The organism is Nitrosomonas sp. (assembly GCA_016703745.1).
GTDB lineage: Bacteria > Pseudomonadota > Gammaproteobacteria > Burkholderiales > Nitrosomonadaceae > Nitrosomonas.
Genome location: JADJBK010000006.1, coordinates 461,372 through 519,042, shown reverse-complemented (window position 1 = coordinate 519,042; position 57,671 = coordinate 461,372). Strand labels below are relative to the sequence as shown.

Annotated in this window: 55 protein-coding genes (2 of these 55 running past the window's edge); 26 read left to right on the top strand and 29 right to left on the bottom strand. The window is 46.8% G+C overall.

The features are described from left to right. From IPG31_03515 to IPG31_03455, 13 genes are all read right to left on the bottom strand, one after another. On the bottom strand, positions 1-547 hold the start of the coding sequence (locus IPG31_03515; protein MBK6617460.1) for a TIGR03087 family PEP-CTERM/XrtA system glycosyltransferase. 671 nt of this gene lie to the left of the window's left edge; 547 of the gene's 1,218 nt are visible here — the first part of the coding sequence; its start codon is at positions 545-547; the stop codon falls past the left edge of the window. Positions 548-552: 5 nt separating this feature from the next. After that, positions 553-1,632: a FemAB family PEP-CTERM system-associated protein gene (locus tag IPG31_03510; protein ID MBK6617459.1), complete on the bottom strand. Its 1,080-nt coding sequence runs from the start codon at positions 1,630-1,632 to the stop codon at positions 553-555. Continuing rightward, positions 1,629-2,510 carry a DUF3473 domain-containing protein gene (locus IPG31_03505; GenBank protein MBK6617458.1) on the bottom strand — a complete coding sequence of 294 codons (882 nt, stop codon included), beginning with the start codon at positions 2,508-2,510 and terminating at the stop codon, positions 1,629-1,631. The genes IPG31_03510 and IPG31_03505 overlap by 4 nt, the downstream gene beginning before the upstream one ends. Next, complete coding sequence (locus tag IPG31_03500; protein MBK6617457.1) at positions 2,479-3,321, bottom strand: AAA family ATPase; 843 nt, start codon at positions 3,319-3,321, stop codon at positions 2,479-2,481. The genes IPG31_03505 and IPG31_03500 overlap by 32 nt, the downstream gene beginning before the upstream one ends. 11 nt (positions 3,322-3,332) lie before the next feature. After that, positions 3,333-4,904 carry a TIGR03016 family PEP-CTERM system-associated outer membrane protein gene (locus tag IPG31_03495; protein ID MBK6617456.1) on the bottom strand — a complete coding sequence of 524 codons (1,572 nt, stop codon included), beginning with the start codon at positions 4,902-4,904 and terminating at the stop codon, positions 3,333-3,335. Continuing rightward, positions 4,904-5,869 (bottom strand): tyrosine-protein kinase family protein, encoded by a 966-nt coding sequence (locus IPG31_03490; protein ID MBK6617455.1) that lies wholly within the window; start codon positions 5,867-5,869, stop codon positions 4,904-4,906. Before IPG31_03490 ends, IPG31_03495 begins: the two co-directional genes overlap by 1 nt. A 49-nt stretch (positions 5,870-5,918) precedes the next feature. Further along, positions 5,919-7,481, bottom strand: a complete 1,563-nt coding sequence (locus tag IPG31_03485; GenBank protein ID MBK6617454.1) for a chain length-determining protein — start codon at positions 7,479-7,481, stop codon at positions 5,919-5,921. 54 nt (positions 7,482-7,535) lie between these two features. Then, positions 7,536-8,144: a polysaccharide biosynthesis/export family protein gene (locus tag IPG31_03480; GenBank protein MBK6617453.1), complete on the bottom strand. Its 609-nt coding sequence runs from the start codon at positions 8,142-8,144 to the stop codon at positions 7,536-7,538. A 505-nt stretch (positions 8,145-8,649) separates the two neighbouring features. Next, positions 8,650-9,600 carry a Nudix family hydrolase gene (locus tag IPG31_03475; GenBank protein ID MBK6617452.1) on the bottom strand — a complete coding sequence of 317 codons (951 nt, stop codon included), beginning with the start codon at positions 9,598-9,600 and terminating at the stop codon, positions 8,650-8,652. Between the two features lie 58 nt (positions 9,601-9,658). Continuing rightward, positions 9,659-9,823 (bottom strand): hypothetical protein, encoded by a 165-nt coding sequence (locus tag IPG31_03470; protein MBK6617451.1) that lies wholly within the window; start codon positions 9,821-9,823, stop codon positions 9,659-9,661. Further along, positions 9,820-11,049: a bifunctional glutamate N-acetyltransferase/amino-acid acetyltransferase ArgJ gene (argJ, locus tag IPG31_03465; protein ID MBK6617450.1), complete on the bottom strand. Its 1,230-nt coding sequence runs from the start codon at positions 11,047-11,049 to the stop codon at positions 9,820-9,822. The genes IPG31_03470 and argJ overlap by 4 nt, the downstream gene beginning before the upstream one ends. A 103-nt stretch (positions 11,050-11,152) precedes the next feature. Next, the gene (locus tag IPG31_03460; GenBank protein MBK6617449.1) at positions 11,153-12,568 is read right to left on the bottom strand and encodes an IS66 family transposase; all 1,416 of its coding nucleotides are present in this window, start codon (positions 12,566-12,568) and stop codon (positions 11,153-11,155) included. Positions 12,569-12,885: 317 nt separating this feature from the next. Beyond that, on the bottom strand, positions 12,886-13,617 hold the full coding sequence (locus tag IPG31_03455; GenBank protein MBK6617448.1) for an RNA methyltransferase: 732 nt from the start codon (positions 13,615-13,617) through the stop codon (positions 12,886-12,888). 43 nt (positions 13,618-13,660) lie between these two features. On the opposite strand from IPG31_03455, the gene IPG31_03450 reads away from it, so the two are divergent. The 5 genes from IPG31_03450 (at position 13,661) to IPG31_03430 (ending at position 18,576) form a co-directional block, all read left to right on the top strand. Then, the gene (locus tag IPG31_03450) at positions 13,661-14,494 is read left to right on the top strand and encodes an inositol monophosphatase (GenBank protein ID MBK6617447.1); all 834 of its coding nucleotides are present in this window, start codon (positions 13,661-13,663) and stop codon (positions 14,492-14,494) included. Between the two features lie 92 nt (positions 14,495-14,586). Next, the gene (locus tag IPG31_03445; protein MBK6617446.1) at positions 14,587-15,492 is read left to right on the top strand and encodes an MCE family protein; all 906 of its coding nucleotides are present in this window, start codon (positions 14,587-14,589) and stop codon (positions 15,490-15,492) included. After that, the gene (locus IPG31_03440) at positions 15,492-16,109 is read left to right on the top strand and encodes a membrane integrity-associated transporter subunit PqiC (GenBank protein ID MBK6617445.1); all 618 of its coding nucleotides are present in this window, start codon (positions 15,492-15,494) and stop codon (positions 16,107-16,109) included. The genes IPG31_03445 and IPG31_03440 overlap by 1 nt, the downstream gene beginning before the upstream one ends. Positions 16,110-16,267: 158 nt before the next feature. Beyond that, positions 16,268-17,521: a diaminopimelate decarboxylase gene (gene lysA / locus IPG31_03435; GenBank protein MBK6617444.1), complete on the top strand. Its 1,254-nt coding sequence runs from the start codon at positions 16,268-16,270 to the stop codon at positions 17,519-17,521. Positions 17,522-17,544: 23 nt separating this feature from the next. After that, positions 17,545-18,576, top strand: a complete 1,032-nt coding sequence (locus IPG31_03430; protein MBK6617443.1) for a phytoene/squalene synthase family protein — start codon at positions 17,545-17,547, stop codon at positions 18,574-18,576. Positions 18,577-18,847: 271 nt separating this feature from the next. Here IPG31_03430 and IPG31_03425 read toward each other — a convergent pair whose 3' ends face one another. Both IPG31_03425 and IPG31_03420 read right to left on the bottom strand, forming a co-directional pair. Continuing rightward, the gene (locus IPG31_03425) at positions 18,848-19,333 is read right to left on the bottom strand and encodes a 2-C-methyl-D-erythritol 2,4-cyclodiphosphate synthase (GenBank protein MBK6617442.1); all 486 of its coding nucleotides are present in this window, start codon (positions 19,331-19,333) and stop codon (positions 18,848-18,850) included. Beyond that, positions 19,330-20,028 carry a 2-C-methyl-D-erythritol 4-phosphate cytidylyltransferase gene (locus tag IPG31_03420; protein ID MBK6617441.1) on the bottom strand — a complete coding sequence of 233 codons (699 nt, stop codon included), beginning with the start codon at positions 20,026-20,028 and terminating at the stop codon, positions 19,330-19,332. Before IPG31_03420 ends, IPG31_03425 begins: the two co-directional genes overlap by 4 nt. Positions 20,029-20,282: 254 nt before the next feature. On the opposite strand from IPG31_03420, the gene IPG31_03415 reads away from it, so the two are divergent. The 11 genes from IPG31_03415 to IPG31_03365 all read left to right on the top strand — a co-directional run bounded on the left by IPG31_03415 (position 20,283) and on the right by IPG31_03365 (position 31,726). Next, on the top strand, positions 20,283-20,723 hold the full coding sequence (locus IPG31_03415) for a CBS domain-containing protein (GenBank protein ID MBK6617440.1): 441 nt from the start codon (positions 20,283-20,285) through the stop codon (positions 20,721-20,723). Positions 20,724-20,742: 19 nt separating this feature from the next. Beyond that, complete coding sequence (locus IPG31_03410; protein MBK6617439.1) at positions 20,743-22,146, top strand: Na(+)-translocating NADH-quinone reductase subunit A; 1,404 nt, start codon at positions 20,743-20,745, stop codon at positions 22,144-22,146. Positions 22,147-22,151: 5 nt separating this feature from the next. Continuing rightward, positions 22,152-23,348 (top strand): NADH:ubiquinone reductase (Na(+)-transporting) subunit B, encoded by a 1,197-nt coding sequence (locus IPG31_03405; protein MBK6617438.1) that lies wholly within the window; start codon positions 22,152-22,154, stop codon positions 23,346-23,348. After that, entirely contained in the window at positions 23,341-24,165 is an 825-nt protein-coding gene (locus IPG31_03400) for a Na(+)-translocating NADH-quinone reductase subunit C (protein MBK6617437.1), read from the top strand. The genes IPG31_03405 and IPG31_03400 overlap by 8 nt, the downstream gene beginning before the upstream one ends. After that, complete coding sequence (locus tag IPG31_03395; protein ID MBK6617436.1) at positions 24,152-24,820, top strand: NADH:ubiquinone reductase (Na(+)-transporting) subunit D; 669 nt, start codon at positions 24,152-24,154, stop codon at positions 24,818-24,820. Before IPG31_03400 ends, IPG31_03395 begins: the two co-directional genes overlap by 14 nt. Beyond that, positions 24,817-25,425 carry an NADH:ubiquinone reductase (Na(+)-transporting) subunit E gene (nqrE, locus tag IPG31_03390; protein ID MBK6617435.1) on the top strand — a complete coding sequence of 203 codons (609 nt, stop codon included), beginning with the start codon at positions 24,817-24,819 and terminating at the stop codon, positions 25,423-25,425. Before IPG31_03395 ends, nqrE begins: the two co-directional genes overlap by 4 nt. A gap of 28 nt (positions 25,426-25,453) precedes the next feature. Next, positions 25,454-26,674, top strand: coding sequence for an NADH:ubiquinone reductase (Na(+)-transporting) subunit F (locus IPG31_03385; GenBank protein ID MBK6617434.1), 1,221 nt, complete (start codon positions 25,454-25,456; stop codon positions 26,672-26,674). Between the two features lie 2 nt (positions 26,675-26,676). Next, on the top strand, positions 26,677-27,945 hold the full coding sequence (locus tag IPG31_03380) for an FAD:protein FMN transferase (protein MBK6617433.1): 1,269 nt from the start codon (positions 26,677-26,679) through the stop codon (positions 27,943-27,945). Between the two features lie 51 nt (positions 27,946-27,996). Further along, positions 27,997-29,223, top strand: a complete 1,227-nt coding sequence (locus IPG31_03375) for a calcium-binding protein (protein ID MBK6617432.1) — start codon at positions 27,997-27,999, stop codon at positions 29,221-29,223. A gap of 263 nt (positions 29,224-29,486) precedes the next feature. After that, entirely contained in the window at positions 29,487-29,867 is a 381-nt protein-coding gene (locus tag IPG31_03370) for a VOC family protein (GenBank protein MBK6617431.1), read from the top strand. A gap of 263 nt (positions 29,868-30,130) precedes the next feature. Beyond that, entirely contained in the window at positions 30,131-31,726 is a 1,596-nt protein-coding gene (locus IPG31_03365) for a hypothetical protein (GenBank protein MBK6617430.1), read from the top strand. 113 nt (positions 31,727-31,839) lie between these two features. On the opposite strand, the gene IPG31_03360 is transcribed toward IPG31_03365, so the two are convergent. After that, positions 31,840-32,880: a DUF4325 domain-containing protein gene (locus IPG31_03360; protein ID MBK6617429.1), complete on the bottom strand. Its 1,041-nt coding sequence runs from the start codon at positions 32,878-32,880 to the stop codon at positions 31,840-31,842. 826 nt (positions 32,881-33,706) lie between these two features. Between IPG31_03360 and IPG31_03355 the strand changes: the two genes are divergently transcribed. The 4 genes from IPG31_03355 to IPG31_03340 all read left to right on the top strand — a co-directional run bounded on the left by IPG31_03355 (position 33,707) and on the right by IPG31_03340 (position 37,928). After that, a complete protein-coding gene (locus IPG31_03355) occupies positions 33,707-34,321 on the top strand; it encodes a CDP-alcohol phosphatidyltransferase family protein (GenBank protein ID MBK6617428.1) in 615 nt (204 codons plus the stop codon). Then, positions 34,314-35,246, top strand: coding sequence for a phosphatidate cytidylyltransferase (locus IPG31_03350; protein MBK6617427.1), 933 nt, complete (start codon positions 34,314-34,316; stop codon positions 35,244-35,246). The genes IPG31_03355 and IPG31_03350 overlap by 8 nt, the downstream gene beginning before the upstream one ends. Before the next feature lie 10 nt (positions 35,247-35,256). Continuing rightward, complete coding sequence (locus IPG31_03345; GenBank protein MBK6617426.1) at positions 35,257-35,904, top strand: 1-acyl-sn-glycerol-3-phosphate acyltransferase; 648 nt, start codon at positions 35,257-35,259, stop codon at positions 35,902-35,904. 419 nt (positions 35,905-36,323) lie between these two features. Further along, positions 36,324-37,928, top strand: a complete 1,605-nt coding sequence (locus IPG31_03340) for an ABC-F family ATPase (GenBank protein MBK6617425.1) — start codon at positions 36,324-36,326, stop codon at positions 37,926-37,928. A 185-nt stretch (positions 37,929-38,113) separates the two neighbouring features. On the opposite strand, the gene sixA is transcribed toward IPG31_03340, so the two are convergent. The 7 genes from sixA to IPG31_03305 form a co-directional block, all read right to left on the bottom strand. Further along, a complete protein-coding gene (gene sixA / locus IPG31_03335; protein ID MBK6617424.1) occupies positions 38,114-38,566 on the bottom strand; it encodes a phosphohistidine phosphatase SixA in 453 nt (150 codons plus the stop codon). A gap of 248 nt (positions 38,567-38,814) precedes the next feature. Beyond that, complete coding sequence (locus IPG31_03330; GenBank protein ID MBK6617423.1) at positions 38,815-39,006, bottom strand: DNA gyrase inhibitor YacG; 192 nt, start codon at positions 39,004-39,006, stop codon at positions 38,815-38,817. A gap of 15 nt (positions 39,007-39,021) precedes the next feature. Next, positions 39,022-39,777 (bottom strand): cell division protein ZapD, encoded by a 756-nt coding sequence (gene zapD / locus IPG31_03325; GenBank protein MBK6617422.1) that lies wholly within the window; start codon positions 39,775-39,777, stop codon positions 39,022-39,024. 75 nt (positions 39,778-39,852) lie between these two features. After that, entirely contained in the window at positions 39,853-40,479 is a 627-nt protein-coding gene (locus IPG31_03320) for a dephospho-CoA kinase (protein MBK6617421.1), read from the bottom strand. Between the two features lie 12 nt (positions 40,480-40,491). Next, positions 40,492-41,355 (bottom strand): prepilin peptidase, encoded by an 864-nt coding sequence (locus IPG31_03315; protein MBK6617420.1) that lies wholly within the window; start codon positions 41,353-41,355, stop codon positions 40,492-40,494. A gap of 6 nt (positions 41,356-41,361) precedes the next feature. Further along, positions 41,362-42,579 carry a type II secretion system F family protein gene (locus IPG31_03310; GenBank protein ID MBK6617419.1) on the bottom strand — a complete coding sequence of 406 codons (1,218 nt, stop codon included), beginning with the start codon at positions 42,577-42,579 and terminating at the stop codon, positions 41,362-41,364. Between the two features lie 70 nt (positions 42,580-42,649). Next, on the bottom strand, positions 42,650-43,537 hold the full coding sequence (locus IPG31_03305; protein MBK6617418.1) for an SDR family oxidoreductase: 888 nt from the start codon (positions 43,535-43,537) through the stop codon (positions 42,650-42,652). A 22-nt stretch (positions 43,538-43,559) separates the two neighbouring features. On the opposite strand from IPG31_03305, the gene IPG31_03300 reads away from it, so the two are divergent. Next, the gene (locus tag IPG31_03300; protein ID MBK6617417.1) at positions 43,560-44,600 is read left to right on the top strand and encodes a CDP-6-deoxy-delta-3,4-glucoseen reductase; all 1,041 of its coding nucleotides are present in this window, start codon (positions 43,560-43,562) and stop codon (positions 44,598-44,600) included. Positions 44,601-44,628: 28 nt separating this feature from the next. Here the strand turns inward: IPG31_03300 and IPG31_03295 are convergent, their stop codons facing one another. From IPG31_03295 to hemC, 4 genes are read right to left on the bottom strand one after another with little or no spacing between them, the layout of a single operon-like run. Continuing rightward, positions 44,629-45,795, bottom strand: coding sequence for a heme biosynthesis protein HemY (locus IPG31_03295; GenBank protein MBK6617416.1), 1,167 nt, complete (start codon positions 45,793-45,795; stop codon positions 44,629-44,631). Beyond that, positions 45,792-46,829 (bottom strand): uroporphyrinogen-III C-methyltransferase, encoded by a 1,038-nt coding sequence (locus tag IPG31_03290; protein MBK6617415.1) that lies wholly within the window; start codon positions 46,827-46,829, stop codon positions 45,792-45,794. Before IPG31_03290 ends, IPG31_03295 begins: the two co-directional genes overlap by 4 nt. Before the next feature lie 19 nt (positions 46,830-46,848). Next, positions 46,849-47,622, bottom strand: a complete 774-nt coding sequence (locus tag IPG31_03285) for a uroporphyrinogen-III synthase (protein ID MBK6617414.1) — start codon at positions 47,620-47,622, stop codon at positions 46,849-46,851. Positions 47,623-47,634: 12 nt separating this feature from the next. Then, positions 47,635-48,573 (bottom strand): hydroxymethylbilane synthase, encoded by a 939-nt coding sequence (gene hemC / locus IPG31_03280; GenBank protein MBK6617413.1) that lies wholly within the window; start codon positions 48,571-48,573, stop codon positions 47,635-47,637. Positions 48,574-48,707: 134 nt separating this feature from the next. Between hemC and ppc the strand changes: the two genes are divergently transcribed. The 5 genes from ppc (at position 48,708) to IPG31_03255 (ending at position 55,948) form a co-directional block, all read left to right on the top strand. After that, on the top strand, positions 48,708-51,518 hold the full coding sequence (gene ppc / locus IPG31_03275) for a phosphoenolpyruvate carboxylase (protein ID MBK6617412.1): 2,811 nt from the start codon (positions 48,708-48,710) through the stop codon (positions 51,516-51,518). 25 nt (positions 51,519-51,543) lie between these two features. Further along, entirely contained in the window at positions 51,544-53,526 is a 1,983-nt protein-coding gene (locus IPG31_03270; GenBank protein MBK6617411.1) for an integrase, read from the top strand. A gap of 185 nt (positions 53,527-53,711) precedes the next feature. Next, the gene (gene trbK / locus IPG31_03265) at positions 53,712-53,909 is read left to right on the top strand and encodes an entry exclusion lipoprotein TrbK (protein ID MBK6617410.1); all 198 of its coding nucleotides are present in this window, start codon (positions 53,712-53,714) and stop codon (positions 53,907-53,909) included. Between the two features lie 31 nt (positions 53,910-53,940). Then, complete coding sequence (gene hda / locus IPG31_03260; protein ID MBK6617409.1) at positions 53,941-54,645, top strand: DnaA regulatory inactivator Hda; 705 nt, start codon at positions 53,941-53,943, stop codon at positions 54,643-54,645. A 199-nt stretch (positions 54,646-54,844) separates the two neighbouring features. Continuing rightward, a complete protein-coding gene (locus tag IPG31_03255) occupies positions 54,845-55,948 on the top strand; it encodes a PQQ-dependent sugar dehydrogenase (GenBank protein ID MBK6617408.1) in 1,104 nt (367 codons plus the stop codon). Between the two features lie 34 nt (positions 55,949-55,982). Here the strand turns inward: IPG31_03255 and nuoN are convergent, their stop codons facing one another. Next, entirely contained in the window at positions 55,983-57,428 is a 1,446-nt protein-coding gene (gene nuoN, locus IPG31_03250; protein ID MBK6617407.1) for an NADH-quinone oxidoreductase subunit NuoN, read from the bottom strand. Between the two features lie 83 nt (positions 57,429-57,511). Further along, positions 57,512-57,671, bottom strand: the 3' end of a protein-coding gene (locus IPG31_03245) for an NADH-quinone oxidoreductase subunit M (protein MBK6617406.1). The gene runs 1,322 nt beyond the window's last position; 160 of the gene's 1,482 nt are visible here — the last part of the coding sequence; the start codon falls outside the window, past its right edge — the gene reads right to left on this strand; it ends in the stop codon at positions 57,512-57,514.

Here is a 57,671-nt window from a genome sequence, read left to right as displayed (position 1 = left end):
CAGAAACAAATGTTGCATTATCAAATTCGCAGGCGATGCGTCTTTCATAATTGAACAAACAGTCTGCCTCGCGACGGTAAATCCAGCTGAATGGCCACGGTTTTGATATGGCATATTGCCGCCATTTGTCGGAATCAATATCGACAAAGTCAATGATACGTCGACCATGTTGATTGTGATCGACGTATTGCGCCATAGCGGCAGAAAATACGACACTAACCGACACAGCTTGCTGCTCAAAAATTTGAGCTACCCATTGCTGTAATTTTGTATGTCGATAATAAGCCAATGTCAGCGGATCATTACCCAGTAATGCAAACAAACTCCTGGCACGAGCAACCAGAGGATCTATTCCCACAATGCAGGTATCTTCACAGTATGACCTGACCTTGTCTACATGCTGCCAATCCTGCTCGTCATCAACGAATGTCCCGAGAAAAACCCGATAGTGCTGACTCAGATGCTGCAAAATATGGAATGAGCGAATCTTGTCGCCTTTGTTTGGCGGGTAAGGAATACGATGGGTTAAATACAGCAGGGCTTGCATTACGATCAGCCGAGATTTCTATTGATATAGGGGCCAATCAGATTGGCTAAAGTGAGCGGCATTTTTTGCCAGGCTTTAATGAAAAACTGATATTTTGGGTTTAATGGATTGATTTCAGGCATGGCTTGCTTGCGATGTAACTGATATTCATAATAAAGCTGCTCCGGCTCAAATCCCCAGTTTTTCTTGAAACTATAGGAACCCGCACCTTGCTTGCTGCGCCCGAAATCAAAAATCCGGTAGCCCTGTTCACAGGCGCGCCGCATCAATTCCCAGTACATGAAATCATTGGCCGCCAGATCTCTAGCCGCATCTGTTCCTCCGCCGTAATATGGCAAGACTTCATCACGAAAATAGAAACTCATCACCGCACTCACCACTTTGTCAGCCTGGGTAATCACCATGACTTCACAATCATCACCAAAAACCTGCTTGAGCAGACGGAAATATTTTCTGGAGAAAACCGGCGTACCCAGACGATGCAAACTGGTGGAATACGCCACAAAAAAACGTTCTGTTGAGGTATCTACACAAGACTGCAGTCCATGTTTGATACCTTTTCTCACCATTGCTCTCTGTTTGCGGGGAATTTCCAGCAGGTTCCGCTCGACATCAGGATCTATCACTTTTCGGAAGGTAACGTACATTTCCTTGGTCGGCCATTCTGGATGTTGCGGTTCACGAAGACGGTATTCCAGATAATCGACATTGAGATAACTGGCCAGAGATTGGGCCGCTTGATCAAGCTTGCTGTATGCATTATCGGATACTGCCGCGATACCACCATACGCACAGAATGGCAGCGCACTGAGACTATGCCCAAACAGCAGACTATTGATTTCTACCAGCGGCAATACACCCTGGATTTGGCCATTTTCCTCAATGTAAAGAAACCAGGTTTGATGCCCAAATGCCTGCTCCATTATCTGCTGCCAGCCGGCACGGTGAAAAAATGTAGCCTGTGGGCACTGGTCAATAAAATCATCCCAAGCGCGGTATTGTGCCTGCGTCAGCAGGGAAACCCGGGACAGGATTTCCGGTAGTGATCTCTTCACATCAAGCGCAGATAGTTTGGCTGCACTCATATCGTATCCTTGAGAAAAATATGATCCATTCGCCCCCAGGCAAACTGTTGCGTCAATAAGCGCAGCCGATCTTCCATGCGACCCAGATTGACATAGTGCCGGAATCGTGTTTTAAAACCTATCCCCTTTACTCGCGGTTGATCAGGATCAATCTCCCAAGGGTGAAAATAAAAGATAGCTGATTGCTGATCGTCCTGATTAACTGCTTGCAAAAACCAGCGAGACAAACAATAAGGCCAAAAACGGAAGTAACCGCCACCTCCAACAGGGAAATTGCGCCCCAGCATGCGTACGGTGGTAACGGGTAATTCAAGCAATTGTCCCGATTGACTGGGACGAAAAGCAAAGCGAGGTGCTTCAGGCATACCATAATGATCGTGTATAACCGGATATATGCTGGAGCTGTATTGATAACCTGCCGCTTCAAGACAATCCAGCGCCCACAGGTTTTGGCCATTAATTGAGAAACTGGGTGCACGATAACCAATGACTGCTACAGACCCGATATCCTCAAGCAATTTTTTACTATGAACAATATCGTTCTGAAACTGTTTCTGGTCCAGCTCGGTTACTCGATGGTGAGCATAGCCATGGCTCGCCAGTTCATGGCCATTATGCACAATTCTTTTGATCATCTCCGGATAGCGCTCTGCTATCCAACCCAGTGTGAAAAAAGTTGCCTGTATTTGGCGTTCGTCCAGTAAAGCCAGAATTCGGTCAATATTACGTTCTACCCGACAGGGTATTTTTTCCCAATTGGACCTGGCAATAACGGGAGCAAAAGCCGAAACCTGGAAATAATCTTCAACATCAATGGTCAGAGCGTTGATCATGATAGATTCTGCTTTAGTCCAGTTGATTGGGCAAAGTTGACACATCAAACTCTTTTTTAATATCCAGCATGACTTCATGCGCCTCTGCTTTACCAAGAATCTGAAGGCATTCCAGACACCCCATGATTAACAGACGATCGCAGAACTGATTAATTCTTCGTGGAATTCCGCCAGTAAACTCATGAATAATATCAAAAATTTCATTCTGAAGCGCTGGATTACCATTCCAGCCAACTTTCTGTAACCGATGCTCGATATACGCCCTGGTTTCTGATTGATCGAGTGGTCCAAGATGGTAGGTGGCAATTACTCTTTGTCTGAGCTGCTGCATGTGGCTTCCAAGCAGAGTTCTTCGGAATTCTGGCTGACCCAGCAAAAATGTTTGCAGTAAAGGACGTTCTTGTGTCTGAAAATTGGACAACATACGCAACTCTTCGAGTGTTGGTTGGCCAAGATTCTGCGCTTCATCAACGACTAACAATGCTCGTTTTCCTTCTCGTGCGCATTGATGAAAGAACTGCTCTAACCCCAGTAACAACTCTGCTTTTGACAGATTGCTGTATGGCAAACCAAATGCTGCCGCTACCATACGCAGCGCATCATCCGCATCCAGATTGGTACTGACCAGTTGCGCAACAATAATTTGTTCCTGCTGAAGGTTTTGGAAAAGATGACGCATCAGCGTGGTCTTGCCCGCTCCCACCTCGCCAGTAATAATGATGAAACCATCCTCCTGCGATAAACCATATTGCAAATAAGCCGCAGCACGTTTATGCCCCTTGCTGTCAAAAAAGAAACTGGCATCGGGTTTAAGTTGAAAAGGCTTCCCGGTAAAACCGTAGTAGTCAAGATACATATTTGATCTTTCTAAAAGTCCATATTTAAGGTTGCAGTAATAGCATTTGCACTAAAATTATTACTGAAACTGCCGCTGGTGCTTTCAGTAATCCGACGCTGATGGCGATAAAGAAGGCTTGCATTTAATTTTTCAGACAGCTGTTTGTTAACACCCAGTGTAGCGATAATATTGTCATTAGTTTGATTGGTTGCGTTGAACTCAAACTGAGTATAACCAAGATTAATATTTACATCGGTTCGGGGTCCCAGGCGATGATTCCACAAAACATTACCACCAGTTTGCCTGGTATCTCGGGTTAGGAACGCATTTTGCAATCCGATCAGATCCGCATCTTCCTGATCGGAACTGAAGGATTTCCTTGACATATTAAATACCCTGAAAATCAGGGAATTCTTCCGGCCATTCAAGGTCAGCGACGCTTGAAAATTTTTTAGTAAGAATAGTCGGTTGGTCAGGAAATTATTGGGATCAGAAATATTTGATGGCAATCCCCGATTCAGCAACCCACCAGCATCACCGATACCGGGCAGCTGTCCCAGAGAACCTGCATTCAAAATTGAACCACCCAACAAAGATTGCTGACCAAACGTGGTGATATCTTCCACATAACTGGCGTTCCACAGCGTTCCACGGGTGCGGTGATCAAATGCCCCGGAAAAAGTCCTCCCGAAAAAACGTTCACCAGCGGACGCGCTGAGAGTCGTTCTGCTCGTGGGCGCCCAGGAGAAGCCCGCCGTCCAGGAATGACTGGATGGTTTTCCTCGAATTGAAATAAAACTGTTGCGCTCGTAACCACCCGTGCCAATTAAACTGAATTGGGGTGTGATGACATATCTGAGCGTACCCGTTATTCGCTCCATTTCAATTTTTCCAAGATTAACGCCAGCTCGTTCTCGGCTGATCTCCGTGTGGGTGTAGTTAATCCCCCAGCCAAGTGTTCTGAATGCTGAGCCACTATTTAATGAAGCTATGAAAGCATCACTGGAATTATTGAAAAAATTGCGTTGATTCGAACTGACACCGCTTCGGGCGTAGCGAATCTCACCAGAAGCCAGATTTTTAAAACGGTGACGTGCGTAGGGGCTAATGCTCCAGTTACGGATATCCCGCGTATTTCCACTTAAATTGGCGTTATCCAATGCTTGTGAACCAAACAGGAACGCATTCTGCTGTGAAATAGAAGCACGTCCATCCACAAAAAACAGATCTCGGAGTATTTCAGCAGTCCCGTTACTGTTTAACTGCTGCCGAATCAAAGTGCGTCCACTATTTGCAAAAAACAAACTATTCAGAGTGTAGTTCGCGTTGGCATTGAAACGACGTCCGTTACCGGTCAGATTCACACCAGGATTAATTTGCGTGATAAATTCACTACCACCCCCAGCTCCGCCAAATCCGCCAAATCCACCAATCCCACCTAGTCTCACGTTGTCGGTGTAGGTTTCACTGATGGATAACCGCGGCCGGATATCCCATTCTGCGGCTTGCGCCGTCAGGCACAAGCCGCAGGTACTGACCAGAAAAAAATAACAGACACGGAACCGATACGGTAAAGAGAAATGACAGACCGATGACTTCATTAATAGTAGTAACCGTAGTAGCCGGCAGTTGACTGTGTTCTTGCTTTGTTGTATATCAGGTTGATTACATCGCAGGATTCGATTTGTTGCAGGGCATCTTTCACGGTCTGCTGAGTGGTTCTTTCTGCTTCAACCACCAATACAATTTGCCCCATTTGAGTGGCAAGCGCTCTTGACTCGCTGGTTAAAAGTAACGGTGGAGAATCAAATATGACTACCCTGTCGTGGTACCGCTGGGCCAGTTCTTGCAAAACAGCTCCCATACTCTGGCTGGCCAACAGCTCGGTAGAATGCGTATGGCGCGTTCCCGCAGGAATCAATGTCAGTTTTTCCACATTAGTTTTAATCATGACATCAGCTATTTCGAGTTCCGGGTTCAAGAGGATATCCAACAACCCGGGTTCTTCCACACTGAAACCCAGTGTCTTGGGTATGGAAGGGCGTGCGACATCTGCATCGACCAGCAACACCCGATGATCCATCTCCATAGCAATACTCATCGCCAGATTGATCGAGCAGAAACTTTTGCCTTCACCTGCCAAGGAGCTGGTTACCATAATCAGATTACCATTTTTTAATCCACTCATTGGATTGAAGGCATTGGATATCAGTGGTCTTTTAATCAGGCGAAACTGTTCAGCCACGGCGGATTTAGTATGGTTAAGCGTGACGATCCCCAGACGGTGCAGGTTTTCCAGATCGATTGCTATTTTTTTGGTTGTCTTTTTTGTATCCCTGGTTGCTTTCGAACTATGTGGAGGATCAAGTCGGTCTGTTTTAGCCACGAATATTTGATGCTCTGATCTGCCATGAGTTGACCCGCCACCCTGCACAGATGCCGCCGGTGATGCACTGCTCGTCCGCGAAGTCCCTTCCGAAGGTTGCGGAATACGATTGGTATCAGGGGGGTAATGTCTAGCATTATTTTTGGTAAGTTTATCTGCTGCTCGCTCTATGAGACTCATGCTCGCTCCTTCAATACTCGTAATCTTGCCCCTTGCTGCGCCAGACGAATCAATTCAGCCATGATTGTGCTGCTGCCGAACCAGGTAATTTTGTGAAACTGACCAATACGGCGTAACACATTACCAGCATAAGTAAGGATGCACCAAAGGCGTAAAGTTGTCCTTTACGTTTTATTTTTTCCTGATCGGTCCAAATCATCGGCACCGTTCCCAGAATGGGCAGACCTGTCACCTCGCGTAAGCCTCCCTGGGTATGAAAAGTAGGTCGTATCTGACTGATAATAAAAGCTATACCAATTCCACCCGCTAGTGCGCCAAGAAAAACGAGTGTAAATAATTTCTTGCGATCTGGCCCTGCTGGAGTTTCGGGAACTGTCGGTGGATCGATGATCCTGAATGACATCAGTCCGGTTGCGGAACTCAATTCACCTGAAATTTCAGCTGATGCCCGGCGCTCAAGCAGTTTCTCGTAATTAGCTTTGTTGACACTATAATCTCGATTAAGCTGCTGCATTTCTATTTCAACTGCCGGCACCATTGCACTCATTGATTTTAGCCGTTCAAAACGCGCTTCATACTCAGCCACTCGCACTTCCATTGCCGCTACCAATGACTGGGCTTCTGTCAACGCAATATTGAGCTGCTGCAACATGGGGTTATAGTTCATGCCATTATTGCTTGCTGATCCCATTAATTTGGCTTCTTCAACCTTACGCTCTTCCAGGACGGCAACCAGTCTTTTGGCGGCAATCACATCTGGATGCTGCTCTGTGTAATTCAGCAGCATACTATCGAGGTTGGAGTTTAACGCCTGGATACGTGTGTCAATTTCGGGATTAACAATGCTTTTTGGCGAAATTTCACTCGCTTCCAGTAATAGCACAGGTTCATCGCCAGTCATTTGTCTCTGAACAGCGTTTCGCGACTGTTGCGCCTCTGCCAGGGAAAGTCTTGCTTTTTCCAGTTCCTCTCGCGCAGCAACCAGCTGTGTGTAGTAATCCCCTTGACCAGGCAGAAGTCCAAGATTTTTCTGCTTGAATGCCGTAACTGCAGCCTCAGCGGCGATCAGTTTTTCCTCATAAGCTGTAATTTGCTGATCGATAAAACGTAATGCGGCCGTTGAGTCCTGTCGCTTACCTTCCAGTCCGCCCTCGACAAAAATGGTTAGAAGTGACTGGACGATATCTTTAGCTAGCTGGGGATTCTTGTTGCTGTATGAAATAGTAAAAATATTATCTCGCCCGGTTGATGCCAGGGTGATCTCTTTCATTAGCGCAATGACCAGTTTATCCATGGCGCTGTCACTGGTCACCTTGATATCCAGATCCACCATGCGGATAATCCTTTCTACATTGGGACGGCTAATCAGGGTTCGACTCATGATGGTTACTTGTTGCTCCGGATTGGGCGATACGGTCATCCCAGCCATCAGCGGCCTAAGTATGCTTTGGGTATCCACGTAAATCCGCGCGGATGCTTCATAGTTATCCGGCATCTGATAAATATAGAACCATCCCATAAGCGCAACAAGCCAGGCAGACACAACAGAAAGCCAGCGGTACTTCCAGATACCCTTGAGATAAACTACCAGTTGCGCAATTAATACATCCATATTGAATTACCTCGTCTCTCGCAAAAATTACTCATGAAAGAATCAACGGAACAATCAGAAATAACTTTCGGGAATAACCAATACATCCCCTTGATACATGGGCACATTAGCGGACACATCTCCATCGCGAATCAAATCATTCAGCCTGACCCGATACTGTTGCTGCACACCGTCCACCATTCTTATGATCCTTGCCCGGTTACCTGCCGCAAAATCAGTTAATCCACCTACCGCAATCATCACATCCATAATTGACATATTTTCACGGTAAGGAAGTGCCTGGGGTTGCGCGGCCTCGCCAATCACCCGGATCTGCTCGGTAAATGGCCCCACAAAAGCAGTAACAACTACCGTCACAACTGGTTGCTGTAAGTATTTAGCAAGTGTCTCTTCTATATCGCGCGCAAGTTGTGTCGATGTTTTACCGCTAGCGGGCAAATCTTCAACCAACGGAGTTGTAATTTTCCCGTCCGGCCGGACGGGAACACTCATCGAAATTTCTGGATTCCGCCAGACGATGATATTCAATGTGTCCCCGGGTCCAATCAGATAGTCATGAGGTATTTTTTCTCCCTGGGTAGTCAGTAACGGATAACTGGTGCAGCTACTCAGTATTAATACACTGGCAGCAAAAGAAACGATTAATCCGACTCTAGATAGCATATTCACGTGAAGACCTCGAAATTGAAAATTGTCCAAGCTAGTTTCCTTGATTTTATTTGCATAAATGTTGCAGAAACTTTAATAATTTATTTGGCCGCGATGTAATCGTAATCCCTGGCACGATCAAACCAGCGATCTCCCGTTATTCAATTGGTTAATACTGGTATCGCAGCGGGGAAAGCAACGGGCAAAGTTATCACTTATTCAGTAAATAAGTATGTGACTAAAATCACATACTAACTTACCGTAAACTTATTTAAAGATTGAATACGGCACCTGTACACAATTCTATATCTTTTAATTTGATATTCAATTAACATACATAAGCCAAAGTGTTTGTTTGTGGCAGTGGCTTATCAGAACAACGACGCGCAGCAAAAAGGCCAAGTGGATTTTATTTATGGAAAAGAGATGGCGTTGTGTCCAGGAGCACAAACCGTACGCTCACGATGCGGAAGATGCTCTACGACAACTTCTATTCTACATTACTTGGCGCAAAAACCCACTAAGTCTGCGACAAAGTTCGCATAATTGCAACACCATGCGCCCCTTGTTCCTGCGCGGCACCCAGATCAATTTTAGACATGCCACCCAGGGCATAGGTCGGCAAAGGGTAATCACGAATCAATGTACTGAATTTTTGCCAGCCCAGTGTTGGCATGGCGGGATGACTGCGAGTGGGGTAGAGCGGGCTCAGCGTCACGAAATCAACACCAAGAATGACTGCCTGATTTAGTTCTTCTTCATTGTGACAGGATGCACCACACCAGTTTACCAGTGGTCTGGTAGTTGCTTTAAGCAGTTGCGAGCTGGTCAAATGTACGCCATCCGCCCCAAGCATTTGTACTATTTCGATGTTTTCGTTAATCAGTACTTTGACCTGGTGGTGGTGCGCCCTCTCCAGTATTTTCGTTGTAAAATCGACAAGCCGTTCTAATGACATATTTTTTTCACGAACCTGCAGTAGCTTTACACCAGATTCCAGAGCAAAATCGATCATTTTTAGCGATTGTGCTTCGCCCATTTCAGCTGCATTGGAAATGGCATAAACAGAAGGCAGAGTCAGTGCCCGCAAAATAGATTGATTAGCGGGAAGTAGCGGTGAAACCGTCACATTATTGATGTGTTGCCATGTAAGCTGCTGCTGTTCACGTGCAGTGGGTTCATTCAACCATTGCGTGACGCGGTAAAACCGGATTCTGACGATTGCATGTGGATAATGGAATTCGCGTGTCAGCCACGGTGTGGCATGGGTAACAATTATCCCCAATTCTTCGTAGAGCTCGCGTGCTAACGCATCTCTTTCAGATTCATTGACCTCAATTTTTCCCCCGGGAAATTCCCAATATCCCGCATAAGGTTTGCCAGGCGGTCGGCGCGCGAGCAGAAAACAACCGTCCGAGCGAGTAATAATGGCGGCGACTACTCGGGTAGGTGAAGATAATTCGTGTTGGATGCCAGAAGTCAATATCTATTGCATTTCTGTTTTGATAGGTTTGTGTTGGTCTGTCCAATCATGTGCACATTGCCAGGTAATTTGTCTGTCCTTGCCGCATCAGGCGAAAAGCAATGCGCTGGCTGAAATCAGAATGCACTCCCTGCGGTTCTGGGGCGAACCGCTCGAGCAATACCGGCAATCGATCGAGATGCTGCAAGATGTCATGGTTTGATGATCTCATGAACGGTATTCTGCATTGATCTTGACATAATCATAGGACAAATCGCAGGTCCAGATCGTGGCTGCCGCTTCTCCTCTATTCAGTACGACTCGCATCGTGATCTCGGAAGACCGCATGATCCGCTGACCGTCCTCTTCGCGATAGCTTGTTGCCCGCCCGCCATTTTCTGCGACCAGCACGTCACCGAGATAAAGATGAACATGCGCGACATCAAGGTCATCAATGCCGGCATATCCGATTGCCGCAAGGATCCTGCCCAAATTAGGGTCAGACGCAAAGAAGGCGGTTTTAACCAGCGGAGAATGCGCAATCGCAAAGGCGGCCTTGTTGCATTCTTCCCGGGTTCTGCCTTTCTCGACCTTAATGGTAATAAACTTGGTTGCCCCTTCACCGTCCCGCACGATCATCTGCGCGAGTAGAACGGCAATTTCCATAATGACTGTGCGAAGTCTGCCAAAATCAGGATGATCAGCATCACTTATCGGCGCATGTCCGGCTTGGCCGGTTGCTATCAGTATCAGTGCGTCATTGGTAGAGGTATCACCGTCCACGGTAATGCAGTTAAAGGAGCAGTCAGCAACCATTTTCACCAGTGAGCGTAGCAATATCTGCGAAATATTGGCATCTGTCGCGATAAATCCAAGCATCGTCGCCATGTTGGGATGAATCATGCCTGAACCTTTCGCCATGCCAGTAATTGTGACGGCCACTCCGTCAACGACAACTTGACGAGATACGCTTTTGGCAACCGTATCAGTTGTCATGATGGCATGCGCCGCCGCAAACCAGTTGTCAGGCGATAAATCAGCCACCGCCACCGGCAGGTGTTCAATTATTCTGTCAACAGGCAATGGCTCCATAATGACACCCGTTGAGAACGGTAAAATCTGCTGCGGTTGACAGTCCAACAATTTTGCCAATGCGGCACAAGTCGCTTCGGCATGATCTAATCCGTCCTGACCCGTTCCCGCGTTGGCGTTACCCGTATTAATCACCAGCGCACGAATCGGCAGCGGCCCGCTCAAATGGGCTTTTGCAACAGCAACAGGTGCCGCACAAAAACGATTCTGCGTGAAAACACCTGCAATTTGCGCATGCTCCTCAAGCTGGATGACCAGCAAATCACGTCGATCAGGCCGTTTGATGCCTGCTTTAGCGATACCCAATGACACGCCATGAACTGGCAGTAATTCTTCTTTCAGGGGAGGGGAAAGATCAACAGGCATGGGAGTCAAAGCAATCAAAAACCGCTATGCTAACACCTATATGGTGATAATAGCGTAAGTCAAGGTGTAACTATTCAGCGTAATCAAAAAACTAAAGACAGCCCTATAAGAAATCAGGCAATTTGCCGTTAAAAAGCAGTGTAAGCGCCTCGCTGGCGGATAGACTGTTTTTTCTGCAAGTCGACAGAAAACTACGCACCCGGCAGAAAATGTCGGCGCCATCTTTTGATCGAAAGCACCCCGATATTTTTTGGTGCACTTTTGTCATGCGCAGGTCGTTCTCACCCTGGTTGTTGGTGAAAGGCACGATAGGGTTGGTCATGAACCGCAAAACATCCTGTTCGTATAGCTGCAGGCGTTCGAGCAGATTCCGGGCTTTGCTGCGTTTGATCCGTCCGCGCTGTTTGGGATTTTTCTTTTCATCCGGTGGCGGACATTCGATTTCGGCCTGTCTGAGTAGATTCCGGTAGCGTTCAGTATAATGTTTTGCTTGTTCTGCTGACAGCGAACCGCCTTGTTGTTTGACGTCAGTCAGAATACTGTTGAGCAGTTCCTGAAACTGTTTCGCCCACTGTTGACCGTCCTGTTCATAGGCGCGTTCAAGTTCGCGTAAATGGTGTGCGTTGCACAGCGCATGTTCACAACCGGTGTACTTATAATAGGGTTTCCAGTGGTCGTGGCAAAGCACCCCTTTAAACCGGAGCAAAACGCCTTTCTCATTCATGGCTTCAGTTCCCCGACGGGCGTGCGTATAAAGCAGTGTCCATCGCGCATTCGAGTGGCAATGTAACCAGTGTAGCTTGCCATCAATATTGATACTTGTTTCATCGGTGTGTAACAAGGGGGAGGCGACAAGATGATCGATCAGTTTCCGCTCAAACTGTTCCAGTAAGGCAAATGCCTGTTGGTTGAAGTTATAGATCGAGCCGACACTAATGGGCAGATTCAACTGATCCTGAAAATATTCTTGCACCCGCTGATAGGGAATCAGCTGATATTGCGACAGATAAACTGCGTGTGCCTTGACACCAGCACCATACTGCACCGCCTTGGTGACATGCTCCGGAAATGGTGCGACAAATCGTTCGCCATTTGCATTGATCAGTATCTGTGCCCGATATTCGGTGACAATGCGGCTGATATCAATATCAAACACCTGGCGTCGATCAAATCCTGCTTCCCGATATTCGCCGGGTGGCAGAGTGGATCGATCAACTGTCAGCATTTCAATCTCATCGGGATCATCAACCTGCCGCAACGTGGTGCCTATACTCCCAGGTTGTCCACCTGCCTTTCGCTTGTTTTCTCCGCTGCGTTTCTCGCGAGAACGGTTCTTGTCCGACGATGGTGGTTTACTGCTGTTGCCACTGTTAAGGTTTAAACGATTAGCCAACAATTGAACAACAACTAACAGCGTTTCAAGCGTCGCACTCAATGCTGGCGATATATTTTGCTCCTTCGCCAGCAGTTCCTGCAACTTTTTTACCGTTGCTTCTACGTCAATACCATCGACTGTCAATGCGTTGTTCCAATAGCTGTTTTAAAGATAATGCTATTGTACAACCTGTTTTTGAAACAGAATTTTTCGCACCAGAACACTTTCTGACGCTGAAAAATATTCTTAATTACCCCGGGAATAAATCAGCTTATTCTGTTTGCTGAATAAACCTTTACAGGCTGATCAAGTGCTTTCTGCGTCACGTTTCTCAACACGTCGACATCTAACTTTTTTGCACAAAAACCCTGTCAAGTACTTTTTGCAGTTTTTCTCGCTGAATAATTACGTCAAGGTTTTGATGGTTATTCTCATATAAGCTGCTGAAAACAAGATAATGATCACTTCTTGTTGTCAACTGCACTCAGAATTCCCCTTAATATATTCACTTCTTCTTTCTCCAGCCTGGCACGCGCAAACAGGCGACGCATACGACGCATCAGTTTTTTGGGTTGCTGTGGGTCAAGAAATCCGCTTTGAATCATAATCTTTTCCAGGTGCGCATAGAAATTTTCAACCTCCCGTAAGCTTGCCGGCTCTGCCTGATTTTCAGAGAGCGTGACAGCAGCAGTATTTTTAAGCGCCATCCACAACTCATAACCCATAATTTGTACTGCAGCGGCAAGATTGAGCGAAGAATAGTCGGCATGAGTTGGAATATGCACCGTTAACTGGCACTGACTGATTTCATCCGTTGTTAACCCCGAGCTTTCGCGCCCGAATAATAATCCGACCGGTGAATGTCGTGCATGCCTGATCAATTCACTGGCGGCTTGTCTCGCATCCAGGGTGGAATGGGACAAATCACGCGGACGCGTAGTCAACGCCGCTACCAGACAGGTATCGCCAATTGCCGCTTGCAGACTGGTGCAGATATGCGCTGTTTCAAGCAAATCACGCGCATTGGAAGCGCGTGCATCTGCCTCTTTGTCCGGAAAGAGTTTGGGGTTAACTAAATAAAGATTGCGTAACCCCATGGCCTTCATGGCGCGAGCGGTTGCGCCAATGTTACCCGGATGACTGGTATGGCTCAGCACAATCCGGACATTGTCCAGCGGTGAAGCAGGATTCATATTAAAATGGCCGTCTTTAAGTAATTGTCCGGAATTTCCCACCATGCATCCCATGCTTAATATCGCGGTCAAGGCTGCCCGTCGTGCGGGTTCCATTATTACTCGCGCCGCAATGAACCTGGAGCGATTAACGATAACGCGCAAGGCGCACAGTGATTTTGTCAGCGAGGTAGATCGGGCTGCCGAGGAAGCAATTATCAAAATATTGCTTGATGCTTATCCTGACCACTCAATTCTAGCAGAAGAAAGTGGCAAGAGCGGGCAAGTGGGTAAATCAGAATACCAATGGATTATCGATCCACTTGATGGCACAACTAATTTTCTGCATGGTTTTCCAAAATATTGCGTCTCGATTGCGCTACTGCATCGAGGTGTATTATCGCAGGCGGTAATATACGATCCCGTTAGCGATGAATTATTCACCGCCAGCCGTGGTGGAGGTGCTTTTCTCAACGATCATCGCATTCGTGTGAGCAAACGAATTCAACTGGGTGAATCACTGATAGGCACAGGATTTCCTTTTCGTGATTTTACCCATATGGAAGCTTATCTTGCCATGTTCAAGGATCTTATTCCAAAAGCGGCTGGTATACGGCGTCCCGGCTCGGCTGCGCTCGATCTGGCTTATGTTGCGGCTGGTCGTTACGATGGCTTTTGGGAAGCGGGTCTTGCACCCTGGGACATTGCTGCCGGCTGTTTGCTCATTCTGGAGGCAGGTGGCATGGTCAGCGATCTGGAAGGGAACGGACAATATTTAAAAAGCGGGCAAGTCGTCGCAGGAAATCCTAAAATTTTTGCTCAGCTTTTGCAGATATTCAGACCACACTTGACCGAACAGTTGATTGCTGAAAATAGAGAAATCACTGAATCGGCTTAGTTACATACCATTTAGCTAGAACTAAGCAGCTCACTCTTATAATGATTATGCTGTTATCTCAATGGATTCCATCTAACTAACGATCACTACTGATGGAAAATCGTGCCTACGCTTTTACTGCGGGTTTATTTGTCATTTTGCTCAGCATTGCTTTGGCGATGGCAATAAAATGGTTTGGTAGTGAAAACATGACCTACCATACCTATTATCTGATTTCCAGAGGCGGATCTGTTTCTGGGCTCAACCCCGAAGCTTCAGTACGCTTTCGTGGCGTAAATATTGGCAAGGTCAGTGAAATTTATTTCGATCCCCGGAATATGCACAATATTATTGTACGTATTTCTGTAATTAATGGAGTTAAGCTACCTGAGAGTGTCTATGCACAACTTGCCAGTCAGGGAATAACGGGGCTGGCCTATATTGAGCTGGATGACGATAATAGTGACGAGGCGGGTAGTCTTGCACCAGAAGCACACATTCTGCTGCGATCCTCGCTGATCAAAACGCTGTCGGATTCAGCGCAGGAGATGCTGAAAAATCTGAACGAAGCAGTTGGCCGCGTAAATAGTTTATTGAGTGAACAGAACCAGGCCAGTATTGAAGTTATATTAAGCAATTTGGTGCAAACCCTGAAAAGCTACCACAATCTGGCGAATCAGCTGACGGATGGCGCACAAGGACTGCCGCAGTTAAGCAATGAAATGACAGCTACATTCAAGCAAACCCGACATGTGCTCGGTGAAGTTGGTCAGACGCTGGAAAAACTTAACCAGCAAAGCGGTGCGCTGGATAATATTTCTCAAAGCTCGCTGGAATTGACTGATACTTTGACCAGTTTGCAGGAAGCGGGCAGTCGTGTTGCCCAAAGTGCTCGCATACTCGATCAGCTGTTGGATTCACTTGCGACACAACCGCAAAGCCTGCTGTTTGGCAAATCTCCGTCTATGCCTGGCCCAGGTGAGGCTGGGTTTACACCACCACGGAAACAAGCAGAATAATGTTCAAATATCTCTTTTTGTTGCTGCTGGCCGGTTGTACCATTATTCCCAGAGCGCCCACTCCGATTTCTATTTTTGATTTTGGTCCACTTGCCCAGTCTGAATACCTGCGACCTGTTTCCTCTCCGATCCAGATACAGTTTTCCGGGGTAACTGCACCAGCGTGGCTGGATACGCAGGCAATGCGTTATCGTCTTGTTTATCATCATCCGGCACAAACTCATGTTTATGCAAATAATCGCTGGGCTGCTCCTCCGGCGAGTTTATTGACAGAACGTATCAAACAACATATTGCCTCATGGCAAAATTCACCTGATCGAAGATATGGGCACGCCAGACCAGCAACCTATATATTGAAAATTGAGCTCGAAGATTTTATACAGGTATTTGATGCAGTAAATCGCAGCCACGTGAACGTCAGTCTGCGAGCCAGTCTTTTTGAACGCGACACGCGTCTAATTGCGGCGCAGCAGCGCTTTTCAGAGGCGCAATCAACACCAAGTGCAGATGCCAGCGGCGCTGCTAAGGCTTTTATTGCTATCAGTGATCAACTGGCAGCTGAATTGATCCAGTGGTCGGTTAAAGCGACGGGGCACTCCCCCGCATTACCAGAATGATGTGCTATTCGATATTCTCACAAGAACCTCAACTTTATATTGCGTATGTATAGATTCTGTCTGATTGCGCTGATACTCTTAACATTATTTTCCTGCGGCCATAAAGCACCACTTTATCTGCCCGCGCAAGAAACTGCCAAACAGGGAAAACAGATACCATGAGTGAGCGACCAGTATTTCATTATCATGAGGATAGGTTTTTTGCCGAATCTGTTTCTCTGACTGCCATAGCGGAACAATTCGGCACGCCATGCTATGTTTATTCGCGTGCTGCCATCACTGCGGCTTATCAGGAATTTGAACAGGCGTTTGCCGATCGCGCACATCTTATTTGTTATGCAGTCAAGGCTAATTCAAATCTGGCGATTCTGAATCTGCTTGCCTGCCTTGGTTGTGGTTTTGATATCGTCTCCGGGGGGGAATTACACCGGGTTCTGAAGGCAGGTGGTGATCCTCAGAAAATCGTATTTTCCGGTGTCGGCAAAACCCGGGAGGAAATGCGAATTGCCCTGAATGCCCATGTTCTCTGTTTCAATGTCGAATCAGAAATGGAGCTGTTTGCGCTCAATGACGTTGCCGGAGAAATGGGTAAAATCGCACCGGTCAGTGTTCGTATCAACCCGGATGTTGACGCCAATACCCATCCTTATATCTCAACCGGCCTGAAAGAAAACAAATTTGGCATCCCGGCGGCGGATGCAGAACGTATCTATCAGCTGACAAAGAACTTGCCAAACGTACACCCTGTGGGGTTAGATTGCCATATCGGTTCGCAGCTGACCGAACTTTCTCCCTTTATCGAGGCAACCCGGAAAATACGGGATCTTCAGGTGCGCCTGCAATCACTCGATATAGCCATTGAACATATTGATCTCGGTGGGGGGCTAGGCATACGCTATGACGCGGAATCTCCTCCCTCCAGGCAGGATTATGTCGAGGCACTCTGCTCGGAAATGGCCAGCACTTCTGCTCGCCTCATTATTGAGCCTGGGCGATCCGTGGTCGGTGACGCAGGTATACTGCTCACCCGTGTGCAATATCTGAAGCATCTGCCGCACCGTAATTTTGCCATTGTTGACGCCGCCATGAATGACCTGCTCAGACCAGCCTTGTATCAGGCTTATCATGCCATCCAGCCGGTAGTGAAACGTAAAGGGGATACGCTTAGTTACCAGGTTGTTGGACCGGTATGTGAAACGGGTGATTTTCTGGGAAATGAACGGGAATTGGTGTTAGCTCCCAATGAGTTACTGGCCGTCATGTCGAGCGGCGCTTATGGCATGAGCATGAGCTCTAATTATAATTCACGTCCACGCGCAGCTGAAGTGCTGGTAGATGGTGACTCGGTCAGCCTGATTCGTGCACGGGAATCCATTGATGAATTATATGCTTTGGAAAATATCATTGCCTGAAGCACGTTAGCCTTTTCAATTTCATGCCAACCTCAGCCACACAGGATGATTTTCAATATCAGGACCAGATTCTGCAGGGAGTCTCGCGTACTTTTGCACTGACAATTCCACAGCTGCCATCCGTACTACGGCAGGTTATCGGCAACGCCTATCTACTGTGCCGCATTATCGATACTATCGAAGATGACAACGCACTGAACGCAGAGCAGACGCGTCACATGGCACACATGTTTGGCAACGTTATCAGTGGGCAGATATCAGCAATACAGTTCTCTGAAATGTTGTTACCGTTGCTCTCCAATCAAACAATTCCGGCTGAACGGGATCTGATCATGCATACCGATGCAGTGATTCGTATTACTCATAGCTTCAATCCTACTCAGCGCAAAGCATTGGAACGCTGTGTCAGCATCATGGGTGAGGGCATGATTTCCTATCAGGAAAGCGCATCACTTGCCGGACTGCCCACTCTCGAAGATATGGATCGTTATTGCTATCATGTTGCAGGCGTGGTTGGTGAAATGTTGACGGAACTTTTTTGCGATTACTCGACAGCAATCAACCAGAACCGAGCGATGTTGATGAAGCTCTCGGTATCTTTCGGTCAGGGATTGCAGATGACGAATATCCTGAAAGATATTTGGGAAGATCAGAAGCGTGGTGCCTGCTGGTTACCTCAGGATATTTTTCGGGTACACGGTTTCGATTTAAAAAACCTTAAACCAGGTCACGTCGAACCTGGTTTTCGAGCGGGACTACGTAAATTGATTGGTATCGCACGTGGGCATTTAAATGATGCCCTGACCTACACCTGCCTATTGCCTGCAAATGAGGCTGGTATTCGCCGCTTCTGCCTGTGGGCAATCGGGATGGCAGTATTGACACTGAATAAACTCAATGCCAATCTTAATTTCACGGCCGGCTCGCAAGTCAAGATATCGCGCAGAAGTGTCCACACAACCGTCATTCTCACGAGTTTACTTGCTGGTCAAAACTGGGCACTGCATCGTATCTTCATGCTAGCTGCTCGAAAACTCCCTGATATTGCCGTCTGATCAATTATGATTTATCAGCTCTGCCTGATTATCAAAATAACATTTGGATCGTATCTGGCGGTACTGCGGCGTTGTTTATCGTCGTCATAGCTCGGCGATGACTCCTTTTGCCTTACATCCCGCTAGACGTGTCCAATTGACACACTTATTTCTTCACTTTTCTTTAGTCGGTTAATTGGGTTTTATACATTGCTTTCGATGACTGAAACGATATGAATCATTACCCACTTTGTGAATCGCGACGAATCATACCGGGGTGTGTAAATGGTAATTACCGTTTATCAGCAATCAGGCAGACCACCTCGGCGACAATACCTTCACCTCTACCGATAAAACCGAGTTTCTCAGCAGTTTTTGCCTTAATGCTAATGGCGTCGGCAGGCAGATCGAGGTCCTGCGCTATATGCGCGATCATTTGTGGAATATGTGGCGCCATTTTCGGCGCTTGAGCGATGATGGTGGCATCGATATTGATGACGTGATAGTGCTTCTGTACAAGCAATTGCATTACTTCCCGCAGTAATTTTCGGCTGTCGATTCCCTTGAAGTGATCATCGGTATCAGAAAAATGACTGCCAATATCCCCAAGTGCTGCCGCGCCGAGCAGCGCATCGCAGAGGGCATGTAGCAGTACATCTGCATCGGAATGCCCTTGCAATCCTTTTTCAAAGGGAATGGCAACGCCACCAATAATCAATGCGCGTCCGTTTACCAGGGGATGAACATCGAATCCCTGGCCTATTCTGATAGAATTCATGTTTTATTTTCCTTTAAAATCAAAGCGGCCAACGCCATATCCTGAGGGTAGGTGACTTTAAAATTGTAGGCATCACCCATCACAAGTTTGGGAGTGCGTCCAGTTGCTTCGATTGCGCTTGCGTCATCGGTTATGTTGTTGGGTGCATTTTGCAATGCTTCGAGTAATAGCGCAGCGCGAAACATCTGTGGTGTTTGTGCCTGCCATAACGCATCGCGGGGTTCGGTACAGGCTATGCGGTTATCACTATTGGCGCGTTTAAGCGTATCCGCCAGCGGAATGGCCAGTATTCCGCCAACGTCATCTTCGGTAAGCTGATCCAGTAACCGCTCAACCAGCGCAATACTCAATCCTGGGCGAGCGGCATCGTGCACCAACACCCAATCCTGATCCTGAATACTGCCAGAGGCTTGTAATGCCCGCAGACCGTTAGTCACACTCCCGGCACGCGTGGCGCCACCACAGCGCAAGACCATCAATTTGTCTTCAAACTTGGACCAGTCGTAGTATTCCCAATCAGTATCGTCCGGCGACAGCACGACGCCTATCCTGGTAATGCGCTCTGTATAAAAAAGCGCATGCATTGCATGATAAATCATTGGTTTTCCAGCCAGAGACAAATACTGCTTGGGTACGGCTTCACCAATGCGGGAGCCTGTGCCGGCAGCAGGGATCAACGCGATGAAATCAGCCATCTGCAGACCATATGTAACATTGAGTTATTAAAATCGACCATCGTGTATATTTATCCATAAACCGGTAATTATATCTGACGAAGCTTGTAGCGTCGCTTTACAGAGGCAGGCATGTCTTCAGACGAATGATGATCGATTAATAGATTTCAGAAGGCCGCGCTTTGGGCTTGCTTTACCATGACAAAACGCTACCATATAAGCAGGTAGTCCCATGAATCGGTCAATATCATTGTTAATCAGCAAAAGGAGTAATCATGAAAACTGTCAGACAACTGTTGCAGGAAAAAGGCGATACCATTTATACGGCTGGATCTGAAGATTCGGTATTTAGCGCCATGCAGAAAATGGCTGCGAACAATGTTGGCGCGCTACTGGTCGTCAAAGATGGCAAACCGGTCGGCATTGTTACCGAACGTGATTTTTCCAGAAAATCCTATCTGCTGGATAAGCCGGTCAAAGACATTCAGGTCAGGGAAATCATGACCCATCAAGTTGCTTATGTCACGCCGGACAACACCAATGAAGACTGTATGGCACTGGTAACAGAAATGCGCATTCGCCATCTTCCTGTTCTGGAAAATGACAAGGTGATCGGTATCCTGTCAATTGGTGATCTGGTAAAAGATACTATTTCGCAGCACCAGTTTGTCATTGCACAGCTGGAGCGATACATTTACAGCACGCCAGGTATTTGATCGTACCTGACGCATAAGGATGAAAAATTTGCCCAGCCAATCCCGGGAAAGCAGACATATCAAGCTGAGAAAAGGATTGGATCTGCCAATCGGTGGCGCACCGCAGCAGCAAATAGCGGATAGTACGCTTTCTATTCATCATGTGGCCGTCGCTGGTGTTGATTTTGTTGATCTCAAACCGGACATGCGGGTAGCAGAAGGTGATCAGGTGAAACTTGGGCAGGTGCTTTTCGCGCACAAGACACTACCGGAAATCGTTTTTACGGCACCTGGAGCCGGGCAAATCGAGGCCATTCATCGTGGTGCGCAGCGCAGACTGCTGTCAGTCGTTATCAGACTCGACGAACAGGAAACAGAGGAAACATTTGCGCAGTATGCCCCAGAAGTGCTCCACACCCTGACTGCCGACGAGGTCAAAACCAATCTATTGGCGTCCGGCCTATGGACGGCGCTGCGTACACGTCCATTTAGCAAGTTGCCGGATCCGTCCACCCGTCCGGCTGCAATTTTCATCACCGCTATGGACAGCAATCCGCTGGCAGCTGATCCCGCACCTCTCATTGCAGCTGAAGCGGCTGATTTTGGGCACGGATTACAAGTGCTCGCACGGCTGACCGATGGTCCGCTGTGGTTGTGCCATGACGTGCGTTCATCTTTAGCGCTTGCAAAATCCGCGCTATCGATATCGTCTTTACGGCTGGCAGCTTTCAGTGGCCCGCATCCTGCCGGGCTGCCGGGCACCCATATTCATTTCCTTCAACCAGCTGACTTAAATACGACCGTCTGGCATCTGAACTACCAGGACGTTATTGCCATTGGCAAGCTGTTTACGACCGGCCGGTTGGTGGTTGAACGTATCGTGGCGCTTGGCGGGCCGCCGGTTGCACGTCCTCGCCTGCTGCGTACCAGGATGGGTGCGTCGATCGAGGAATTACTCGCCAGTGAAGGCATTGATGGCAATGAAAACCGTATTATTTCCGGATCGGTCTGGTCGGGGCGTCGCGCAGTTGGTGAACTTGCTTACCTTGGGCGATATCATTTGCAGATCAGCGCCATTCGTGAAGCGCCTCCAAGAGAATTTCTCGGCTGGTTACGGCCCGATGGCAACAAGTTTTCCAGAATGAATGTTTTCTTTTCCAGCCTGCTGCGTAAACGGAAAGCATACGAATTTTCTGCCAGCCAGCACGGCAGCCCGCGAGCAATGATCCCAATCAGTACATTCGAGGAAGTGATGCCGCTCGACATTTTGCCAGCTCAGCTTTTGCGAGCATTGCTGGTTGCAGATACTGACATGGCGCAGAAACTCGGTTGCCTTGAGCTGGACGAAGAAGATCTGGCGCTCTGCTCTTTTGTTTGCGTTGGAAAACACGACTATGGTGTCGTGTTACGCAATAATTTGCGTCTGATCGAGAAAGAGGGATAGCTTTCATGCGCAGCCTGCTCGACAAAATCAAGCCACATTTCGATGAAGGAGGGCGCCTGGCAAACTATCACGCTCTCTACGAGATGGTCGATACCTTTTTGTACACACCGGCGAACACGACACGCTCCGCGCCACATGTGCGCGATGCGATTGATCTCAAGCGTCTGATGAGTTATGTGGTCGTTGCATTGATTCCCTGCATTCTGTGGAGCTGGTATAACACCGGCTATCAGGCCAACCTGGCGTTGCAGGCGTCCGGCATTGTGCCGCAGGACTGGCGCGGCAGCCTGCTTGCCTGGTCCGGCCTCGGTTTCGACCCTGATGACATTATTGCCTGTTCGTTATATGGCCTGCTGTATTTTCTGCCGATCTATCTGACCACGCTGGTCGTTGGCGGATGCTGGGAAGTCGTGTTTGCACTGGTGCGCAAACACGAAGTCAATGAAGGGTTTCTGGTCACCTCCATGCTGTTTGCGTTAACGCTGCCACCGGATATACCCTTATGGATGGTGGCGCTTGGCATCAGCTTTGGAGTGGTGATCGGTAAGGAAATTTTTGGCGGTACCGGCAAGAATTTCCTTAACCCGGCACTGGTCGGACGTGCTTTTCTTTATTTTGCTTATCCTGCCGAGATATCCGGTGATTTTGTGTGGGTCGCCGTGGATGGTTATTCCCGCGCCACTCCGCTGGGGCTTGGGGCAGTAGGGGGGATGGATGCGATTGGGGAGGGGGGGTATATCTGGTGGCATGCATTCATTGGCCTCATCCCTGGTTCGCTTGGTGAAACCTCAACACTTGCCTGCCTGTTAGGTGCAGTCTTTCTGATTTATACCAAGGTTGCGTCGTGGCGCATCATTCTCGGTGTTTTTTTTGGCATGATGGCAACTGCGCTGCTGTTTAACCAGCTGTCGAGCGACAACCCGATGATGGCAATGCCGTGGTATTGGCATTTGGTGCTCGGTGGTTTTGCATTTGGTATGGTTTTCATGGCGACTGACCCGGTATCCGCAGCCATGACCAACGCCGGGCGCTGGGTGTTTGGCATACTGATCGGATTCATGACTGTGCTGATCCGTGTCATGAATCCGGCCTTCCCGGAAGGGATCATGCTCGCCATTCTGTTTGCTAACATTTTTGCGCCACTAATCGATTATGTCGTAATTCAGCTCAATATCCGCCGGAGATTGCAACGTCATGGCTGAATCAAAACCAGCACCCGTTCAAGCAAGCAGCAACCGCCAGATTTTGGGTATCGCACTTGTGGTATGCCTGGTTTGTTCGCTGGTTGTGGCCACGACTGCGGTTACCCTCAAACCTCTACAGACTGCCAACCAGATCGAGGCGCGCCAGCAGGTGCTGGTCGAGCTGGCTGGATTAACTCTGCCTGATGGTTCAATCGAGGCCGCTTACCGACGTTTCGATGTTGTTATGGTTGAACTTGACAGCGGCGAGCCCAGACCAGATATCAGTGCTGAAAACTTTGATCTCAAACTGGCAGTCAGAAGAGAAGGGGGGTCGACTCCATTAGCGCGCGCGGATGATCCAGCCAATATTCGGCGTAGACCAATCTATCTGCCGGTCTATCAGCTCAGAAATCGGAATGGCTATCTGGAGACCTTGATTCTGCCAGTTTTTGGTTATGGATTGTGGTCAACGTTATATGGTTTTATCGCGCTGAAAGGGGATTTACGCACCATAACAGGTATCCGTTTTTATGAGCACGGGGAAACGCCAGGGCTGGGTGGAGAAGTCGATAACCCCGACTGGCTTGCCAGCTGGCGTGGCAAAGTAGCATTTGACGAGAATTGGCAGCCTCGCATTGAACTCGTTAAAGGCCATATGAGTGGCGATGATGTACTCGATCATCAGTACAAAGTGGATGGCTTGTCCGGCGCGACGATGACAACGCGGGGCATCAATGACTTGCTGAAATACTGGTTAGGCGATACCGGTTTTGGCCCCTATCTGATGCGATTGCGTAAACAGCAAGATGAAGGAGTGAATGATGAAACAAGCTAGCCGCAAGATTTTGTTCGCACCCATTGTGGATAACAATCCGATCATTCTACAGGTGCTGGGTATCTGCTCGGCGCTGGCTGTTACCACTAAATTATCCACTGCACTGACCATGTGCGTTGCGCTGACCCTGGTGCTGGTGTGCTCTAATACGTTAATCAGTTTGATTCGTAGTTATATTCCGGCGAATATTCGGATTATCGTGCAAATGACGATTATTTCCTCACTGGTAATCGTGGTTGATCAGTTTCTGCGTGCATTTGCCTATGAACTCAGTCGTGAACTATCCGTTTTTGTCGGATTGATTATCACCAACTGTATCGTCATGGGGCGTGCCGAAGCCTTTGCGATGAAAAATCCACCGTGGCCAAGTTTTCTCGATGGGCTGGGAAACAGTGCTGGTTTCAGTCTGATACTCATCACTGTGGGAACGATACGTGAGCTGCTGGGTTTCGGCACCTTGCTTGGTTACGTCATTCTACCGCTGGCGCGTAACGGTGGCTGGTACGAACCCAATGGGCTGATGCTGTTGCCGCCGAGCGCATTTTTTCTGATCGGCCTGATTATCTGGGTGGTACGCTCATGGAAGCCTGCCCAGGTGGAAGCACCGGAATTTCATATCCAGCCGGCGCATAACCTGATGGAGGTCAGACGATGAATAGCCTGGCCAGTTTATTCATTACGGCAGTCTTTGTTGAAAATCTTGCACTGGCTTTTTTTCTGGGCATGTGTACGTTTCTGGCGATTTCTAAGAAAATAGAAACGGCGTTCGGGCTGGGCGTTGCTGTCATCGTCGTGCAGGCTCTGACAGTTCCCCTTAACAATCTGGTTTATCAATACCTGCTGCGGGATGGCGCACTGGGTTGGCTGGGTTTGTCTGATATTGATCTCTCCTTCCTGGGTTTTGTCAGCTACATCGGTGTCATCGCCGCGCTGGTGCAGATCCTCGAAATGCTGCTCGACCGGTTTTTCCCTGCTCTCTATCATGCTCTAGGTATTTATCTGCCACTGATTACCGTCAACTGCGCCATTCTTGGCGGATCGCTGTTCATGGTAGAGCGTAACTACAATTTCGCAGAAAGTCTGACGTATGGTTTGGGTTCAGGTGTGGGATGGGCTTTGGCCATTACCGCGCTGGCTGGCATCCGTGAGAAATTGAAATATGCCGACGTGCCACATGGATTGCAGGGGCTGGGAATCACCTTTATTACTGCCGGTCTGATGGCGATGGGGTTTATGGCATTTTCCGGCATGCGTCTCTAATACGGTATTGATTACGTGAGATAGCCACATGCTGGAAATATCACTCGGTGTTTTTTTCTTCTCTGCCATCATTATTTTGTTGGTATTCGTCATTCTGGGAGCGCGCGCCAAACTGGTTCCGCAGGGGCAGATCAAAATCAAAATTAATAACGAGCGCACGATCGAAGTAGCCACAGGCGCAAAACTACTCGGTACGCTGGCAGAAGCCGGAATTTTTGTCAGCTCACCCTGTGGCGGTAGCGGTACCTGCGGTCAGTGTCGCGTTCAGGTTTTTGAAGGAGGGGGGGTGATCCTGCCAACTGAGAAATCCCATATCAACAAGCATGATGCCCAAGCTGGCTATCGCTTGTCCTGTCAAGTGACCGTCAAGCAGGATTTAAGGATTGCCGTGCCACATGAGGTATTTGGCGCCAGAAAAATTCAGTGTACCGTCCGGTCAAATCGTAATGTTGCGACTTTTATCAAAGAGCTGGTGCTTGAACTTCCCGGCGATGAGCCACTTGAATTCCGGGCAGGTGGATATATCCAGATTGAATGCCCACCTCACAGTATTAAATACAAGAATTTTGAGATTGAAGAACGTTTTCGGCCGGATTGGGATCGCTATAATTTATGGCGTTATGCCTCACAAATAGATGAAACGGTGATTCGCGCCTATTCGATGGCCAATTATCCGGAAGAGCGTGACATCATCATGCTTAACGTGCGAATTGCAACGCCGCCACCCAGAGATACCGGTATTCCAGCAGGTGTTGTTTCATCTTATGTTTTTTCACTTCGACCGGGAGATTCCGTCACCATCATGGGCCCATTCGGCGATTTTTATGCGCGCGAGACGAATAATGAGATGATTTATGTGGGTGGCGGAGCGGGTATGGCACCCCTGCGGTCCCATATTTTCGACCAATTGTGTCGGCTGAGGTCACAGCGTAAGATTTCCTACTGGTATGGTGCCCGCTCAAAAAATGAGATGTTTTATGTTGAAGATTTCAACCGGCTGGCCAGGGAATACAGTAACTTTGATTGGCACGTTGCCTTGTCCGACCCGCTACCTGAAGATCATTGGCGAGGTTATACCGGTTTCATTCATCAGGTGCTGTACGATAACTATCTGAAAGACCATCCTGCCCCGGAAGATTGCGAGTATTACCTTTGCGGCCCCCCCATGATGAGTCAGGCCGTCATTCGCATGTTGACAGACCTTGGTGTGGAAGGAGAAAACATTTTGTTTGATGATTTTGGGGGATAACCATGTCTGCCCTGAGAAAATACCTGGCTTCCCATCGTATACGCATTATTTTTCTGCTGATCTTGACATTAACTGGCTTGCTGCTGGGCAGATTATTGTTCATATTCCCCCTGCCGTTGATACATCTGCAGGGCCAGACCATGGGTACCCAGTACAGCATCAAATTCCGTCACCCTCATGGTAATGAAATAGCCAGCACTATGCAGGAAAAAATTGATTCCAATTTAGATCGAATCAATCGCAGTATGTCTACCTATGATTCAGCATCTGAACTATCCCGGTTCAATCAGCAGCAGTCAACCGAATGGACTCCGGTTTCGACCGAATTATTCACTGTCTTGGAGGCCGCGCTGGATATCGGACGCAAAAGTGGCGGGGCATTTGATATCACAATTGGCCCCCTGGTTAATTTGTGGGGATTCGGTCCCGAATTTCGCAGTGACCAGATACCCAGTGATGAGAAAATCAACCGCCTGCGCAAGCAAATAGGTCAGGACAAGTTGCGGCTTGACCAGGTCAACCGATCAATACGTAAACTCCACCCTGACGTTCATATCGATATGTCGGCCATCGCCAAAGGATATGCTGTTGATCAGATTGCCCAGCTACTCATCTCAAACGGGATTGAACATTTCATGATCGAAATTGGTGGTGAGATTCGTGCGCAAGGTCACAACGCACAGGGATCAGCATGGCGTATCGGTATCGAAAAGCCTCAGCCTCACACCCAAACGGTTCATAAAATTCTGTCGATTCAGAATACTGCACTGGCCACTTCCGGAGATTACCGGAATTTTTTCGAGTTTGACGGCAAACGCTTGAGTCACCTGATCGATCCGGTTACCGGCTGGCCTATTGAGAGCCACCTGGTTTCAGTCACTGTCCTCGCAGAACAATGCATGCAGGCTGATGCCTGGGCAACGGCACTGGTCGTGCTGGGTCATAATCACGGTTTGAGACTCGCCGAGAAAATGGGATTGCCGGTATTATTTCTGGTTAATCAGGATGGCAACATTCGGGAATTCGCCAGCAGTCAATATCCACCGAAACAAAAAGGTAATAATATGCAGATTTTTGTCGCCACCTTTCTCATTATGGGACTGGCTATTTTAGCCATGGCGATTGGTGTACTGAATAAACGCTCACCTTTAGCCGGCAGCTGTGGTGGTCTTGGTCGCCTGGGGTTGGGGTGTGACGCCGGCTGCGCCCGGCCTTGCGCCAGCCGGAGTGACTCAAAACCGCAACCCTCTCCCAGGAGCCAGAGTTTGTGATAGCAGAAATCGTTTCGTCCATTTTTGAATTAAATCAAAGGAGTCGCCTTTATGTCTCAAGCCAATGTTTATGAACAATATATGCTGGAACTAATTAATGCTGAACGCGCCAAGGCGGGCGCTCAGCCACTTGCTTTTGACGGAGACCTGAATGAATCCGCAGAGAATCACAGTAACTGGATGATCGCCACCGATACCTTTTCCCATACTGGCGCTGGTGGATCCAATCCTGGAAATCGTATGGCAGCAGCAGGCTACACCTTTACCGGTTCCTGGGCATGGGCTGAAAATATTGCCTGGATGAGTACGCGATCACCCACCGGTTTTCAGGATGAAATCACGCAATTACACAGTTTGCTGATGAATTCAGCCGGGCACAAAGCAAATATCTTGAATGATACTTTCCGTGAAATCGGTGTTGGTTTTGAAGTCGGGCAGTACGGAAATTTTGAAGGCGCCTTCGTCACCCAAAATTTTGCACGCACAGCATCTAACGCATTTCTGACGGGTGTTGCATTTGATGATCTTGATGGTGACAAGCGTTACGATGTTAATGAGGGGCTCGGCAACTTCACGGTTAGCGCAAAAAACAATACAACTGCAGCAATCACAACAGTAAAAACAGGCTTAGCTGGTGGCTATGAAATGGAACTGGCTCCAGGAAGTTATACCGTCAGTTTTTCCGGCAGCGGATTCAGTACAACGTCGAAGCAGATCAACATCGGCAGCAAGAATGTCAAGCTTGATTTGATCGACCCGACAGCCAGCACGCCTACTGCGTCTTCTGGCACAATCATGGGTACAACTGGTGCAGATACCCTCCAGGGCACGGCTGGAAATGATGTCATTATGGGACTGGCTGGCCGGGATATGATTCGAGGAAATGCCGGTAATGACAGAATAGATGGTGGCGCAGGTAACGACAAACTTGCGGGTAATGCCGGCACGGATGTGCTGACAGGTGGATCAGGCAAAGATATCTTTGTTTTTGATTCCCTCTTTGCCGGAGCAATTGATACCATTACTGACTATTCCCCCATTGACGATACCATACAGCTGGACAAAACTATTTTTACCGGATTACCCACAGGGAAGCTGAATACTGCTGCTTTTCACATTGGCACGGCCGCACACGATGCCAGTGACCGTATTATCTACAATTCTCAAACAGGTGCACTTTACTATGATGCGGATGGAATCGGTGGGGCAAGTGGCCAGCAATTCGCCCAGCTAACCGGCAGTCTCGTACTGACTCATGCAGATTTTTATATATTCTAGGCAATCGGCTTTATGGAACCTCTGATCAATAACCGATCACCGATATAATTCTGCATCAAATTTTTTCGAGAAGCCGTTCATGACACCTTACCAACAGATATTTGAAAATAAACCAGTAAATGGGCTTGTTTCCAGAGAGAAATAGCTGTTTTCATAAAAATCAGCATCACTATTTGAAATAGTGGCCAGTTTTTGAGTGACTGCCGTTCAAAACGTTTGTTTTTTAGAGGTTCCTTAGGCTCTTTAATGACAGGGTGGTTGCAATGAAAATAGACGGAATATTTGAAATCGCGATCAAAGTTAAGAATTTGGATGTATCAGCTAAGTTTTACCAAGAAGTTATTGGCTTTAGTAAAGGATTTTACGATGAAAAGCGCCGTTGGCTTTTTCTCTGGGTTGGAAACAACAAAGGCGGCATAGTTGTGTTGCAGGAAGATAAGGAAAGTTGTGTGCGCCAACACTTTGCCTTCAAGGTTGAAGAATCTGAATTGAATGGATTGAAAGGATATTTGGAAAGCAGCGATGTAGTAGTGGAAGGCCCGGTATCATTGGACTGGATGAATGCCGTTTCAATATATTTTGCAGACCCCGACGGCCATGACCTAGAGTTTTGTGCAATTCTGGACTGCAATGGCAAAAGATAGCTTGCGGTTACGGTGACAGTTTACTAAATATACTTAGCTCCCATTCTTTGCTTTTTGGAGCCGTATTTCTTCACCTTCAGTCCACGGCCAGTCATTGCCGCTAACTTTTCGAATTACGGTGACAGTTTACCGAATACACTAACTATGCCATGCTGGCAATGTTGCATAATCAGTATATTTAGTAAACTGTCACCGTAATTTACACCGTAATTTAACCAGGTAAATTCGCTAATTCTTACGCCCAATTATACAGGGAGAAGTATATGACAAAAATAGTCCAATATTTTATTGCACCACTGTCCGGATTTGTGATCGCCTTATCAAGCTTCTCAACTTTAGCTGATACTCCGACTGATGCCGAGAGGCTCTTAAATTGGGCAGAGCTCACCTATCCCGATCTATTTCCACAGCCTCAAGCAACTCAAATCCTGGATCCCTGGTTGTACCGCTATTATCCGACGACGGGTATATATGCGGGCATCAACCAGGCAGACCAGGGTATTTATGTTCTAGGTGGCCCTTGGGGTGGATCACCAGTCTATATTGAATCTGTATCGAACATGATCAATTTCGCGTTTCCCTCTGGTTCCTGGCTCGGCGCTCTGCCTGTCCACGAAATATCCACAGCAACGAACAGCGATGATATCCGGGTGGCAATCAGCAGTAACGGAGACGCTGTCGTTGTGTGGCTGGAAAACGACCCCGGTTTATCTATCGAAAGCGTGTGGGCGATTCATTATAATTCAGTTGCTGATGCGTGGGGTCAAGCGGTATTGTTGGATACGGGAGCACAGAGTGCCCGCAATCCAAGGGTGGCGATGGATGCCAACGGCAATGCAATAGTCGTCTGGATGCAGCAATTGGGGATAGAGTTTAACGCTACTGCGGCACGATACAATGCAGGAACAGGCTGGGAACAACCGGTTCTTCTGGAAAATGAGAATTCAGCTATCAATGGGGGGGTACCGCAGATTGATATCGCCATGAACAATGCCGGGAATGCCGTGGCGGTTTGGTCACAGCGCACCGGTGTGCAGTCGTATACCTACGCAAATCGCTACATAGCGGGGCAGGGCTGGAGCGGGGCGGTGTCTATTGACCCGGATACAGCAGGACAAATAGATTTTAGCTTTAACCCAAAAATCGCTATGGATAACAGTGGAAATGCGATTGCTGTCTGGTCTGGTCCCCGCGTAAACCGTTACAGCGTCGCCTCCAATGCATGGGAAGCGGTGCCGCAACAGATCGGTGCCGGAATTGAAGCGGATATTGCCATGGGGAGCAACGGTGATGCAATTCTCACGACTCAAGTTAGAGGGGGATTGGCCAGTCAATCCAGGATCACCGCCTGGCATTTCACTCCGCAAAGTGGATGGGATACAACCGGCAGGATTTTGGATGAAGGACGAGTAGAAGAAGCGGAATCAATTGTCCAGGTGGCAATGGACGCAACGGGCGACGCCGTTGCCGTATGGAGTCAACGGGATAGCGGTGGCGTAATCAGTGCTTTTGCCAATCGCTTCAACGCGGGAACTGGGTGGGGAGGACCAACACCAATCGAGTCAAATAATGAAGATATTGCTAGTGGCATCAATGTGACGATGGATTCTTCGGGTAATGCTTACGCCATTTGGCGGCAATACAATCCGGCAACTTTCACCAGCCGCAACTGGACGTCAACTTCGAATTCAGCCGGTCAGTGGCAGACTGCTCCATTTGGAGTCGCCGTTGTTGATGGTGCATTATCTACGCCACGCATCGTTGCAAATGCCAGTGGAAGGGCTATTAGCGCTTGGGTGCAAATGTTTGAAATCGATCGTGACCGCCACATATTCCTTATGGTGAATAATCGCTGCTAACTTGGTTACGGTGACAGTTTAAATATACTGATTATGCAACATTGCCAGCATGACATAGTTAGGTATTTGGTAAACTGTCACCGTAATTAAAATCAGAATCCTTGGTCTATTGTCTATCGTGTGTCATCGTGTGTCTGTGCCCTTCTTATCATTTGCATTACAACTTTATTAGCTCGTATTGGAAGTAATTCTATATCGGGATATTGATTTTGGAATACCCGAAAAACTTCATCGGCAAAAGCTTGGCCTATAGATTCCACTTCATTGAAATCAAATAGTACGGTTTTAAATTTATCTATCCTCAACAAAAGCCTTCTGGCTTGCGAGCGGGAAACCAATTTATCATCCCCATATTGCGTCAAACGTACCGGAACAACGGTTTTTGTAAATCCGTAGCTGTCACCCGAGGTAAAGTTATCAAATACCTGCTTGGCCGTTCTTGACGTGTTGTTTGAAAGCCTCATAACCACTATAGTGCCTGTGTGAGGGTGCTGCTGCTCTAAAATCCAGTCTTCAACTTCTCCATGCGTATGGGAGAAATAAACATTGCCAGATAAAATCGTAAAGTTATCAAACATCCTTGATGAAAAAAATATGCCTTCTCCTGAGTGATTGGCTGGGTCTGTTGTTAGCTTTCCTTTCGCCAATTCAAGTACCGAGTGGCGCTCATCGTATAACCCCATTGCCCGCTGAATTTTCTTAAAAATTCCTTCTCCATTGTCATAGATAACAACTTCTGATGTGGTTGCGGTTTTCTTTAATGTTACTGTCGCCTGTTGTCCACCTGAGTGGTCAATGGCATTGTTGAACATTTCTGTTACTCCAAAATGCCAAATATTCATAATGTTGTCAGGTAACTCTCCAAGCAAAGGGGCAACATGCACCCGCCATACAATATCTTCGGATATGGATTTATCTAGTGGGAATGTTTCTGTCCATTCGGCTAATAGATGTAAATAGTAATGCCTGTCTTTTGTGGTGCCTTTAACTACAATGGCTCTTTGTTCAACAAGGCGTTGAATATGTTTATTTACCCCTTGTCTTGTAATATCAAAAGCACGGCATGTAACATTTACAATGTCTTTTGGATGATGTTCAACATTATCAAGAACAAATTGCCTTATTTGCTCTCCTCTTTTTCTAATTCCTACCACAAACAATACCTCTTAAACAATTATCTTTGCCAACCTTACGCGCTGTTATTGTCAACTTTATTGTTTTTTTTGTCAACCTTATGTGCTCTCATCTAGAGCTATGATCATATCTGGTGTATGACAAAAGAGAAGAAAGCGGTGTAACCTGTTGGTAAAGATCTCGGCAGATCAACCAATGAAAAAGGAAAATACCGCATGACAGATAATAATATTTTTAAGCTGACTAAACAACCACCAGCTAAAGCTGGTGGGTTAGTGACAATGACTAAAGTCAGGATACGGGTCTTAAGACCCGTTTAGCTTTCGGTACTGAAATTATCATCACCTTTAGGTTCAAAATGATGCTCCAAATAGTTTTGGGGTTACGGTGACAGTTTACTAAATATACTTAGCTCCCATTCTTTGCTTTTTGGAGCCGTATTTCTTCACCTTCAGTCCACGGCCAGTCATTGCCGTTAACTTTTCAATCTAATCCTCCGAACCAAATAACCGGGCATTACAATACGAGGTAAGCGGGCTATGCTGACAATATGATATGGCATATTTAGTAATCTGTTACCGTAATTGCTTTATCTTGGGCGTCTTTCGCCTGAAGCGTCAAAACACGGCAAAATCTCTGCTTTTTTGTACTAACTGAACCGGAATACAGTCATTTTTTGATCGATTATTACCGTGTTTGACAATTGAGCCAGCTTTCAGTAGATTCAGCCCACAGGGAGAAGGTGGTTTATTTTTCCTATACCCTTGTTACCCCTTACTTCAAAATTCTCATATCGAATCAATGCACTAGAGTCGACGGTTGATTCGTAAAGTTCAGATTCCAATTATGCCTACTATCTATCAGCTCAAGAATCGTTTTCAGGTCTTGCTCAGACCGCTTGTCCGGCAACTGGCGCAATTTGGAGTAACCGCCAATCAGATAACGGTCACTGCGATGATGCTATCCATCGCTACGGGAATAATATTGGCAGGTTTTGCCGATATTTATTTGTTATGGCTGTTGCTACCTCTGGTGTTACTGGTACGTATGGCACTTAATGCCATGGATGGAATGCTGGCGCGGGAACATGACATGCAGTCACCGCAAGGAGCCATACTCAATGAGCTGGGAGATGTGGTTTCTGACATTGCTTTATATCTGCCGGTCGCGTTACTCGATGTGCATGCATTATGGCTCGTGGTAGCCATTTGTCTGCTGGCAGTTATGAGCGAGATGACAGGTGTGGTGGCGGTCCAGATCGGTGCGAGCCGTCGTTACGATGGTCCAATGGGTAAAAGCGACCGTGCTTTCATTTTTGGTATGATCGGATTGCTGATCGGGGCGGGAATATCTCCCGATGACTGGTTGACAGCGTTGCTTTCACTGGTTCTTATACTACTGGTCGTAACGATAGCCAATCGTGCGCGCAGAGCGCTTGAGGAAATACGCGGCCATGAATGATCAAGCTCTGCTTTGGGCACTTGGTGGGCTGTGGGGATTGCTGGCAGGAGCGAGTCTTATCGTTTTCATCTTGTCCAGAATGAAACCGGAAAAAAATTTTACCGAATTGATTGCCCGTACGCAGAGCTGGTGGACTATGATCGGAGCTTTTTCCATTGCATTGTTGGCCAGCCAAGGGATTGCACTGGTCTTTTTCGGCATTATCAGCTTTCTGGCGTTGAAGGAATATTTCTCCAGAATACCGACACGCCGAGCCGATCGGCGCGTACTGTTCTGGGCCTATCTTGCCATTTTGCTGCAGTATTACTGGGTCAGCATCGCCTGGTACGGCATGTTCATCATTTTTATACCCGTTTACATGTTCTTGTTTATCGCTTTTCGCATGATTATCGCCCAGAAGACAGAAGGTTTTCTGCACGCGGCGGCAACGATTCACTGGGGGTTGATGACCTGTGTGTTTTCTATCAGTCATGCGGCTTTTCTGTTGATGTTGCCTGATACCGGAATATGGCATAGCACAACGGGAGCGGGTCTTTTGTTCTACTTGGTTTTTCTGACCCAGTTCAACGATGTCGGACAATATGTCTGGGGGAAGTTGCTTGGTAAAAGGAAAGTATTGCCGGTTATCAGTCCGAATAAAACCTGGGAAGGTTTAGCCGGTGGCATTGCCACGACTATGCTTACTGCCGTGCTACTGGCGCCGTACCTGACACCATTCAATCTGCAGCACGCATTGTTGACTGGTCTGCTGATCGGTGTATTCGGTTTTGTCGGTGATGTGTCAATATCGGCGATCAAACGTGATATCGGAATCAAGGATTTTGGCAGCTTGATTCCTGGGCATGGCGGTATTCTGGATCGTGTCGACAGTCTGACGTTCACGATACCGATTTTCTTCCATTACACTCGCTATTTTTTCTATTGAAAATTAAATTATGCAAGCCCCAAATCATTTTTTGAGATTACTGTTTTTTCTGCTGGTGCGTATTCTGGTGCTGTTTTTGCTGGGGCTGAATGTGCAGCGCAGACACCTGTTACCGGTAAGCGGGCCGGCAATCATTGTTGCTAATCACAACAGCCATCTGGATACACTTGTACTCATTTCACTTTTTCCATTACGGTTGTTACCCGAGATCCGTCCGGTAGCCGCAGCGGACTATTTTCTCAGGAATCGTTTTCTTGCCTGGTTTTCAACGAAGGTAATCGGTATTATTCCCATTCAGCGTGGTGCAGCACAAAAGCTGAATGACCCGTTGACGCCGTGTTATCAGGCGCTCGATCAGAACAAGATATTGATTCTCTTTCCGGAGGGATCACGTGGAGAGCCGGAAAAGCTCACGCGGTTCAAAAAGGGGGTTGTTTGGCTTGCCGAGCGTTCTCCTGCAATACCGATTACCCCCGTTCTGCTCTATGGACTGGGAAAAGCATTACCCAAGGATGATTTCGTGCTGGTACCTTTTTTCTGCGATGTACTGGTTGGAGACAGTATGTTCTTCAGCACCGATAAAAATGATTTCATGGCATCACTGCAAGATCGATTCAGAGATCTGGCAAATGAAGGCCATTTCCGCAATTGGGAGTGATCAACCATAAAATCCCTGTCTGATGCAGAATGAATCCAAAATACAGACTGGAGCTGCATTTCTTCGCCTTAAGCCCACGATCAGTCATTGCTGTTAACTTTTCGATCTAATCCTTCGAACCGAATAACCGGGCATTACAATACGAGGTAAGCGAGCTATGCTGACAATATGATATGGCATATTTAGTAAACTGTTGCCGTAGCTCCACCGTAACTCATCATAAAATTGTCGTCAAAGCGGCCAGGATAATTGACGTGAGACAGTTTGAGAGCAATTGATGGTGCGCTCCGATGTCTCGCTGAAAATACCAATCCCTTCAAACTCATTTCATACTAAATGAGATTAATGCACACCATAACACTCAAAAACCTTTAAAATTTCGGCCCTTCTCTTGCAACAATAATCCGCAGGTATCTACTTTGATTACAACCGCCAATATCACCATGCAATTCGGCACTAAGCCGCTCTTTGAAAATGTTTCCGTAAAATTTGGCGGGGGTAATCGCTATGGCTTGATTGGCGCAAATGGTTGCGGCAAGTCAACATTCATGAAGATTCTGGGTCGGGATCTTGAACCGACGTCCGGTAATGTTGCAGTTGACAGCGGCGAGCGGGTGGGAAAACTGAGTCAGGATCAGTTCGCTTTTGAAGAGTGTTTCGTCATTGATACGGTCATGATGGGACATGCCGAATTATGGCAAATCAAACAGGAGCGTGACGCCATTTATGCCAATCCGGATGCTACGGAAGCAGATTATATGCATGCTGCCGAACTGGAGTCTCAATTTGCCGAACTGGATGGGTATTCTGCCGAGGCGCGTGCCGGAGAACTGTTGCTTGGGGTAGGCATCCCCTCTGCCCAGCATCAGGGATTGATGAGCGCGATTGCGCCGGGATTTAAATTGCGCGTGTTATTGGCACAGGCCTTATTTTCCAATCCGGAAATCTTGTTACTGGATGAACCGACCAATAACCTCGACATTAATACTATCCGCTGGCTGGAAGATATTATCAACGCCAGCAAAAATACCATTATCATCATCTCCCACGATCGGCATTTTCTGAACAGCGTGTGCACGCATATGGCGGATCTGGATTACGGCGAACTGCGGATCTATCCTGGTAATTATGATGACTATATGATTGCTTCGACCCAGGTGCGCGAGCGAATGCTGTCCAATAATGCCAAGAAGAAAACACAGATTGCCGATTTGCAGTCTTTTGTCAGCCGTTTCTCCGCGAACGCATCAAAAGCCAGACAGGCAACCAGTCGTGCGCGACAGATTGAGAAAATCAAACTCGAAGATATCAAGCCATCCAGCCGCCAATATCCTTTTATCCGGTTTGAAGTAGATGACAGGGATAAGCTGCATCGTCTGGCGGTTTCCATCAAAGGAACCAGCAAGGGTTTCCCTGGATTGGATAAGCCTTTATTTGATCATTTAAGCCTGGATATCGAAGCCGGCGAGAAAGTCGCCATCATTGGTCCTAACGGCATCGGAAAAACCACGCTGCTGCGCTGCCTTGCCGGTGATCTGACACCGGATTCTGGTGAGATCAAATGGGCCGAGAAGGCGCGTCCCGGTTATTATGCACAAGATCATGCAGTTGATTTTGAAGAAGAGCTGTCATTGACCGAATGGATGGATCAGTGGCGGCAAGGCAATGATGATGATCAAACGATACGCGGCACATTGGGCCGGTTATTGTTCTCGGGCGATGACGTCAAAAAATCTACCCGCGTAATTTCTGGTGGAGAACAGGGCCGCATGCTCTTTGGCAAGTTGATTCTCCAAAAACCGAATATTCTGCTAATGGATGAACCGACCAATCACCTGGATATGGAGTCCATCGAGTCATTAAATAGCGCACTTGAGAAATTCACCGGCACGCTGATTTTTATTTCGCATGACCGGGAATTCGTTTCCTCGCTGGCCACACGCATTCTTGAAATGAAACCGGATGGTGTTCATGACTTCAAAGGTAATTATGAAGATTATCTTAGATCGCAAGGGATTGAGTAATAGTAGCTACAGCGACGAACAGATGGACGTGGAGGGAGCACTTGAAGATGGAAGCGTCGATTGAAACGGCAAACAAACGCACCGAGGTCAGCGGTAGCCCAGTCAAAAACCGCTTTGCGCGTAAAACCAGGGGCGATTCAGTCAAATCGGGCAGGGGGTTAAACAAAAATGTGGATAAAGTCGATCTACACCATTTCAGGGGTCATCATTGCACGCAGGATAGCATTATTCCGTCCATTTCTTTCTTTGTAACTGAACCACCAGATAGAGCCTTTTCTGACACTGAAACCAGCATCATTACCGGTATATAGCAGAGAGGCAATTTGCCCCAGTGTTGGTTGATGCCCGATGATTAGAACAGCATTTTCTTCATAGGGCCAATTAACGGCGGTGAGTACTGATTCAGGTGCAGCACTTGGGCCGATTCGAGGAAGAGTTTCGAATGATGTGATTAAAGCCGCTGCGGTTTGTTGAGTTCGTTTAGTCGGGCTGGCGACGATACGGGTATTTTCCGGAATTCTCGATTTGAGCCATTGCGCCATTTTTTTTGCCTGCTTCAATCCATTATCCGTAAGCTTACGCGATTCGTCGGGGAATCCTAATTCTGCTTCGGCATGGCGCCATAAAATTAAATCCAAAGGATTTTTCTCCTGGGAGTCTGTCGGACTTAAGGTGTCCCCAGAGTTAAATATTAAAATATTGCCTTAGATAAACTTAAGCCAACTCTCGTGAGCAAGTTCAAGACCTGTGATTTAGCCAGGATAACGTTAAGTATTGAAGCTCGTTCTCTGCATATACATCCCTAATGCGGCAAATAATCGCTTACTGGTGGCGCAGTGGCTACGAATTACCTAAAGTTAACATAATATCAATTATGAGAACTAAGCTATTCTTGGATGTCTTCTTCTATTTGGACATCCGAAGGAAGACGGTAGCCTTCAGATGCCCATTGCCCCAAATCAAGCACCTTACAACGCTCGGAGCAGAATGGGCGGAAACGATTTGATGCGATCCATGCGACAGCGTCTCCACATTGTGGGCAATTAGCGATGGAGACTCTTTTTTGCGGTATTTCCATTAGATAACTTTTTGTTTATAAACGACAGAACGTTAGTTCAAAGGCGACATTTTCCTCAAAAACGTTGGTTTTATGGGTTGCTTCAAAAGGGAGAAAGCGAATATTGAGAGCATATTTGTTTGCACTTATCTCTGGCACGCAAGGCAAATTATCATCGATGTGTAATCGCAGTAGATATGCCTGATGCTCTGAGCCTGTCTGCTGAAATAAACCCTGGGTAGCAACATAATGAAATGTTTTTCCACTACTTCTAAGCATATTCAGGACAATCTCAATACCGCTACGGATAGGCGCGAATGGTACGATCCATTTATCGAGATCTGTCTGGCGTACTTCCGATTTTGTCTGCAGCCAATAATGATAGGCAGGCAGATCAAATTCACATGCACCTCCGGGAATACTCATACGCTGCTTGATATTCATCAGCCATTCATTATCACGCAAGTGGCTGCCAATCCTGCCAGGAATGTCCAGCAAGCCACGGAAGGCAGACTTGATATCCACTAGCAAGGATTCCAGTACAGATTCTGATACCTGTGGGTTCTGACGCAGGCCTTCCAGAATTGCTCGTTGCTTGTCGAGTTCTTGCAGCAAATCGGATTTGAGGTCAGAGCGGCTGGTTACATCGAGTATTTCAAACAGCAGCGTCAAAGCGGCATGATGATCAAATGCAGTTTCTTTTCCAGCAAAAAAATTTACTTTATTAAATAAATCCTCCAGCCGTAGCAACATGCGGATTTTTTCGTTGAGAGGAAGTTCGTAGCAGATCACAATCGTAAAGTAGCGTTGAATCCATATAGCATAGCAGAAAAGCCACAGCATAAACACGTGTTATATAGTATAGACTTAACGTGTGACAAGTGCCGCAAGTGAGGTATATTTATCGTGCAAAGCTTTTACCTGCCAAACCAGGTGGTTCAAATCCAAATTGTTTTGGATAATATCATCGGCAACGATGAGTCTTTCTTTGCGTCCTGCCTGCGAAGCCATAATAGCTCGCACCTCTTCTTTGCTGATCTTACTACGCACCATAGTTCGGGAAATTTGGAATATTTCAGGACAATCAATAACCAGAATACGGTTTACTATTTTTCGATAATCAGGAGTTTCGAGTAACAAAGGTACGACCAGAATACCGTAATCCGACTGGATAATTGGCAAGCGGCGTAATGTTTCCTGGTAAATCAGTGGATGCAAAATAGATTCAAGTTGTTGCCTCGCTTGCGTATTTGTAAATACCAATTCTCGCAAGGTTTTCCGATCAAGGATGCCGTTCTGCAGGAAAAAATTATCACCAAATATCCGGCGTATCGGTTCAATCGCTGCGCCTTCCGGTTGAGTCAGAGCATGAGCGATCTCATCAGTATCGATCACATCAATTCCTTGCTCCTGAAATAATTTGGTTACACTAGTCTTACCACTGCCAATTCCGCCAGTCAGGCCAATGATGAGTGATGTTCGACATTTCCCCACTCATGAAAACCGCTAAAATACTGCCAGATAAATCTGGTTAATTTGTTTTCCCCAGAGCAAGGCCAGGAGTCCGCCACCAGCCAGGTAAGGGCCAAAGGGAATGGCAGCATTCTGGGTAAGTTTTTTGCTTAAAATTAATATTACCCCCACTGTTGCTCCTACAACTGAAGCAAATAAAATCACCATCGGCAATAACTGCCAACCCAACCAGGCACCAATCGCAGCTAATAACTTGAAATCTCCGTAGCCCATTCCTTCCTTGCCAGTCAACAGTTTAAATATCCAGTACACGGACCATAGCGTCAAATAACCGGCAATTGCACCAATTACAGATGAATGGATATCGGTCAAACCGCCATGGAGATTGTATAGCAAGCCCAACCACAGCAAAGGTTGAGTGATGCTGTCAGGTAGAAGCTGGGTATCAATATCAATAAATGTCAGCGCAATCATTGCCCACAAAAAAAAGAGTGCGGCAAACGCCGTTACCCCAAAACCAAAATGCCAGGCAATAAAACCACTTAGAATGCTGGTCAATACTTCAACCAGAGGATAACGCAATGAAATGGATGATTGACATCCTGAACATCGTCCTCGCAAGAAAAAATAACTGATAACCGGGATATTTTCGAGTACTGAGATTTTATGCTGACATTGTGGACAAGTTGAACGCGGTGTTGCCAGATTGAAAACTGGCTCAGTTACTGTTTTTTCAGCACGTAATTCAGCGCAGTGCTGCCGCCATTCTCGCTCCAGCATTTTCGGTAAGCGATAAATAACTACATTCAGGAAACTTCCCAGCATCAGACCAATGATAGATGCCAGCACAACAAAGTATGTAGGAGAATTTTGCAGGGAATGTATCAGGATAGACATACTGATTTAAACAACCTGGCCCATTTTAAAGATTGGCAGATACATGGCGACTACCATGCCGCCAATGAGCGTTCCCAAGACAACCATGATGATGGGCTCCATCAGACTCGAAAGTGCGTCCACGGCATCATCCACCTCAGCTTCAAAGAAATCAGCAACCTTGCTCAGCATGGCATCAAGGGAACCCGATTCCTCACCAATGGATACCATCTGCAACACCATACTGGGAAAAACATTGGTAAGCGTCATCGATTCCACTAGACTATTACCAGTACTGACTTCTCCCTGTATCCGCTTCGTGGCTTCATAATAAACCTGATTACCGGCGGCACCCGCAACTGAGTCGAGCGCTTCAACCAGCGGCACACCGGCAGCAAACATGGTTGAAAGTGTACGCGACCAACGCGCAATAGTTGCTTTACGAATAACATCACCAAAAATAGGCATTCTTAGCGCCATTCGATCCATGACGCGCTGCATTGGTCGAGAACGTTTCCAAGCGTAGAAAAAAGCGTGTAGACCACCACCTACTCCACCAAATATTGCCCACCAATAATCCACAAAAAAATCAGAAACCGCCATAACTGCCAGAGTGGGCGCGGGTAAATCAGCTCCAAAACCCTCAAAAAGCTCCTTAAATGCTGGAATGACAAATATCATGATTACTGCTGTAATCACAAAGGCGACTACGATAATCGAAATAGGGTAAAACAGTGCTGATTTGATTTTCCCTTTGATCGCCTGGATCTTTTCCTTGTAAGTGGCGAGACGGTCGAGCAGGCTATCCAGGATACCCGCTGCCTCACCAGCCCCGACCAGATTACAGAATAACGAATCAAAATATAGCGGATATTTGCGGAAAGCATCCGCCAGGTTGCTACCGGTTTCAACATCGGTTTTGATATCCATCAGCAATTTTCCAACGGCACGGTTGCTATGTCCTTTGCCGACGATATCAAATGCCTGTAATAAAGGTACGCCTGCTTTCATCATAGTTGCCAGTTGACGAGTAAACAGGGTGATATCCTTATCGTTAATACTGCCGCTGGCACGCGCCTTGGCAACCTTGGTCACCATAATACCCTGTCGCCGTAGAGTTGATTTCACCACAATTGCCTCAGCTGCGCGTATTTCACCTTTAACCGCTTTGCCGTTTTTATCTTTACCTTCCCATAAGAAACTGAATTCCTTAACCTTAGTTTGTTTTGCCGCAATAGTCGCCATGCTGATTACCCTTAGTTGATTACTCGGATTCGTAGCTATGGTTTACGGCATTTGCCAAACAATAATTGAGCTAAACCGAAATGGTTGCCAGACAGTCAGCAACGGTTGAATAATTCAGCTTCACTCGTAGTTCTTGTTTCATGCGTACATTAGTTAGTCGTCGCGATTCCTGCATGAATGACAGCATTCCAGGTGAAAGCGCGGTTAGTGCCTGTTCGCGTGTAATCTTTGGTGGGCGAGGTAATTTGAAGTGATCTGCAACCATGTCAAAATAATCCCCCATTCTGAGATGCGAGTCATCACAAGCATGGTATACCCTTCCAGGCTTGCCATAACGCACTGCTGCGACAATGATCTGTGCCAGATCATCAGCGTGAATATGGTTAGTGTAACTATCTTCATGTGCCAGCAAAGCGGGTAATCCTTGTTGCAGGCGCGAAATGGGCAGGCGATTCTCAGCATAGATACCAGGTACCCTCAATATTGAAACTCGAATCCCATGACGACTTCCCCAGCTTCTAACCTGTCGCTCTGCATCCAATCTACGCCAGGCACGCTCGTTACGAGGATTGACATTATGATTTTCGTCCACCCAGCCACCGCCGCAATCACCATAAACACCACTCGTACTGATATAGATAAACTGTTGTGGTAGTATCGCTATTTTTGATTTTGACTGGTCACAAAGTGCTGTCAGCAAGTGTTTTGTGCGCGTATCTTTACGGCCCCATGCGGGTGGTGGAGCGAGATGAACAATTGTATGTGCCGTCCCGGATAATCTACCAAGACTGGCTGGATAATCCAGATCTCCTGCCAGCGGACTGATCTCATGCGCACGTAATTTACCAAAGTTTTCGGCGTTACGACACAAACCAATCAGCTGATATCGTTTTTTGAGCAAAAAAGACAGTCTCATCGCAATATCACCACATCCTACAATCAACAGCTTGTTTTTTATCATTTTTAGTAATCGGTTGTAAATGAAACCTTATCAAATTCTACTGAGGCCCAGTGGCCATATTTTTTATGCGGAGTCAACAGAAACTATTCTCGAGGCAGCCTTACGGCAAGGATTATCATTACCCTACGGGTGTCGCAACGGTGCCTGCGGCACCTGCAAAGGAAAAATTATACAAGGTCACGTAGATTATGGCTGCTATGACGAAGCAGTATTGACTGAATTGGAGAAGCAACAAGGAATGGCATTATTCTGCCGAGCCATACCCCATTCTGATCTTGAAATAGAAAGCCGTGAAATAGTCGCTATCAAAGACATCAAAGTCCGTACTCTGCCATGCCGGGTTCAGAAGCTGGATCATGTTGCTCCTGATGTGATGATCATCTATTTGAAATTACCGGCGAATGAACGCTTACAGTTCTTGCCCGGACAATATATTGATATCTTGATGAAGGATGGTCAGCGACGAAGTTTTTCCCTGGCGAATGCGCCCCAAGATGATGATCTTTTACAACTGCATGCAAGAAATTATAATGGTGGTGTATTTTCACAGTATGTGTTTTCGCAGATGAAAGAAAAGGATATATTGCGTTTTGAGGGTCCGCTTGGTACTTTCTGCTTGCGAGAGGCGCCCGAAAAAGGCACGTCAATTATTTTTCTGGCTGGTGGTACGGGCTTTGCACCAGTCAAAAGCATGCTGGAACACATCTTCCAGAATGAAAACAGTCCATTCAAGCAATGCAACATCTTGTTCTACTGGGGAACACGAACACACGCAGATCTTTATCTGGACAAATTACCGAAAAAATGGGCAATAGAAAATAAGAATTTCAGTTATGTGCCCGTGTTATCAGAATCAGCTCCAGCTGATGCATGGCAAGGACGAATCGGATTGGTTCATCAGGCAGTTATGGAAGACTTCATTGCGTTATCAAACTGCCAAATTTATGCATGCGGCGCGCCAGGGATGATCAGTGCAGCCTATCATGCTTTCCAAACACGCGGCTTGAAAGCAGAGAATTTTTTTTCTGACGCATTTACACCTTCGATCACCGGGAAATAATTTTTCAGACAGATTAAAAAGCCTGAATTTAACCGTTAATCTGCTTCAGCGCAAACTGCAAACCCTGGCGATAATGTTCACTGGCAGATTCTTGTTCGCCAAGTTGTTCTTTTAATTGCGCTAGCGCAAGATGCGCAGGATAGCTTGGTTCAATTGACAGACTGGCTTCCAGATAATTCTGGGCTTTACCCCATAATTCCCCATAAGCGCACAGTTTACCCAGCGTAAGCAGCAACTCTGCGTTATTGGGATGCTTAACCAGCCATTTTTCTGCATGCTGTATCTGCCAGCTGACATTTCCGCTACGACAATCTGCATATATCCTGAGTAACCTGGCATCAGGTTGTTTATCCAGATTGTTCTCGATAATTTTTTGGGCGTAAGTATGATCACCAAGTGCCATAAAGCTGCTGGCAGCGGCAGCAGCAATTTGATTATCCTGTTTCTCCTCTGCAGAAAATCCCTGCCAGTATTTTTTGAGTAGTTCGGGATTTGTACTGTATTTTTTTACATTTTGTAAATGAGCAGTATGTCGCAATGAGCTGATCAATGATTGATCGACCGATCCGCGTTTTGAAAGTATGCCTACCAGATCGAGCACGGCATCCCAGTTTTGCAGCATTTCCTGTATTTTCAATTCAAGCTGCAGCACCGCAGTGCTCTGCCTGCCACCAGTAGAATACAGAGATTGCAAGGCAGTCAACGCTTCTGTGTAGCGCCCCTCCTCCAGTTTAAACTCTGCTTCCGTTATCAGCCTCAGCACATCTGATTTCGTACCCGGCGCAGTAATGGCGGCTAACAATTGATCACGTCGCGTTACATTGCCCTGTTGATGCGCGGAGCGGGCCGCAATGACAGTATTGATCGCTTTGATATTCGGTGAATCTGTTAGACGAAGCGCCTTTTCTGCAGATTTTTGTGCTTGATCGAAACGGGTTTCCAGGAAAGCATTCAAACCGGAAAACGTGGACTGCTGTGCTTTACGAGCTCTTGCATCCAGCAAGCCAATAATAATTCGTAAGCCAAAGTAGAGCAAAACAAAAGCAGCCAATAATCCAATAATAAATATATGAAATGCTATTTCCAGGGTATAGGGCGGCACGGTAAAAAGTACTGTCCCAGTATTATAGTAAGCGGCCAGAACTACTGCTGCAGATGCGGCAAATAATGCCAGTATCCATAAGATCAATTTCATTTATTCCCCCGTTCAGACTTGATTTGCGTGGATTGCAGCGCCTGCAGCGATGCCAGTAACTCAGGATAAGCCATTTCCTTTGCCATCTCCTTGTATTGTTTTAGTTTGGTCTGTAACTCAATTACACTCGACTGTCGTGTGTCAAAGTAACTATCGATCAAACCATGGGCTGTATCCAGTCCATACAGAAAAGCATCTTGATCTCGTGTAAGCAAGGCCAGCTGAGCCTGTTTTAATTGTAATTTTACATTACCATGCAAAAGTTGTACTTGAGAAGGAGACAGGAGCACCACCGTTGCGCTGTCCAGTTTTTTTATCTGGATCAGCTGACACAAATCCTGCCAAATCTCCACAAAAAACTTTGACAAGAAGTTTGAATCGGCAGCTTCTATTGATATTTCCGGGGGATTGAACGTTTTAAGGTGTGTATCCATGGCGAGTGGCAATGGACTGATTTGTTCAGCATAGTGGCTGATTTCCTGGTATATCTTGGCCCGATCCAATTGACTGACTACCTCAAGTCGCTGTATATCTCCAGCCAGAGCAGCCTCGATATCGGTATTCACCAATTGATCGCTTGATTGCACCCACATCAACGCCTGTTTAAGTGCTGCCTGCGCATTTTCGGTATCACCCGTCAGCTGCAGAAATTGGTTCGCAGAATAAACCAAGTGCGTCACAACTTCTAAAATTCGTTCATTCTGACCATTGCTGCTGATCGCTTTAACATTATTTTGCGCAACGACATGGCGTTGATTGTCGATTGACAACACACTTGCCGCAAGTTGATCCATCCGCTGGTTCGTTTCAAGTTGAGTAGAATCAATTTGCGCAATCATAGCCCGAGTGCGACTACCAAAAACATCCGCATCAATCAGATACCGTTTTAAGGTTTGTTGAAAATTATCAATATAACCCTGAGTTTTCGCCCAATTCCACCCCATAACAGTGACGGCAACGAGTAGTATTAGCAAGAACCAGCGCGCAAAGCGGCGCGCTGCTTTTGATGAAGCATACTGAGCGTCTGTAATCATGAGAAAGTCTTCATTAAAATTAAGAATTGAAGTAACTCAACAAACCTTCGATAGTTCCATCATCACCGCCAGGCGTACAACGTATGGTGGTGATGCCAAGTACTTTTGCTTTTTGAGCAATACGTTCGTGCGCGGTGAATAACGGAGTGGCCATCAGCAATTGTCGGCCAGTTTCACCGAGCATGTCAAACAAATTATCCAGTCCTTCACTGCTGGTAATGACGACTGCCTGGATTTTGTGATCTCGCCAATCTGCCAATAAAGGTGCAATATCGACCACTGGTTTTGAGCGCCGGTAGCAGGCAACATATTCCACAATTGCACCGCGCTCGCTTAGTGTGTCTCCGAGCAGTTTTCGACCTTCTTCTCCCCGAAAAATAGCAACACGCTTCCCAGTTGGTTGCTGAAAGAATGGCATACCCAGCAATGCTTCACTATCTGACCCAACATCCGGCACGATAACCGTTTCAACACCATATAATTTAAGCATAGTCGCGCTCCCCTGCCCGACCGTTGCGGCTACCAGGTGTAATGGCCAAACACCAAACTGTTTAATAAGTGGCATCGCTTTATCAACAGCATTGGGGCTAACAAAGATTGCTGCATCAAAACTGCTTAGCCGCACAATCAGATCAAGCAAGGGTTGTTTGTCATCGATATCAGTAATGGCCAGTACCGGAAGTAACCAGGGAACACCTCCAAGCTTAGCAACTCTGTTCGCCAGGTAGCCTGCCTGATGTTGTGGACGAGTAATCAGCACCCCTACTCGGTTTAATGGATACTGAGACTGCACCGATTCTTTGTCTTAGTTCGGATCAAGATCCAGCGAATCGAGAATCGCCTGCGCACCCTGCCGCTTCAAGTTTTCAGCAAGCTGCTGCCCTATCATCTCACTAGCCTCCGGTTTACCACTTGATTTATCCGCCACAATCCTGCTCCCATTCGGCGTGGCGACGAATCCACGTAGTGTCAAAATATCTTCGCTAATTTCAGCATACCCTCCCAACGGTACCTGGCAGCTGCCGCCCAGCACCCGACTCATCGCACGCTCTGCTTTTACGCAGGCACTGGTAACCGGGTCATGCAGAGGTTGCATCCATTCGACCAGATCAGAGCGATTATCACGGCATTCTATTCCCAGTGCGCCCTGCCCTACAGCTGGCAAACTGGATTCCGGGGATAGTAATGTGCTGATACGATAGCCCAGGTCCAGTCGAATCAACCCTGCTGCCGCCAGAATAATGGCACTGTATGCGCCTTCATCCAGCTTGCGCAGACGAGTCTGTACATTTCCACGTAATGGACGCACCTCAAGTTGCGGAAAATTTGCCCGTATTTGCGATTCTCGACGCAGACTGGATGTGCCAACAATACTGCCTTCCGGCAAATCTTCCAGACGAGTGAAATTATTAGAAACGAATGCATCACGCGGATCTTCTCGATCCGTAATCGCAGCCAATATAAATCCTGGGGGCAGATTCATAGGAATATCCTTCATCGAATGTACGGCAATATCAGCGCGTCCATCTTCCAATGCTTGCTCGAGTTCCTTAGTGAATAAGCCCTTGCCACCAATTTTTGATAGAGATGTGTCGAGTATCTGGTCTCCTTTCGTCGTCATGCCAAGTATGGTGATTTCGGTTTGCGGGTATAATTGGATCAAACGATCCCGGATGAAATGCGCTTGCCACATGGCAAGCTGGCTTTCGCGTGAGGCAATAATGATTTTTTCAGGATTGGGCATAGTTGCATTAAATTTAAAGAACCCGGCAATTCTAGCACGACCAACCGGCAGCGAACGCTAGCCCGCTGCTGTTCATTACCTGCGCCATTATCGATCAACACCCCAAATTCCATACTAACAGGAGACCTACACTGATGAGTATGCCTACTCAGGCCCATACCGCTGAACAGAATCTGCCAAACGAAAAAGATCATCCATTGCGGGAAGATATTCGTCTGCTTGGGCGTATGCTGGGCGACACTATACGTGACGTTGAGGGAGAAAAAACCTTTGCCCTCGTTGAAAACATTCGCCAGACGGCAGTTCGTTTTCATCGCGACCAGGATCAGATTGCCAGGCAGGAGCTCGACACAATTCTCCACCATTTAAGCCACAGGGAAACCATCGCAGTTGTTCGCGCATTCAGTTATTTTTCGCTGCTTTCGAATATTGCTGAAGATCTGCATCATAATCGCCGTCGTCGCGCGCATTTACGTGCGGGTTCCGCGCCGCAGGCAGGCAGTGTGACACTTGCACTGGAAAGGGTTATTGCCAAGGGAATCACTGGTGAAGCATTGGAAGATTTTTTTACCCATGCCTTGATTTCACCGGTTTTAACTGCGCATCCGACCGAGGTACAACGTCGCAGCATTCTTGATTATCAACTCAAGATACAGCTGTTGCTGAAGGCGCGTGACCGTACCCAGCTTACACCAAACGAACTGCGCCACAACGAAAATAGTTTACGTGCTGCTATTCAAACACTCTGGCAAACCCGCATGCTGCGTTCGGTCAGGCTTACCGTACAGGATGAGATAGAAAACGGTCTGATTTACTATCATTATACTTTTCTAAGCCAGATTCCCTACATTTACGCCAAAATCGAAGATCTGCTGGAAAGGCATATGGGTCAATCCGCCCCCAATGTGGCATCTTTTATGCGTATTGGCAGCTGGATTGGGGGTGATCGGGATGGTAATCCATTTGTGACACATCAAATCATGCTGCACGCAGCCGAGCGTCACTCCGCACTGATTCTGGATTTTTATATTAGTGAAACTGCAAAGATCGGGCAAACTATGAGTCTGACCAGTCGCCTGATCAAAGTTACCAATGAACTGGAAGGATTGGTGTCAATCGCGCCCGATTTACCCGCGAGCAGAATTGATGAACCATACCGGCGTGCATTTCTCGGTATCCATGAACGTCTGATTTCCACCAGTATAAAACTTGGCCATTTGCCTAACACCAGCAGTCGTTTGTCCCGTGTGGTTGAACCCTATGCCGATAGCGCGGAGTTTTTACATGATATTGATATTATTATTAATTCCCTCAATCAGCATTACTCATCCTGGCTGGTTAAGGACACCCTGCGTGATTTGCGGCGAGTGGTGGATGTATTTGGATTTCATCTCGCTCCGATGGATATGCGTCAACACAGTAAAGTACATGAAGGAGTCGTTGCAGAACTCCATGATTGCTGCCTGGATAAGGAATCACGAAGCGAACTGAATTACTTGGCACTTTCCCATCAAGAACGCCTTCAGTGGCTGCTTGCACAGATTAATAGCACTCGTCCGCTGATTTCACCTTATATTCATTATTCTGATAACACCCAAAGTGAACTGCGCATTCTGCGCATGGCAGCTGAGATCCAGCACCGCTTTGGTCACGCCGCCTTGCCAAACTATATCATTTCCATGACCACCAGTGCCCTAAACATATTGGAGGTCGCATTATTACTGAAAGAAACCGGTTTGCTGCACAGTGGCACACATCCACAGTTGAGCCTGAATATTATTCCGCTTTTTGAGACGATTGGTGATTTACGTGGTTGCACCTCCATCATGGAAGAACTATTCTCGCTGCCTGATTATCGCAAAATGCTTCAGTCTCGCGGAAATGTACAGGAAGTAATGCTGGGTTATTCTGACAGCAACAAAGATGGTGGATTTGTAACATCCAACTGGGAAATTTATAAGGCGGAAATAGAACTTACTCGGATTTTTAATCAGCATGGTATTCGCCTGCGCCTGTTTCATGGTCGTGGTGGTACGGTTGGACGCGGTGGTGGACCGAGCTATCAGGGCATTCTGGCACAGCCTCCTGGTAGCGTGAATGGTCAAATCCGATTAACCGAGCAGGGAGAAGTAATCGCCAGTAAATATACCGACCCTGAAATTGGTCGGCGCAATCTGGAAACACTTGTAGCGGCAACCATTGAATCTACTCTGTTAAATCAGCAAACTGACCAGTTGCAGATGTCACGCTTCCATGAAGCATTTGAGCTGCTGTCGAATTACGCGCTTGCCGCCTATCGCAATCTGGTATATGAAACTCCAGGCTTCAAGCAATATTTTCAGGAATCAACTCCCATTCGTGAAATCGCCGGACTGCACATAGGCAGCCGCCCCACTTCCCGCAAACCGTCCGATGCGATCGAGGATTTACGAGCCATACCCTGGGTATTCAGTTGGAGTCTTAACCGCACAGTCATTCCAGGATGGTTTGGATTTGGCTCCGCCATAGAAAAATTTATTCAAGAAACCGGACAAGAAAAAGCTCTGCCCCTGCTGCAGGAAATGCATCAAAACTGGCCATTCATGCAAGCACTGCTTTCCAATATGGATATGGTACTGGCAAAAAGTGATCTGGGAATTTCTTCACGTTATGCGGAACTGGTTACGGATAGGGACGTGCGTCAACAAATATTTTCCCGTATCGAAGCAGAATGGAAGTTATCTATCAAGTGGCTGTTTGCAATCACCGGCCACACTGAATTACTGCAGGAAAACCCAACACTGGCACGCAGCATTCGTATTCGGACCCCCTATATCGATCCGCTTAATCATTTGCAGATCGAACTGTTACGCCGCTATCGTTCCGGAGATGACGATGATTCGGTTCGCCGCGCGATTCATTTAACAATCAACGGTGTTGCTACCGGACTTAGAAATAGCGGATAACGGAAGCATAATTAGATGAGTGACAATGAATGACACGGATCAAAATTACGCAATTGACGGGAAAGGAGATCAGTCTATGCTGAAATTTCTGAATAGATTTGGACCCAACAGATTGACAATTTTTCTGGTTACTTTCCTGGTTGTACTTGTGATCTCGCAGAGTTATGTTTTTTCACGATCTGCAATTTACCAAAGCTATGCCACGCTGTTAACTGTACCAAGGACAGCGATTGATCAAATTAGTCGGGAGGCAGACATCCAGCACGTTGCTATCCAGCAACAGGTATTGCTCGGCTCCGAGCTGTTAGTCGGCACGGCACGCAAGTTACAGGACATGAACAGTGAACATCCGATTGATTTAGCTCCCGCAACGATTCGAGCCATGCTCAATGTGCGTCCGGTGGCTGATACCAATCTGGTTGAAATGATTGCTGAAGGAACAAACCCTGTATTGCTACCTGCATTAATTAATGCCTGGATCGATGTTTATCTTACTGCTCGCGCAGACGAAGTCGCCAGTTCTACCGAGGCAACGATGCAAGCTGTTCAGGAGGAATTGACCAGTCTAAATGAAAAAATTGAGCAAAAACGACTGGAATTGGAGTTATTCAGGCAGCAGTATGCGATTGTTTCGACAGGGCGAGAAGAAAATGAAGCGCTGGCCAGACTCAAGGGCCTTAATGATGCACTTAATGCCGCCAGTGAAGAAGAAGTGAAAGCCAAATCCAAACTGGATGCCATTCGCAAAGCAATCAAGCGTGGAGAACTCGTTGTTCCTCAAAATGAATCACAAACATTGAGCGCACTGGAAAAACGGGCACAGGAATTACGCGAGGAACTTGAAGAACTTGACAGGCAATACACCAGAGAATTTATGGCGTTAACGCCATCACTCAAAGTCATTCCAGAAAAACTGGCAGCACTGGAGAAAGAAATCCTTAATATGCGCCAGAAAGGACAAGTGACCGTTCTGACAGATGCCCAACAGGACTATGCAGCTGCCCGACAAACTGCAAGCGTCATTCAACAACAACTGAAGACTCATCGCCAAAAGGCGGCAGAATTTACTTCTCGCTTTACCGAGCACGATGCTCTAAAAAGTGATCTGGAAGCGCTGGAACAGCTTTACCGGGACACACAAGATCGATTAGTGCAGATCGAAACCCGGCACACAGGAAAATATCCTTATGTAGATGTTATTGAACGCGCTTTTCTTCCTGTCGCACCGATCAGGCCGGATTATCAGCGTGATGCGCTGATCGCTCTGGTGGTCTCGTTATTACTTGGGTTGGCTGCCGTATGGTTTGTCAGATTTCTGACACGCGAGGAGCAGGAAAGAATTGCTATTCATTTATCTGATGTGCACATGCATGATCAGAAAAATCTGCCTCACACCATCCTTGATGCGCTGCGCGCGCCACAAGATATGCTTGGAAAAGCATCTGTAGCACAGGCCATCACAAAGCAACCGATGGTTGCTGCACTACCCGATGACCATATCAGCAAGTTGTTTCGTGCAGCAAATGTCAGGGAGAAGCAGTTGCTGTCGCTGCTGCTCAGTGGCTTAAGCCTCAACGAAATTACCAGACTACATACAGGTAGTTTCGACCTTGAACAAAACTATTTGACCATTCAGGGTGATTCATCCAGAAAAGTACCGCTGCATCCCGCTTTAAAGCGTCTATATATCGCGCATGGACATAGCCTGACCGATCCAGCCGGTGAAAACCTGAATGTTACAGAATTACAGGCATTGCTGGATTGCCTGCAAATCGATGCCGGAGTCTCCCCCATCAATCTTGCTGAAAAATTACGCCAAACTTACATTCTTTATCTGGTCAGACAAGGTGTTCGCCTGAGCGAACTGGAATCAGTAATGGGCTATATTCCTCCTGCCGAACTCTCTGCTTATGGTGCCTATGCGCCAATGGGGGAAAAACAATCACTTGCAGCAATTAACCTGATATACCCGATAATGGAAGTAACTCCCCCCCAATACACGCTATAACACGACCGATTCCACACTGAGCGATTCGTCTATTTTGTTTATTGGCATGACAATCTACAGAAGTCTGCTGAGCGGATTCAGGTAAAATTACCAAGTCAGATTGATGCGACAGGTGAGTTCAGGTGCCAATCAATCGGATAGCTATTTCAACTTGGCATGAGTCAATATATCAACAGGAGATTTTAATGAAAATCGGACGCGGCATTATTACGGCAATATTTCTGGGCGCAGCTCTTGCTAGTTGTGGCGGAGGAGGACTTCCTGAAATCAATGCGGTAAATTGTTCAGGCAGAGGAATGGAAGCAGCGCTGAGTGCTTTCTCCAGCGAAACAGAGTCAGAACGCCAGGTATTTATTGATGGCTGTGAGGCACTAAATAAGTAAAATTGAGGATTGCTATTTCTCGTTATCATTGATGCAACAATTGCTGCTGGAAGTTGTGCGGGTTAGCCCGCCAACTTTCGAGAATTTTGTAGTTGGTTTTAATCAGGAACTGATACACGCCCTGAAAAATCTGGCTGGCGTACTGGATGAACAGAGGGGAGAACGTTTTATCTATTTATGGGGTGAAAGCGGCTGTGGCAAAAGCCACCTCCTGCAGGCAACGGCACAGGCATTAACAGACAGGCAGTTACCTGTTCGTTTTATAGATTGCAGGCAAGCTGTCAGAGCTGATTTTGAGCCGGACACAAATCGAGTGATGGTCGAAGAGGTTGAACAGCTCGACAATACTAATCAGATCCGCTTGTTTAATCTTTACAACCAGATACGAGAAAATAGAACAGGGTTGTTTCTGGCCAGTGGAACTCAGCCACCGGCACAACTAAGTTTACGAAAAGACCTCTCCACTCGCCTGGGATGGGGGCTGGTTTACCAAGTGCACACTCTGACGGATACTCAGAAAATCGAAGCCATGCAGCACCATGCCACTCGACGTGGATTTACATTATCACAAGAAGTTTGCGAGTCCCTGCTAAAAATTGCACCGCGCAACCTGTCATCACTGATTGATCTTATAAATAGCCTTGATCAATACTCGTTGCAGCAGCAGCGACCGGTTACACGCTCCCTGCTTTATCAATGGTTACGAATAATGGCCCTAATTCCCAGACAGCAATAGCAGTCTTCCACTCGATAGAAAATGGCTCTGGCGCAATCCGATAAAACAAGCTTTTGTCCATAATTTATGATTGGTTTAATCCAGCCTTCTTTAAACCAGAAATCTGGTATCGTTACTTACTGGTGAATTACTTATAGTGCTTTATCTGCGCCCCTTCCAGGCTATATCGAATTATTTATCGACAACTACCGACCACCTCATGAAATCTCAATGGCAGTTTCTTTTCTTATTTGTTATACAAACAGTCACATTCCAGATTCAGGCGCAAACCTCTCCGTTGCCACTCGAAAAAATCAAATTACCCCCCGGTTTTACAATCGGTATCTGGGCAATAGTACCAGACGCACGCTCCATGACATTGGGTGACAAGGGGACTGTTTTCGTTGGTTCCAGATCAGCAGGAAATATTTACGCTATTACGCAAAATAATGGTGAGCGGCAAGTCCGGATTATTGCCAACAGATTAAAAGAACCAACTGGTGTGGCATTTTTAAATGGCGCACTTTATGTATCGACACCCAATCACATTCTACGTTTTAACAATATCGAACAAAGCCTGGAAAATCCGGTTACCCCAGAGGTAATCCCGGTCAGATTACTGACCAATAATGACCAAAATCCTGGATATCTCGCTGCAAGCCCTGATAACAGACTTTATCTGTCTGTTATCGCACCCTGCAATATATGTGAAGTCGACCCTGACCAGACTGCGCTGATAGCCAGCATGCAACCCGATGGAAGCAATCTGGAAATATTCGCCTATGGTGTGCGACATTCAGCGGGTTTTGATTGGCACCCTGCTCATAAAACATTATGGTTTACAGATATCAGTCGCAACTGGATGGGAGACAATCTCCCTCCTGATGAACTCAATCATGCTTCCCAGAAAGGTATGCACTTTGGTTTCCCCTACTGCCATGGCAGCGCTATACTTGATCCCAAATTTGGCGCAAAACATGGTTGTGAAAAGTTTACTGCACCTGTTCTCGATATGAATCCACACACCGCACCCATGGCTATAAAGTTCTATACCGGCAGCCTGTTTCCAGAGCAGTATCATCAGCAAATTTTTATAACCCAGTCTGGTTCCTGGAACCGGCGTGAAAAAGTAGGTTATCAAATTGAATCAATACAGATCAAGAATAGTCGGGTAGTCAATAAACAAATTTTTGCCAGTGGCTGGCTGGGTAGCAATGAAACCTGGGGTCGACCAGTCGATATACTGTTTATGCCAGACGGCAGCATGCTGGTATCTGATGATATCGCAGGAGTGATCTACAACATTCACTATCAAGAGCCATAATAATCCAATAATAGTCTTCCTTGAAGATTCTGGGTTACTGCCCTGATAATACCGCACCCAGACTAAGATTCATTAGCATTTGTGGAAATATACCGAGCAAAATAATCGCCAAACCGTTCATACTGATCATCAATCGTATTTCTGGTGCAGACTTAATGGGATGCGTAATGTCAGCTTCATCAAAATACATAAACTTGATGATTCTCAAATAGTAGAATGCTCCAATCAATGACAGCATTACTGCCACGACTACGATCCACAGATACCCTGCTGCTAGCGCAGCCTGCAATACAGACAGCTTCGCGTAGAAACCAATCATTGGTGGAATTCCTGCCATGGACAGCATTACAAACATCATAATCAGCGCAAGCCAGGGATTACGCTGATTTAACCCTTTGAAATCACTAAGTGCATCAGCCTCAAATCCTTCTCTGGACAGCAACATAACGGTGCCGAAAGCTCCGAGTGTCGTTAGTACGTAAGCAATAACATAAAATAACGAAGCGCTGTAGCCATCCGTACCCGCAGCCACAAAACCAAGTAATACGAAACCCATATGGGAAATGGTTGAGTAAGCCAGCATGCGCTTAATATTAGTTTGTGCAATAGCAGCAATATTACCCACTGCCATTGATGCTACAGCCAGCAATACCAGCATACCTTGCCAGTCTGCAACCATATCACCCAGTCCTTCCACAAGCAGTCGCATAATAAATCCAAATGCAGCAAGTTTAGGAGCTGAACCAATAAAAAGTGTAACCGCCGTTGGCGCTCCCTGATAAACATCCGGCGCCCACATATGGAAAGGTACCGCACTTAACTTGAAACTAAGTCCTGCAACGATAAATACCAGTCCCACTACCAGAACAGTATGATCAGAAACATCTGATCGAATAACACTAGCTATTTCAGCGGTATGTAAACTACCTGTAGCCCCATATAGCATCGACATTCCGTATAGGAGAAATCCAGAAGCAAGTGAGCCCAATACAAAAAATTTTATAGCTGCCTCCGTTGCGATAACGGAATCTCGTTGCAGGGAAACCATTGCATATAACGATAATGACAGCAGCTCCAGCCCAAGATAAAGCGTAATAAGATGAGCGGCTGATACCATTACCATCATTCCTAATGTCGCAAATAGCGCGAGACTGAAAAATTCACCTCGCATCAAACCTCGTGCATCAAGATAAGTACGTGAGTAGATCAATACCAATGTGACAGTCGGATAGATCATTAACTTAAGGGTGTCCGACAGAATATCGTCAATAAACATACCCGATAAGGTAAGAACCGGCGATACCGAAAAGTCCATGAATGTTAGCAGCGCGCTTCCTGCCAGTGCTGCAAGTGATAAAACAAATACCAGATACCGATTTTTTGAACCTGCAAATAAATCAGCAAGCATCACGATACAAATCATTACTAGCAGGAAAATTTCTGAATTTGCAGATGCAAGATCAGGTGATTGAAAATCCATTAAATATCCTCAACTTCCTAATGAGAAAAAATCTAAACCAAAAAATTGATATTTGCCATACTCAACAATGCCGCAGCAAACTTCTAAAGTTTGCTGCGTGATACATGCTCAAGCAGATTATCTATACTGACATGCATCACCTCGGTCAAAGGTGAAGGGTATAGTCCCAGCCACAGAACAGCCACAGCAAGAGTAGCTAGAATCAGGAATTCACGGCTTCCTATATCTTTGAGATTCTCCACT

What these genes read in the sequence shown, in the direction of transcription:
- nqrE (MBK6617435.1), top strand. Translation starts at nt 24,817, where the DNA reads ATGAATAGCCTGGCCAGTTTATTCATTACGGCAGTCTTTGTTGAAAAT.
- IPG31_03355 (MBK6617428.1), top strand. Translation starts at nt 33,707, where the DNA reads ATGCCTACTATCTATCAGCTCAAGAATCGTTTTCAGGTCTTGCTCAGA.
- IPG31_03395 (MBK6617436.1), top strand. Translation starts at nt 24,152, where the DNA reads ATGAAACAAGCTAGCCGCAAGATTTTGTTCGCACCCATTGTGGATAAC.
- ppc (MBK6617412.1), top strand. Translation starts at nt 48,708, where the DNA reads ATGAGTATGCCTACTCAGGCCCATACCGCTGAACAGAATCTGCCAAAC.
- IPG31_03490 (MBK6617455.1), bottom strand. Translation starts at nt 5,869, where the DNA reads ATGAGTCTCATAGAGCGAGCAGCAGATAAACTTACCAAAAATAATGCT.
- IPG31_03510 (MBK6617459.1), bottom strand. Translation starts at nt 1,632, where the DNA reads ATGAGTGCAGCCAAACTATCTGCGCTTGATGTGAAGAGATCACTACCG.
- IPG31_03445 (MBK6617446.1), top strand. Translation starts at nt 14,587, where the DNA reads ATGGAAAATCGTGCCTACGCTTTTACTGCGGGTTTATTTGTCATTTTG.
- IPG31_03385 (MBK6617434.1), top strand. Translation starts at nt 25,454, where the DNA reads ATGCTGGAAATATCACTCGGTGTTTTTTTCTTCTCTGCCATCATTATT.
- IPG31_03290 (MBK6617415.1), bottom strand. Translation starts at nt 46,829, where the DNA reads ATGATTACAGACGCTCAGTATGCTTCATCAAAAGCAGCGCGCCGCTTT.
- IPG31_03505 (MBK6617458.1), bottom strand. Translation starts at nt 2,510, where the DNA reads ATGTGTCAACTTTGCCCAATCAACTGGACTAAAGCAGAATCTATCATG.
- IPG31_03450 (MBK6617447.1), top strand. Translation starts at nt 13,661, where the DNA reads ATGCATCCCATGCTTAATATCGCGGTCAAGGCTGCCCGTCGTGCGGGT.
- IPG31_03500 (MBK6617457.1), bottom strand. Translation starts at nt 3,321, where the DNA reads ATGTATCTTGACTACTACGGTTTTACCGGGAAGCCTTTTCAACTTAAA.
- IPG31_03470 (MBK6617451.1), bottom strand. Translation starts at nt 9,823, where the DNA reads ATGAGATCATCAAACCATGACATCTTGCAGCATCTCGATCGATTGCCG.
- IPG31_03375 (MBK6617432.1), top strand. Translation starts at nt 27,997, where the DNA reads ATGTCTCAAGCCAATGTTTATGAACAATATATGCTGGAACTAATTAAT.
- IPG31_03295 (MBK6617416.1), bottom strand. Translation starts at nt 45,795, where the DNA reads ATGAAATTGATCTTATGGATACTGGCATTATTTGCCGCATCTGCAGCA.
- IPG31_03300 (MBK6617417.1), top strand. Translation starts at nt 43,560, where the DNA reads ATGAAACCTTATCAAATTCTACTGAGGCCCAGTGGCCATATTTTTTAT.
- IPG31_03370 (MBK6617431.1), top strand. Translation starts at nt 29,487, where the DNA reads ATGAAAATAGACGGAATATTTGAAATCGCGATCAAAGTTAAGAATTTG.
- IPG31_03255 (MBK6617408.1), top strand. Translation starts at nt 54,845, where the DNA reads ATGAAATCTCAATGGCAGTTTCTTTTCTTATTTGTTATACAAACAGTC.
- IPG31_03425 (MBK6617442.1), bottom strand. Translation starts at nt 19,333, where the DNA reads ATGAATTCTATCAGAATAGGCCAGGGATTCGATGTTCATCCCCTGGTA.
- nuoN (MBK6617407.1), bottom strand. Translation starts at nt 57,428, where the DNA reads ATGGATTTTCAATCACCTGATCTTGCATCTGCAAATTCAGAAATTTTC.
- IPG31_03400 (MBK6617437.1), top strand. Translation starts at nt 23,341, where the DNA reads ATGGCTGAATCAAAACCAGCACCCGTTCAAGCAAGCAGCAACCGCCAG.
- IPG31_03430 (MBK6617443.1), top strand. Translation starts at nt 17,545, where the DNA reads ATGCCAACCTCAGCCACACAGGATGATTTTCAATATCAGGACCAGATT.
- IPG31_03345 (MBK6617426.1), top strand. Translation starts at nt 35,257, where the DNA reads ATGCAAGCCCCAAATCATTTTTTGAGATTACTGTTTTTTCTGCTGGTG.
- IPG31_03440 (MBK6617445.1), top strand. Translation starts at nt 15,492, where the DNA reads ATGTTCAAATATCTCTTTTTGTTGCTGCTGGCCGGTTGTACCATTATT.
- IPG31_03480 (MBK6617453.1), bottom strand. Translation starts at nt 8,144, where the DNA reads ATGCTATCTAGAGTCGGATTAATCGTTTCTTTTGCTGCCAGTGTATTA.
- hda (MBK6617409.1), top strand. Translation starts at nt 53,941, where the DNA reads ATGCAACAATTGCTGCTGGAAGTTGTGCGGGTTAGCCCGCCAACTTTC.
- IPG31_03365 (MBK6617430.1), top strand. Translation starts at nt 30,131, where the DNA reads ATGACAAAAATAGTCCAATATTTTATTGCACCACTGTCCGGATTTGTG.
- IPG31_03410 (MBK6617439.1), top strand. Translation starts at nt 20,743, where the DNA reads ATGAAAAATTTGCCCAGCCAATCCCGGGAAAGCAGACATATCAAGCTG.
- IPG31_03495 (MBK6617456.1), bottom strand. Translation starts at nt 4,904, where the DNA reads ATGAAGTCATCGGTCTGTCATTTCTCTTTACCGTATCGGTTCCGTGTC.
- IPG31_03315 (MBK6617420.1), bottom strand. Translation starts at nt 41,355, where the DNA reads ATGTCTATCCTGATACATTCCCTGCAAAATTCTCCTACATACTTTGTT.
- IPG31_03330 (MBK6617423.1), bottom strand. Translation starts at nt 39,006, where the DNA reads ATGGAAATACCGCAAAAAAGAGTCTCCATCGCTAATTGCCCACAATGT.
- IPG31_03270 (MBK6617411.1), top strand. Translation starts at nt 51,544, where the DNA reads ATGAATGACACGGATCAAAATTACGCAATTGACGGGAAAGGAGATCAG.
- argJ (MBK6617450.1), bottom strand. Translation starts at nt 11,049, where the DNA reads ATGCCTGTTGATCTTTCCCCTCCCCTGAAAGAAGAATTACTGCCAGTT.
- lysA (MBK6617444.1), top strand. Translation starts at nt 16,268, where the DNA reads ATGAGTGAGCGACCAGTATTTCATTATCATGAGGATAGGTTTTTTGCC.
- hemC (MBK6617413.1), bottom strand. Translation starts at nt 48,573, where the DNA reads ATGCCCAATCCTGAAAAAATCATTATTGCCTCACGCGAAAGCCAGCTT.
- IPG31_03455 (MBK6617448.1), bottom strand. Translation starts at nt 13,617, where the DNA reads ATGAATCCTGCTTCACCGCTGGACAATGTCCGGATTGTGCTGAGCCAT.
- IPG31_03485 (MBK6617454.1), bottom strand. Translation starts at nt 7,481, where the DNA reads ATGGATGTATTAATTGCGCAACTGGTAGTTTATCTCAAGGGTATCTGG.
- IPG31_03415 (MBK6617440.1), top strand. Translation starts at nt 20,283, where the DNA reads ATGAAAACTGTCAGACAACTGTTGCAGGAAAAAGGCGATACCATTTAT.
- IPG31_03420 (MBK6617441.1), bottom strand. Translation starts at nt 20,028, where the DNA reads ATGGCTGATTTCATCGCGTTGATCCCTGCTGCCGGCACAGGCTCCCGC.
- IPG31_03405 (MBK6617438.1), top strand. Translation starts at nt 22,152, where the DNA reads ATGCGCAGCCTGCTCGACAAAATCAAGCCACATTTCGATGAAGGAGGG.
- trbK (MBK6617410.1), top strand. Translation starts at nt 53,712, where the DNA reads ATGAAAATCGGACGCGGCATTATTACGGCAATATTTCTGGGCGCAGCT.
- IPG31_03310 (MBK6617419.1), bottom strand. Translation starts at nt 42,579, where the DNA reads ATGGCGACTATTGCGGCAAAACAAACTAAGGTTAAGGAATTCAGTTTC.
- IPG31_03350 (MBK6617427.1), top strand. Translation starts at nt 34,314, where the DNA reads ATGAATGATCAAGCTCTGCTTTGGGCACTTGGTGGGCTGTGGGGATTG.
- IPG31_03380 (MBK6617433.1), top strand. Translation starts at nt 26,677, where the DNA reads ATGTCTGCCCTGAGAAAATACCTGGCTTCCCATCGTATACGCATTATT.